We start from the raw sequence: 57341 nt of genomic DNA, 5'->3' as shown, positions 1-57341 counted from the left end.
CCGTCTGTTAGCCTCGGGCAAGCGTTTGAGTGTGGCCGAGTCTTGTACTGGCGGCATGATTGCCAGCAACCTGATCGCCTTTGCCGGAAGCTCACAGTATCTGGATCAAGGGCTGGTGACCTATAGCAATGAGTCTAAGGTCAAGGTGTTAGGGGTTCAGCCTGCGACTCTGGATGATCATGGCGCTGTTTCGATTGCAACGGTCGAGGAGATGGCTAAAGGCGCTAGAGCTCTACTTGATAGTGATTACGCGCTTGCCACCAGTGGCATTGCTGGTCCTGATGGCGGCAGCGATGCTAAGCCTGTAGGGACGGTGGCCATCGCTTTAGCCACCAAACAAGGGGTATATAGCCAGATGCTAAAATTTCCGGCGCGCTCCCGTGAGCTGGTGAGGCAGCTGAGCAGTGCCGTCGCCTTGGATATGCTCAGGCGCGAGTTGGACGATACTTCGGTATTGGTCGACTATGCTTCTTATCCCAGATTTGCCAAATAACCGGCTGATGTGAGACTCTGGCAATAGAGTTAGGGCGAGCCTTGATCGCCCTAGTCTTTAAAGATGAGATTAATTTTTCCGGGGACCACCTCGATGCGTTTGGTCATCTCCGCCAGAAGCGCCTGATTACCTTCTTGTGTATCGAGTACATATACAGGCTGGGTTTCCAGAAAGTGGGTGATAAAGCGCATGACCTGAGGCGCGGCCTGTCCCATGGCTTGCTCAAGATCTTTGGGGCTAGAGGTCAGTTTGACCAGTTTTAGCTCTCTGAGGTAGAGGCTATGCTGGTCGGTATCATACCAAGGCTTAGCCTCGAACTCGGCCGTCATGGTGGCGTTAAGGGGCATTAGCGGATTGGCCACCTTAATTTGGCTGTTTGCCGCAATCGCCATAGTGTCAGCCTTATGACCTAACTTGACCTTCACATCATTAATCTTCATCTCTATGCCGAAGAAGCGATTGCCTTCCTTGACCTCGAAATGCATCTCCTCATTGAGATAGTTAGTGAGCTGGCGCTCGCTGATGCTGTATTGACTAACACAGGCGGTCAATAGCAGCATCATGAGGCCAAGTAGGGTCAGCTGTTTCATTAGCCTGTGTTTCTCATACCTGCCGCGACGCCGGCTATGGTCAACATTAGCGCTAATTCCACATTACTCGAGCCCGCTTCTTCTTTGCGAGTTCGGGCCAATAGCTCTGCCTGAAGGAAGTTGAGCGGATCGATATAGGGGTTGCGTAGCTCTACCGACTCGCGGTTCCACGGCGTATGGGACATCAGGGCATCAGATTGTGTCAGCTCCAATACCACCTTGATCCCGGTTGCCATTCTGGCGCGCAGCGCTTCACCGAGGTGATGCAGTTCCTTAGGTACCAGACAGGTTTCATAGTATTTTGCCAGATTGGGTTCTGCCTTGGCATAGACCATCTCAAGCATGGAGATACGTGTCTCAAAGAAAGGCCACTCTTTCTCCATCTCTCGTAGCAGGCCTAACTCACCTCTGTCGGCTGCTTGTTGTAGTGCTTCTCCCGCGCCTAACCAAGCGGGCAGCATCAAGCGGTTTTGCGACCAGGCAAAGATCCAGGGAATAGCCCGCAGGCTTTCGATGCCGCCATCGACACGGCGTTTGGCCGGACGACTGCCTAGGGGCAGCTTGCCCAGCTCGACCTCTGGTGTCGCCGCGCGGAAATAAGCCACAAAATCGGGTTCCTCACGTACGATAGCACGGTAAGCTTGCACAGAATCGCCGGCGAGGCGCTCCATTGCTTCACGCCATTCAGGCTTAGGTTCTGGCGGCGGCAATAGGGTGGCCTCCATCACGGCTGAGGTGTACAGCGCCAAGCTTTGCACCGCCAGCTTAGGCAGGCCGAACTTGAAGCGGATCATCTCTCCCTGCTCGGTGACGCGAATACGCCCATCTACTGAACCTGGGGGCTGTGACAAGATCGCCTTGTGTGCCGGTCCGCCACCACGGCCTATGGTGCCGCCACGGCCGTGGAATAAAGTGAGTTTGATATCGGCCTGGGCACAGACCTTAACCAGTTTCTCCTGAGCACTATATTGAGCCCATGCGGCGGCCATAACGCCAGCATCTTTAGCCGAATCTGAGTAGCCTATCATCACCTCTTGGCTACCCTTGCAGTAGCCACGATACCAGTCGATGGCAAATAGCGCCGACATGCAGCTAGAGGCATTATTAAGATCGTCCAGAGTTTCGAATAGGGGGACGACACGCATTGGGTGTTGGCAGCCTGCCTCTTTAAGTAACAGGAGTACGGCCAATACATCTGAGGGCTGGCTAGCCATGGAGATCACATAGGAGCCTAACGCCTTCGAAGACTGATTAGCGATCAGTCTGACTGTGCTGATCACCTCGGCCACATCGTCGCTGGGCTGCCAGTTATGGGGGATGAGAGGGCGTTTGCCACTTAACTCCCTGAGCAGGAAGGCCTGCTTTTCATGTTCGTCCCAGTGATCATAGTCGCCTAGACCCAGATAACGAGTCAGTTCGGCGATAGCGTCGCTATGACGCTGGGCATCTTGGCGGATATCCAGGCGTAGCATATGGATTCCGAAGCAAGCGAGTCGACGCAGCATATCCAATAGCAGACCGTTAGCAATCAGGCTCATACCCGACTCATTTAGGCTTTGGTAGAGCAGGGTCAATGGCTGCTTAAGATCTTCCTCGTGCCAGATTAAGGTGTCGAGATCCACTTCGGGCGAATGACCCTCAAGACGGGCATTTAAGTAATCAATGGTATCGCGCAGTTTTTGCCTTAGCTCGCGCAGCACCTCTCTATATGGCTCATGGCTATGATTGGTGAGAGCTAGCAGCTCGTCATTGGCCTCTTCCATCGACAGCTCATTAACGAGCAAGACCACATCTTTAAGGTAGAGGCGTGCTGCTGTGTGGCGGTTGCGATCCAGCACTTCCTGAGTGATTTTGGCTGTGACGAATGGGTTGCCATCGCGATCGCCCCCCATCCAGCTAGAGAAGCGGATCGGTGCCATGTCGCTGGGCAGTTGTTTGCCGGTGCGCTCTTCGACTTGCTCGTTGAGTTGACGCATGAAATCGGGAATGGCGTGCCAGAGCGAGGCTTCTATTGTGCTGAGGCCCCAGCGGGCTTCATCTACAGGTGTTGGTCGCTCGTGGCGTATCTCGTTGGTGTGCCAAATCTGGGCGATAAGCTGTCTGAGCCTGAGGTGATTTCGTTTTTTCTCTTTTTCGGTGAGCAGAGGGTTTTCCAAGGTGGCAAGACAATCAACCACGGCGGAATATTTCTGGATCAGGGTGCGACGTGAGATCTCTGTTGGGTGGGCCGTGAGCACTAGATCGATATCGAGCGTCTGCAGACATTCGAGCATCTTATCTTGATCTATGCGGCCGTTGAGCATGCGTCCTAAGAGTTGATCCACTGGGTCTGGTACGCATACCAGTTCGTCACAGTTGCGGCTGATGGTATGAAATTGCTCTGCGATATTGGCTAGGTTTAAAAATTGATTGAAGGCTTTGGCAAAGGGGACTAGCTCTTCATCTGGTAAGGCGGCCAACAGGGTGAGCATCTGTTCTCTGGCGGTATCATTACCCTGACGAGAGCTTTTAGCAAGATGTCTTATCTGTTCAATTTTATCTAAAAATGGTTCGTCCATGTGCGTGCGAATGGTATCGCCTAATATTTGGCCTAAGGTGCCTACATTAGATCGCAGCGACGCGTACATATCTGTCATAAATGCTCCATACCCACTAGTTAATCAATCACCATACCTAGGCTATCAGGTTTAGGTCAATACAGCATATCTTCATATCGTATGCTTATGTGTTCTATATCACCTTGCGTGAATTTTTTATGGTGATCTTAAGACGGCTTTATACAAGCTTGGTAAATCAACTGCTTAAGTAAGTCTACGGTTTTGTTGATGTAGGTGGTGTCCAGATACTCGTCTGGTTGATGGGCCTGCTCTATGCTGCCCGGTCCCCACACTAGGGTTTGACAGCCTAGCTGTTGAATATAGGGGGCCTCGGTGGCGTAGTTAACGACTTCTGGCGCCGTATTAGATAGCTGAGCAACTAGCTGTGACCATTGATTATCGGCTTGCCCGGCAAATGGCTGAGAGCCGGGATAAAGCTGACTAATCTTGATAGCCCCTGGGTAACGCTGGCTAAGTTCGGCAAGGTATTGGATCAGTAGTTGCTCCAAAACTTCTAGCGGCAGACCGGGAAGGGGGCGGATATCCAGATGGAGATCGCAGCAGCCGCAGATGCGATTGGCGGCGTCGCCTCCATGAATATGGCCGAAGTTCATCGTGGGATAGGGCACGCTGAAGGCTTCTTCGCGATAGTTGTCGGCTAAATGTTGTTTTAGCTTGAGCAGCTGGCCAATGACCTGGTGCATGATCTCAATAGCGTTTAGCCCTTTGTCGGGATCGGAGGAGTGACCGCTGCGCCCCGTGATGCGAATGCCTTGGGCTAGATGTCCCTTATGCATATATACGGGTTTTAATCCGGTGGGCTCGCCTATGAGTGCATATTCAGGGGCAATGGCCTTGGATTGGGCGAAGGCCTTGGCGCCGTTCATAGTGGTCTCTTCATCGGCACTGGCGAGTATATAGAGTGGCCGAACGAAATCCTGTGTCGGCATCTGGCGTACAGCCTCAATAACCAAGGCAAAAAAACCTTTCATGTCGCAGGTGCCGAGTCCGTACCAACGGTTATCTTTCTCCGTCAGGGTAAAGGGATCTTGGTTCCAACGGCCTTCGTCGAACGGGACTGTATCGGTATGGCCTGCCAGTAGCAGACCGCCACGTCCCTGACCTATCTTGGCAAGTAGATTGTTTTTGCCGCGGGTATCGGCAACCGCTTGTATTTGGCATTCGAAGCCGAGATCACTGAGCCATTGACTGAGAAGCGTCACCACTCCCTGATTACTCATATCTAGCTCTGCTTCTAGGGCGCTGATAGAGGGGGTTGCGATGAGTTCACTGAAGGACTGTTTGATATCAGGAAAATTTTTCATCATTTAATTCAATTCACCAACTTTATTTAAAAATATCTATTCAATATTATTGCATAATTAGTTTGTTGTGGTAGTCTATCAAACAGCTGAAACAAGCGCCATTATTTAAGGCTTAACTTCGAGACAAAAAATGAACAATTCATTCTTACATTCTGCATATAAGGTTAGCTGTATTCACTTCCTGCGACGATAATCTTGTCATATTGGTATCTATACCAGGGCTTAAGTAGTGCCCCTCTCTTTTTTAGCGTTAACTTAATATAGAAGTCACAAAGTATGAAAAGCATAGCGATAATTGGCGCGAGTGGTTACACAGGTGCACAAATTACTTCACTGATCCAAGCGGATGATCAGCTAGAGATTCAAGGTCTTTATGTTTCGGAAAATAGCCTGGATAAGGGCAAAACATTGGCCAGCCTGTATCCAGTTTATAGCCATATCGATCTTTGTTTGGCGCCCCTGACTGAGCAGGCCAAGCAAGCCATAGTCGATGAGGCCGATGCCGTAGTGTTGGCGACAGATCACGGTGTGAGCCTGCATCTGGCTGCCTGGTTCTATCAGGCGGGTCTGGCGGTATTCGACCTTAGCGGTGCTTACCGTTTCGCTGATATCGAGCAATATCCTAAATGGTATGGTTTTGAACATCTCTATCCAGAGGTGTTGGCTCAGGCTGTCTATGGTCTGGCAGAGTGGAATGCCGAAGGGATTGCTAGTAGCAAGATGATTGCCGTGCCTGGCTGTTACCCAACGGCCTCGCTAACGGCACTGAAACCTCTTAAAGATCTCATGACAGACAGCCTACCCGTGATCAATGCCGTTAGCGGCGTGACGGGTGCAGGCAGAAAGGCCCAGCTACATACCAGCTTCTGTGAGGTGAGCCTGACTCCCTACGGCGTACTAGGTCACAGACATCAACCTGAGATCGCCACTCAGTTGGGGCAGCAGGTGATCTTTACCCCTCATCTAGGCAACTTTAAACGTGGCATTCTGGCCACTATCACTGTGCAGATGAAGCCAGGCGTGACTGAGAGTGATATTGCCAAGGCCTATCAAGTGTATGACTCAGCACCTCTGGTAAATGTGTACCATAATCAATTTCCTAAGGTGGACGATGTGGTGCACACCCCAAACTGCCTACTGGGATGGAAGTTTGATCCTCTCAATGGTTACCTGGTGGTGGCGAGCGCCATCGATAACCTGATGAAAGGTGCGGCCAGTCAGGCGCATCAATGCATAAAGATTCATTTTAATTATTAATTTTGTCACCTGGATAAGAGAGAAGTAGCTATGTCGGCAAGTAAGAAAACCTTAGTGCTTAAAGTGGGTGGCGCCTTGATGCAATGTGAAATGGGGCTGACACGCTTGATGGCCAGTGCCGCCAACATTATTAAGTCGGGGCAATCTGTCGTCTTGGTTCACGGTGGCGGTTGCCTGGTAGACGAGCAGTTAAAAGCCAATGGTATGGAGACGGTTAAACTGGACGGTTTGCGTGTCACTCCCGAAGAGCAGGTACCTATTGTCGTCGGTGCGCTAGCCGGTACCTCCAATAAAATTTTACAGGCCAGTGCGGTCAAAGCCGGCATTACCTGTGTCGGTATGAGCCTGTGTGATGGCGGCATTGTGAATGCTGCCATCAAAGATGAGCAACTCGGCTTTGTGGGTGAAGTCTCCCCCAACAATCCTGCTTATCTCAACTTCTTGTTAGCGCAAGGCTGGATGCCGATTGTTAGCTCGATAGCCGTTGATGACGCGGGCAATCTGCTTAACGTCAATGCCGATCAGGCGGCGACTGTGATCGCCAAGCTAGTGGAAGGTCAATTGGTATTGTTGTCAGATGTCAGCGGCGTGCTAGACGGCAAAGGGCAGTTGATTAAGACCTTGGATAAGGCTCACGCCGATGAGTTGACCAAGTTGGGCGTTATCGAGAAAGGTATGAAGGTTAAAGTTGAAGCGGCATTAGAGGTTGCACAGTGGATGGGGCAACCTGTGCAGGTGGCTTCCTGGCGCGACGCCGAACAGTTAATCGCGCTGGAGAAGGGCGAGTCTATTGGCACTCAGGTATTGCCACATTAATTAAACGGAACATGAGAAGAGTATTCATCTAGGAGTAGAGCTATGAATCACCTATTATCGATAAAAGAGCTAAACCAGCAGCAACTGATCGACCTACTCGCTCTGGCGAAAACGATCAAGGCCAATCCAGAAGACTATCGCAAAGCACTCGATGGTAAGAGTGTCGTGATGTTATTCGAAAAGCCATCGCTGCGGACTCGCGTGAGCTTTGACATCGGTATTAATAAGTTAGGTGGTCATTGTCTTTACCTGGATCAGCAAAATGGTGCCCTGGGCAAGCGTGAACCAGTATCTGATTTCGCCGCTAACATCTCTTGTTGGGCCGATGCCATTGTGGCGAGAACTTTTGCTCACTCGACCATTGAACAGCTTGCAGAGCATGGCAGTGTGCCGGTGATCAACGCGTTGTCGGACATGTACCATCCCTGTCAGGGGTTGGCCGACTTTCTGACTCTGTCAGAACAGTTCGACGATGTCAGCAAGGTTAAGCTGGCCTATGTCGGTGATGGTAATAATGTAACCCACTCGCTCATGTATGGCGCTGCGTTACTCGGTGCCAAGATGACGGTGATCTGTCCCCAAGGTCATTTTCCTGATGGTAAGGTGGTTTTGGAGGCGCAGGCGATAGCCGAGGCCCATGGCGGTGAGCTGGTATTGAGCTCAGATGTCGAAGCGATCGCTGGCCATGATGCCATCTATACTGATACCTGGATCTCCATGGGAGATAGCGCCAGTCTAGATGAGATCAAAGCTAAATTTGCCCCATATCATGTGGACACCGATTTGATGAACAAGGCCGGGGCCAAGTTCTTCATGCACTGTCTGCCAGCCTACCGTGGGGTGGAAGTGGCCGCCGAGGTGGTCGACGGGGCTGGCTCATTGATCTTGCAGCAGGCAGAAAACCGCATGCATGCACAAAATGCCGTATTAGTGACCCTACTGAGTTAATGAACAATCCCAATGGGTGAATTGGGCCAACGAATTGAGTATTTAGGAAAACGAAATGTCTATCGAAAACAACAACACATCAGTGAAGAAAGTGGTACTGGCCTACTCAGGTGGACTGGATACATCGGCGATCATTCCTTGGCTAAAAGAGAACTATGACAATTGTGAAATTGTCGCTTTCTGTGCCGACGTCGGCCAGGGTGAGGCTGAGCTCGAAGGTCTGCATGAGAAGGCAATCGCCTCTGGTGCGTCTGAGTGCTATATCGTCGATCTAAAAGAGGAGCTGGTGGCCGATTACATCTATCCGACTATCGCGACTGGCGCCATCTATGAGGGGACATATCTGCTGGGTACCTCTATGGCCAGACCTATTATCGCCAAGGCCCAGGTGGAAGTGGCGCGTAAAGTTGGTGCTGATGCCGTTTGTCATGGTTGTACCGGTAAGGGTAACGATCAGGTGCGTTTTGAAGGCTGTTTTGCCGCCTTGGCACCGGATCTTAAGGTGATTGCCCCATGGCGTGAGTGGAGCATGGTCAGCCGAGAAGACCTGCTGGATTACTTGGCGGAGCGTAACATCAAGACCACAGCCTCGGCGACTAAGATCTATAGCCGTGACGCTAACGCATGGCATATCTCTCACGAAGGCGGTGAACTGGAAGATCCATGGAACGAGCCTAGCAAAGAAGTATGGACCATGACAGTTGCACCGGAAGATGCCCCTTATGAGCCTGAGTATGTTTCGGTTGAGATGGAAGCTGGTCGCATCACTAAGGTTAATGGTCAGTCATACACTCCCTATGGTGCCCTGATGGCGCTCAATGAGATTGCCGGTGCTCATGGCGTAGGACGTATCGATATCACCGAAAACCGTTTGGTGGGCATGAAATCTCGTGGTTGTTACGAAACCCCGGGCGGCACGGTAATGTTCGCCGCGCTAAGAGCGATTGAAGAACTGGTGCTAGATAAGACCAGCCGTGAATGGCGTGAGCAAGTTGGCGCTAAGATGGCCCATCTGGTGTATGACGGTCGTTGGTTTACCCCATTATGTGAGTCACTGCTGGGGGCTTCACAGCCACTGGCAAATCTGCTCAATGGTGAAGTGGTGCTTAAGCTCTACAAGGGTCAGGCTCAGGCGGTGAAGAAGCGTTCGCCAAACAGCCTCTATTCCGAAGAGTTTGCCACCTTTGGTGAAGATGAAGTCTATAACCAGAAAGATGCCGAAGGATTCATTCGTCTTTATTCATTGGCGAGCCGTATCCGGGCGCTGAACGTTAAGTAGAGTCGACGAGTTAATAAAGGGGCGGCGAACGCCCCTTTATGTTAAGAGCAGATTTAAAGAGCTTATTTAAGAGGATAGTAAGATGGCGTTATGGGGCGGCAGATTTAGCCAAGAAAGCAGCACATTGTTTAAACTTTTCAATGACTCATTGCCGGTCGACTATCGTCTGGTAGAAGAAGATATTATCGGCTCTATTGCCTGGGCTGATGCCATCACAGGGGTAGGGATTCTCACCCAAGAAGAATGCCAGTCACTTAAGCAGGCGTTACAAGATTTACTCGATGAAGTAAAAGATCAGCCTGAGACGATTTTAGCCTCGGGTGCCGAAGACATTCATAGCTTTGTCGAACAAGCCTTGATTGCCAAAGTAGGGGATCTGGGTAAGAAGTTACATACAGGCCGCTCGCGTAACGATCAGGTGGCGACCGATCTTAAGCTCTGGTGCAAGAAGGAAGGCCAAGCCTTGCTTGAGCTGCTGGCACAGTTAAAGGCAGCCTTGCTGTCGCTTGCTGAGCGTGAGCTGGATGCTGTGATGCCTGGCTATACCCATCTGCAGCGGGCGCAGCCTGTGGCCTTCGGTCACTGGTGTCTGGCCTATGTGGAGATGTTTGAGCGTGATATTAGCCGTCTGCAAGATTGTTTACAGCGTCTCGATACCTGTCCGCTGGGCACAGGTGCGCTGGCTGGTACCGCTTATCCGATGGACAGACATGCGCTGGCCAAGTCGCTGGGATTTGCCTCACCAACCCTTAACAGCCTAGATACAGTGTCAGATAGAGATCACGTGATTGAGCTATGCTCAGACGCTGCGATCAGTATGATGCACCTTAGCCGTATGGCCGAAGATCTTATCTTCTTCAACAGTGGCGAGGCGGGCTTTATCGAGCTGGACGATCAGGTTACCTCGGGCTCATCGCTGATGCCGCAGAAGAAAAACCCAGATGCACTTGAGCTGATCCGGGGTAAGACGGGCCGGGTATATGGCAGCCTGATGGGTATTTTGACGACCATGAAGGCGTTGCCACTGGCCTATAACAAGGATATGCAGGAAGACAAAGAGGGCTTGTTTGACGTGATGGACAGCTGGTCTATCTGTTTGGAGATGGCGGCTCTGGTGCTATCAGGCCTTAAGGTGAACAGAGAGAATACCCTGTCGGCCGCCCAACAGGGATATGCTAATGCTACAGAACTGGCCGATTACCTAGTCGCTAAAGGCATGCCATTTAGAGAGGCGCATCATGTAGTGGGTGAGGTGGTGGTCGAAGCGATTGCACAGAAAAAGCCTATCGAAGACTTCGAGTTATCTAGCCTGCAGGCGTTCGCTGGTGTCATCCAAGAAGATGTTTATCAATGCCTGACGATAGACTCTTGTTTAGCGAAACGTGAGGCCTTGGGCGGGACGTCACTCACTCAGGTGAAGGCTGCGCTCGCATCGAAAAGCTAAATTAGATAATTTCAACCATATCAATCGATTAAAAAACCTGCAGTCGCAGGTTTTTTTACGTCTAAAGTTTTATAAGCTCCAAAAAATTGGCGCTATAAATTCACTGAAAAATGGCTTGAAGCTAGTGAAATGTACTGGGCTGGTGGCGAGTGACACCAGCCCATCTGACGGTTATTGGAAGAGATCTTCCACCGAATCATCGATAAAGATATCTTCTTGAGTCTGTGCCTCGGTAGCAAACTCTTTGGGTTCGGTTCCCTGAATGAAGTACTCGAACTTACTCGTGTGATCTGTTTTGCGGCTCAGTTTACCAGTGGCCAGATCGATACGAGCCGATACTATGCCTTCCGGTGGTGGAGACGGCAGTTCAGGCGTGCCTTCGAGGGCATGTTTCATAAACTCGTTCCAACCAGGACCAGCTGTCTTGGCACCAGCTTCTGCGCCCGAGATCTGATCTTTCGCGCCATTGGTATTCCAAGCGGTGCGGCCTAGCTCAATACTATGATCATCGAATCCGACCCAGACAGTGGTTGCGAGTGTCGGTGTGTAGCCGCTGAACCAGGTGTCCTTCGATTCATTGGTGGTACCTGTCTTACCGGCGATATCGCGGCGGTTAACGACACGTGCAGCGCGCCAGGCCGTCCCGTTCCAGCCAGTACCTTTACTCCAGTCGCCGCCACCCCAGATAACACTCTTAAGGGCTTCGGTGATCAAGAAAGCGGTCTGTTCGCTGATGATCTGCGGTGCATGGCGTGCCGTGCTAGGACAGTTAGGGTCCTCTGTCGCGGTAACGTCCTGGCTAGGCAGTTCTTGGGCCATAGCGGCGAAAGGATCGTCTGGTTGAGCCTCCTGTGGCTCTGGCAATTCCGGGGTACAGGCTAATGTTGGGTTGGCCTGCTCTACAGTTTGCTCGTAGGCATTATCGATATGATCAATAAAATAAGGCTCTACCCGGTAGCCACCGTTAGCGAATACCGAGAAGGCAGTAACTACCTGTAGTGGAGTCACAGAAGGTGAGCCCAGTGCCAGTGATTCGTTTTGCGGCAAGTCTTCACGATCGAAACCGAATTTGACTAAGGTATCGATGGCACTCTCCAGTCCGGTATAACGCATGGCACGTACCGACATCACGTTGATCGATTGCGCTAGGCCAACTCGCAGGCGTGTCGGCCCCGTGTATTTGTCGGGCGAGTTTTTAGGTCGCCATGCCGTCCCCTGACGTATGTCAGCATTGTTGATAGGCGCGTTATTGATCAGTGTGGCTAGGGTATAGCCTTTTTCGAGTGCACCCGTATAGATGAAAGGTTTAATGTTAGAGCCCAATTGGCGCTTAGCTTGGGTGACACGGTTGTATTGACTGGTGTGGAAGCTGTAGCCGCCTACGAGTGTCCTGATGGCGCCGTTATGAGGATCTAAGGAGACGATTGCGCTAGCCACCTCTGGTATCTGTGAAAGCTGCCAGATGTTACCGTTGTTTCTGATCCAGATCTGTTCGCCAACCTTTAGGATTTCGTCGGCTGTCTTAGGGGCCTTGCCTTGACGCTTATTGGTGATGAACTTGCGTGCCCATTTGATCCCTTCCCATTCAAGGGTAATGGTTTCGCCTTTATCATTGATGACCTTAACACTCTGTTCGGCGATCTCCATCACCGCAGCTGGCTCTAGCCCCTGGAAGCTTTTGGTCTGTTTAAGCTGTTCGATGATCTGGGCTTGAACGGGTTGGCTCTTATCGCCAGTCTCGCTCTCCCACAACACCTTAGTCGGCCCGCGGTAGCCGTGGCGCTCGTCATAGGCATAGACATTATTACGTAAGGCTTCTTGGGCCAGCAGCTGCAGGCGAGAATCGATGGTGGTATAGACGTTATACCCGCCGGTATAAGCTTCTTCTTCGCCGAGCGTTTCAACCAGATAGTCACGAGCCATCTCGGAAATATAAGGAGCGTATAGCTCAACCTCGGCTCCATGGTATTTGGCCGTGATCGGTGCTTGAATGGCGGCTTGATACTCTTCCTGAGTGATATTTTCCTTCTCCAGCATACGGCTGAGTACCCAGTTACGACGATTCATCGCACGGGCTGGATTACGAATAGGGTTCGCCGCAGAAGGAGCCTGTGGAAGACCGGCGATCATGGCCATTTCGGGCAGGGTAAGCTCTTCGAGCTCCTTACCATAATAGACCTGTGCAGCAGCACCTACACCGTAGGCGCGATTACCTAAAAATGAGCGGTTGAGATAGAGGGTTAAGATCTCTTTCTTGCTTAGGGCCTTTTCTATCTTAAGCGCTAAAAAGATCTCTTTGATCTTACGTATGTAGGTTTTTTCTCTAGATAGGAAGAAGCCGCGAGCAACCTGCTGGGTGATGGTACTCGCCCCCTGGCTCTTCTTACCTGTAGTGGCCAAAATAAAGGCTGCACGTATGATCCCTATAGGATCGATACCTTTATGTTCGAAGAAGCGGGCATCTTCTGTGTCGAGTACCGCATTAATTAACTGTTGCGGTACCTGTTCATATTCGACGGGAATGCGGCGTTTTTCTCCAAATTGTGAGATTAGTTTGCCATCAGCGCTGTAAATTCGTAACGGAGTCTGTAACTTTACGGTTTTAAGGGTGGTAACATCGGGAAGATCCGGTAGTACATAAAAATAGGCCGCAGCAATTGCACCTATTCCCAAAAGGGCTAGGCTAAATAGAGCGATGGTAATTCGTTTAAACCACTTCACCAGATTATTCCAATAAATTTAGCAGGCACAATAGTATATAAGGCGAGCAGCTATTGGTGAAGCAAAAATGGTTGTCAAAAAAATGGCAATTGTAAAAGTTACAAACATTTTGTACAAATATCTATAACGAGTTGATTTTGTGCTAATCTAATTCCAGAAACTATAACAAAAGTGATGATGGACTATGCTTTCAAATTTATGGAAGCGTCAGGCTCCGCAGATGGTGGGCATCGATATCGGTTCCCACGAGATAAAAGCAATACTGCTGAGTAAGACTGCTGATGGTTTTAAAATTTTGAGTCACGCAGCGGCACCGGTGAAGAAAGGTGCCGTTAACGATCATGAAATAAGAGATACTGATGCAGTTTTGGAGTCATTAAGGCTCATCAAACGCTCTTTGCCTAAGAGTGTAAAATACGCGGCGGCGGCAGTATCAGGATCGGCGGTGATGACCAAGGTGATCTACATGGATGCTTCGCTAAGCGAAGAGGAGATGGAAACTCAAATCGAGATTGAGGCCGACAACCTTATCCCCTATTCACTCGATGAAGTCAGCATAGATTTTGAAACGCTCAGTGTTAACAGTGCCGACCCTTCCAAGGTTGATGTGTTGCTGAGTGCATGCCGAACTGAAAACATCGATGCCAGAGTCGATAGCTTAGATGACATTAATCTCGAAGCGAAAGTGATTGATGTTGAAGGCTATGCACTGGGACGTTCTTTTGAGTTGGTCGCGGCTCAGTTACCCGATGGTGCCGAAAATAAGGTGGTTGCCCTGGTGGATATCGGTGCCAACATGACCACCTTTGCCGTGGTGGAGAAAGGTGAAACCACCTTTATTCGAGAACAGGCCTTTGGCGGCGAACAGTTTACCCAGTCGATCTTATCTTTCTACGGAATGTCCCATGAGCAAGCTGAGAAGGCCAAGCTCGAAGGGGACCTTCCTCGCAACTATATGTTTGAGGTGCTTTCACCTTTCCAAACGCAACTGCTTCAGCAGATCAAGCGAACCTTGCAGATTTACTGCACTTCGAGTGGTAAAGATAAGGTGGATCATATCGTCTTGTGTGGCGGCACCTCTAAGTTGGAGGGGATGGCGAACCTTCTGACTAATGAACTGGGTGTGCACACCATCATTGCCGATCCTTTCTTAGGCTGCCTTCATGCTGATGAAGACGTGAAGACGCAATTACAGCCCAATATTAATAAATACATGGTCGCGTGTGGATTGGCGCTGAGGAGTTACTCTCAATGGCGAACATAAACCTATTACCCTGGCGTGAAGAAGCGAGAGAAAAACAAAAGCGTGACTATCTGGGGATATTGGCCGCAGTTTTTATCGGTGCTTCATTAGTCGTTTATTTAGCCTTAATGGTTATTGATATGATGACCGAAGAGCAAAGAGGCAGAAATGCTTATTTGCAGGGTGAAATTCAACTATTAGAAAAACAAATTGCCGAAATTAAAAAGATCCGCGAGCGCAAGAAAGATATCGAACGCCGCACAGAAATCATATTAAACCTACAGCAGGCACGAAATTTACCGACTCATGTATTAGATGAGTTGGTGCGTATTGTGCCACCAGGAATATATCTTTCTAGCATAGAAAAGAAGGGTAGCCTGCTGTGGATCCAAGGGCGCAGCGAATCCAATAACAATGTCGCTAACATGATGCGTAAAGTAGAGGCCTCCATGTGGCTGCATGATCCTAGTATGCAGTCGATTGTTGCTCAAAACGATGAGATGCGTCAGCTTCAGCGCTTCAGTTTAAGGGTGTCTATCGGTGAAGAAAATGCAGACGATGCTGATGCTAAAGCAACACAAGGAGCGAGCAAATGAAACTCGATCTGAGTGACTTTAATGATATCGATTTTGAGAATATTGGTGGTTGGCCAACTAAGGTAAAGGTCGTCTTTGCTTCCTTCCTGGCCATTATTATTTTCATCGCGGGTTATTTTCTTTTTGTCTCGGACTCCATAGATACGCTGAAGCGAGAACAAGCTCAAGAAGTGACCTTGAGGGATGATTTTAAAGCTAAATATCAATTAGCAGCTAACCTTAAGCTATACAGGGAGCAGTTGGCTGTAATGGAAGTTCAGTTTGCCGAGCTGCTAAAGATGCTGCCTTCGCAGAATGAGATGCCGGGCTTATTGGATGATGTGACCTTTGTTGCCACTGATTCGGGGCTGGGGATTCAGAGTCTGGAGTGGCAAGAAGAGATACAGCGTGATTTCTATATTGAATTTCCGATCAGTATGTCGGTGACAGGTGAGTACCATGAGATGGGGCATCTGGTGAGTGGCGTGGCGAAACTTCCTCGTATCGTGAGTCTGCATGACTTTGTGATTAAGCGCAGTGATAGTGGTGAGTTGGCTATGGAGATTCTGGCTAAGACCTATCGCTTCAAAGAGGGCGCCCAGGTACCACAAGATAACGCGGCTAAGGGGGCGAAAAAATGAAGAAGCTTCCTCTGTTGCTCATTGGTTTGATGATGACAGGTTGTATGGGGGATCGCAGCGATCTCGAGGCATTTGTGACGACGACAAAGGCTCAGCATGTTGCACATGTTCCACCATTGAAAGAACCGCCTAAATTTGAGCATTTTGCTTATCAAGCCGAGTTGATGCGTAGTCCTTTCGTGCCGCCTTCAAGAGAACTGACCGAAGAGGTCATTGATACGACGAAAGATTGTCTTCAGCCTGACTTGAAACGACGCAAGGGTCGCTTGGAAACTTATGCGTTGGATAACTTAAAGATGCGTGGCACTTTAAGTGAAGATAAAAATGTTTGGGCATTGATTGAGACCAATGATGGCAGCGTATATCGTTTGGGTGTAGGTGAGTACGTAGGTTTGTATCACGGGCGAATTGCTAAAGTTACACAGCAAATGGTCGAAATAATTGAATTAATTCCAGATGGAACAGGTTGCTGGGCTGAAAGATTAAGCAACATGGAACTAACTGGTGAATAACAAAGCGAAGGATGAGGGAATAATGGAATCTTCTGCCGCGAAAAGCGTTTTATTAAAAAAGTCGCCTCTATTTAAAGTGGCCTTCGGCTTAGCTTTATTACTGGGTGTGGCGCCGTATTCTTCTGCTGCGAACCGTTTGATAGACGTCAAATACCATTCGATAGTCGATCATCAGTTAGAGTTACAATTGGTGTTTGAAGAGGCGGTGACGGAGCCAGAGATCAATCTCAATGCCTCTCCGGCACAGATCGTCCTTGGATTTGACGACAGCTTATCTGGATTGGAAAAAGATATCTTGCCGATCAATAACGTGGGCGTGAAGTCTCTGTCCACTTTGCAGGAAAGCGAGCAACTTAAGGTGCTGGTGGACTTGGCAAAGGTGAAGGCTTATCAAGGTAAGGTGCTGGGTAATACTTATCGCCTGACCATTAATGATGAGGTTGCCAGTCGCAGCGATACAGCATCGAATCCTTTCGTCAACGGCATTAAAAATATCGATTTTCACCGCACCGCAGATGGTGGTGGTGAGTTGTTGGTTAAGTTGAATAATTCATCTGTTGCGGCAAATGTGCAGCAAGTGGGTGCGAAACTCGAGCTTAAGCTATACAACACGGATATTGGTTCAGATCTTCTTTATGTCATGGACGTTCAAGACTTCGCGACACCAGTGAAGAGCTTCGAGACCTTTAAGGATGACCTGACTGCTCGCTTATTGATGGATATCTCAGGTCAGTATGATTACAACTACAAGCAGGAAGGCAACCTGTTCAGACTGAATGTTCGCAAGGCTGAGCGCGCTACTGTCGTCAAGGAAGAGAAGAAATATGAGGGACGTTCGCTTTCGTTGAATTTCCAAAGTATTTCCGTGCGCACCGTGTTGCAGATCATCGCAGACTATAACGATTTCAACCTAGTGACCAGTGATACGGTTGAAGGGGACATCACCCTGAGATTGGACGATGTACCTTGGGATCAGGCGCTTGATCTGATCTTACAAACCAAAGGCCTGGATAAGCGCATTGAAGGCAATATTCTGATGGTAGCACCGGCCGAAGAGATTGCTATCCGTGAGAGCCAAGAGCTTAAAAACCAACAAGAAGTGAAGGAGCTTGCGCCGCTCTATTCTGAGTACCTGCAGATCAACTATGCCAAGGCGACCGATATTGCCGAGTTGTTGAAAGGTGATGACGCCAGTTTGCTGTCGGCCCGAGGCACAGTTGCCGTCGACGACAGAACCAATACCCTGTTGGTGAAAGATACAGAAGAGAGCCTGGAAAATATTCACCGTTTGGTGGAAGTATTGGATATTCCAATTCGTCAGGTATTGATTGAATCTCGCATGGTGACGGTGAAAGACGACGTCTCAGAAGATTTAGGTATTAAATGGGGTGTCACCGATCAGCAAGGTAGCAAGGGGACTTCAGGTAGTCTGGAAGGGGCTAACGATATCGCGAACGGCATAGTGCCGGATATTGGCGATCGCCTGAATGTTAATTTACCTGCGGCCGTTGCTAATCCAACCAGCATCGCTTTCCATGTGGCCAAGTTAGCCGATGGTACTTTGCTGGATCTTGAGCTGAGCGCATTGGAGCAAGAAAGTAAGGGTGAGATTATCGCGAGTCCACGCATTACGACCTCTAACCAGAAGGCTGCTTATATCGAGCAAGGTGTGGAGATCCCTTATGTAGAGTCGGCATCGAGTGGTGCGGCAACGGTTCAGTTCAAAAAGGCGGTGCTGTCGCTACGAGTCACGCCTCAGATCACTCCGGACAATCGTGTAATTCTGGACCTTGAGATCACACAGGATTCTCAAGGTAAGACGGTTGATACACCACTTGGTCAGGCGGTATCTATCGATACCCAACGCATTGGTACGCAAGTACTTGTTGATCATGGCGAGACTATTGTGCTCGGTGGTATCTACCAGCAGCAGTTAATCAACCGTGTAAGTAAGGTACCTGTGCTGGGTGATATTCCATTCTTGGGTTATCTGTTTAGAAACACCACAGATAAGAATGAGCGCCAAGAGCTGTTGATCTTCGTGACACCTAAGATTATCTCTGAAGATATCTAGTTCGTACTTCAACCTAGTGTAAAAGCCAGCAATTAAACGCTGGCTTTTTTGTGCCTGAGTCTAATTTCACAGAATTTACTCACCCTACTTGCCTTTAAGGTGAGTTAGCTGAGATAATCATTGGTCAAGTCTCATTAGAGCAAGGTAACATTTAAGGTCGGCCTGATTTTTTGGCTGGCATAGGCAAACTTCCATATAAGATTCAGACGTAAAACAATGGCTGAAAAACGTAATATTTTCCTAGTAGGTCCTATGGGGGCTGGTAAAAGCACTATAGGCCGTCATCTGGCGCAGATGCTTCATTTAGAGTTCCACGATTCAGATCAAGAGATTGAAAACCGTACTGGTGCTGATATCGCGTGGGTATTTGATGTTGAGGGCGAAGAAGGTTTTCGTCGTCGCGAAACACAAGTTGTCGCCGACTTAACTGAAAAACAAGGTATTGTTTTAGCAACTGGCGGTGGTTCAATTCAGAGTAAAGATATTCGAAATAACTTATCTGCTCGTGGCATCGTGGTCTATCTGGAAACCACTATCGACAAGCAAGTTGCGCGTACACAGCGTGATAAGCGTCGTCCACTACTTCAGGTTGATGATCCTAGGGAAGTGCTAGAGAAGCTTGCCGAGATCCGTAATCCTCTTTACGAAGAGATTGCCGATGTGATCGTTAAAACTGACGAGCAAAGCGCAAAAGTTGTAGCAAATCAAATTATTGAACAATTAGGCTTCTAAACATTAGGCGGTAGAATGGAACGGATTCAGGTTGAACTTGGTGTACGCAGTTACCCTATCTTAATTGGCCAGAATCTCCTTGAAAATAGCGAACATTTTGCTAGCTATCTTCAAGGCAAAAAAATTCTTATCGTAACTAATGACACAATAGCGCCTCTGTACCTAAACAAGGTACAGGCGCTATTAGCTTCCTTCCAATGTGCTGATCCTGTCATCCTGCCCGATGGCGAACAATACAAGACACTGTCGCAGATGGATGCGATTTTTACCTCACTGCTAGCGCAGAACATGGGGCGTGACTCTGTATTGATAGCTTTAGGTGGTGGCGTAATTGGTGATATGACTGGTTTCGCGGCGGCCTGTTATCAGCGGGGTGTCGATTTTATCCAGATCCCTACTACCTTGCTGTCACAGGTGGACTCTTCAGTCGGTGGCAAGACGGCCGTCAATCACCCTATGGGCAAGAACATGATAGGCGCCTTTTATCAGCCCAAGATGGTTGCTATAGATACCGCCTGTCTCCATACCCTACCCGCTAGAGAATTTGCCGCCGGTATGGCAGAGGTGATTAAGTACGGCATTATCTGGGACGGTGAGTTTTTTACTTGGTTAGAACAGAATGTGCAGGCGCTAAAAGCATTAGACGAGCAGGCTCTGACCTACGCGATCGCTCAATGCTGTCAAATCAAAGCCGATGTCGTCGCTCAGGATGAAACTGAGCTGGGGGTGCGCGCCTTGTTGAATCTGGGGCACACCTTTGGCCACGCTATCGAAGCTGAGATGGGGTACGGTGTCTGGTTACATGGAGAAGCCGTAGCCGCTGGCACAGTACTTGCTGCACAAACTGCATCTAAGATGGGATTGGTGGATGAGTCAATTGTTTGTCGAATTACGCAGATATTCGAGGCATTTGATCTTCCTACTCAAGCTCCAGAGACGATGAACTTTGATCAGTTCATGAAGCATATGCGGCGTGACAAAAAAGTACTGCAGGGCAAACTCAGACTCGTACTGCCAAAGGCGATAGGCCAGGCAGAAGTGTATGGCGATGTTTCCGAGTCCCTTCTACAAGAGGTCATTAGCCGCGCCTAGTTTGTGTGGTGATTAAGTGACTTTTCAAACAGCTATCCTTTTACCTAGTCAGGAATCCTTGCTGCATCGATTGCAGCATGTAGTTTTGTATGGGCAACAGCTGACGGTGTTAACCGGTGATGCTGGCTCGGGCAAGACGACGCTGACAACTGCACTGGTGGATGCGCTGGACGAAGTGAGTTCGGCGTTAGTGGTCTGTCCGCAACATGTGGATAGCGTCGAGATCCGCCGTAAGATCTTAGTGCAGTTACTCACAGAGCCTCTGTTTGACGATGAGGTGCCGCTTCCTGAAACCTTATTACGTCTGGTTGACGCCTTACCATCGCACAGTCATATCGTGCTCGACGATGCCCATTACCTTCCGCTGGAGCTATGGGCCGAGTGCATAGTGCTGAGCCAATTAACCTTACCCGGCAAACAGCTTTCATTAACGCTCACTACCCCGGTGGAATATTTTAATCAGATCTTGGCGCAGCTACCTGACTCGCAGCGACCTTTGCTACTCCCTATGGCTATAGCACCGCTAACTGAGGCTGAGCGCGAAGGCCTCTATTACAGCTTGTTGCATCGTAGTGAAGAAACGCCTTTCACCCCTAGAGAGATAGTGAAAGAGCAATTATTGAAGCAACAAGGCATGCCGGCAGAGGTTGTTAGCCTGCTTTACTTGGCATTACATGGCGATCCCCATGAAACTTCCCAGCGTTCCTGGCAACGAAATGTCCTTATTTGTGTTTGTTTCACACTGTTGTTGCTGGGGAGTTATTGGATGTTCGCCGAATCTGATGAGGCCAGCATTATCCCCTCACAACAGACTGTATCGGCGGTGCGCGCCAGCGAGTTTAACCAGGCTTATGGCAAGCATCTACTGAGTGACTATTTCGCCACCAAGAGTCTGATTGAATCGGTTGAAACGGCTGAGCCGATAGAAACTGATACCGCTTTGCAGCAGGAGTCCAAGACGGTAAGCGAGATCCCTGAGCCGCCCTCGGAGGAGGTTATCTCTGCTGAAGAGTTAGTGGATCAAGTGGTGGAGCCAGCTACAGAGCAAGCCGTGGCGTTTAACGAACAGAGTGAGAGCCGGGTCAATGAGCTTGTCGAAACATTTGCCGTTACGCCGCCGGCTGAGCCCCAAGAAGCGTTAAAGTCAGCCCTGTCATCGCCAGAGGCCGAGCATCCTCAGGGGTTTACCTTGCAGTTAGCCACGGTGAAAAACATCGCCTCTCTTAAACAGACTATCGCTAAGTTGCCCGATGCCAATCAGGTGCAGATTGCTCGCTATAAGGCATATTGGGTTTTGCTCTATGGACAATATGCGGATAGGGAGCAGGGTAAACAGGCGGCGCTGAACCTTTCCCAGCAAGCGCAATTGCCTTCACCTTGGGTGAGAGCCTGGGCAGATTTATCTGGCTATCAGTTGCAACAAGGGTCTGCGAGCAGTGAAATTCATTAATAAACAGAGTACAATCGGCAACTTGTTTTCATTGTGCATTCAATCGATTTAGATGATTAAAAAACAGAGAGCCTTCTTAAAATGGGCTGGCGGAAAATTTAAACTGGTTGATGCGCTCACCCAGCACCTTCCTGAAGGCGACAGATTGGTTGAACCCTTTGTTGGCGCCGGTTCGGTATTTCTCAATACGCAGTATAAGCGTTATCTGTTGTGCGACATTAATCAGGATTTGATCAACCTCTATCAGATAGTGCAGACCACGCCTGAGAAATATATCCGAGCGGCGAAGGCGATGTTTATCGACGCTAAAAACGATAAAGAAGCCTATTACCTGGTGCGCAGTGAATTCAATCAGACTAGCGATCCCTTCCTACGCTCAGTTTACTTTCTCTATATGAATCGTCATGGATTCAATGGCCTATGTCGCTACAACTCTAAGGGCGGCTTCAATGTGCCTTTTGGATCTTACAAGAAGCCCTATTTTCCTGAAGAGGAGATTAAGGCGTTTGCCGAGAAAGCCCAGGCCGCTGAATTTAGATGTATCGGCTATGAGCAGGCCTTTGATATGACAGAGGCGGGCGATGTGGTCTATTGCGATCCGCCATATGCGCCACTGTCCACCACTGCCAGTTTTACCACCTATGTAGGTGCTGGCTTTAGTCTGGATGATCAAGCGCTGCTGGCACGTAAGGCGCGTCACACGGCGATAGACAGAGGGATCCCGGTGCTTATCAGCAATCATGATATTCCCTTGACCCGCGAGCTTTATCACGGGGCACGTTTCGATAAAATTCAGGTGCAGCGCAACATCAGTCAGAATGGCAATGGCCGTAAGAAGGTTGATGAGTTGATGGCCCTGTACGATGACAGATACCACAGCGAAAATGACTAAGCCTTAGCTAAGCGGTTAACTAAGTCTTTAGCTAAGTGATTAATTAAGCCCTTAGCTAAGTGATTAATTAAGTCTTTAGAGACCCAGTTAACTGAGTTTTTGTACTAGGCCAGTACCAGTTTTACGACAAAAATCAGCGAAGCGACCAAGGCGATAGCCAAGAGTATTCCCATGATAATAAAGGGAACCGGTGAGCGAGACTGAAAGTCGCGGGCGCGATTTTGCTCGGTTTGCACACCAAAAAAGGCGGCTAAGGTGCTCAGAAAGAGTTGCAGCAAAAGCCTGCCTAGAGGTGTTGATTGCTGGTGGGAGTGACATCATCCATAGGGCTATCTTGGTGCCCATGGAGAAGTTCTAGCAGATCCACAAAGTGAAGCTGACTAGAGCGGCTCTTACCTGTTAGCCAATTTCCCCAACTGACATTTTCAGCCTGCTGGGCACAGCGGTTGTTAGGATGGCTTGCGGGAAGGGAGGTGTTATAGCTGGCGCTTCCATCGCATACACAGGCGGTTGCAGACGAGTTATTTGTGAGACTTTGCCCCCCTATTGCAGTAAAGCCGACTACGGCGGCAGTCACCGTAAACACGGTTGCCGATTTCATCTTGGCTGAAGGTTTGGCCTTATCTCTCATCTCTACATCCTGTGAACATGAAAACCCCTAATCAGCGCATTATAGCAAAGGCGTTTATATTTTGAACATAATTTTTAGGTGCCCATTCAGCAAGGCAGTGAAAATTACTCAATTCTGAGCCAGAACACGTTTAATCCTGTATCGGCTATAGAGGCAGGGTCAGGCTATAAGGTAGAATAGCGTAATTCTTATTCAGCTTAGCGAGTTTATCATGCGCCCATTTCTTATTGCTCCATCTATCTTATCTGCAGATTTCGCCCGTCTTGGGGAAGATGTTGAAGCCGTGCTTAACGCCGGTGCCGATGTGGTTCACTTCGATGTGATGGATAATCATTATGTACCTAACCTGACCATAGGTCCTATGGTGTGTAAGGCGCTGCGAGACTATGGCGTTACCGCCGAGATCGACGTGCATCTGATGGTGAAGCCTGTTGATCGCATCATTCCTGATTTTGTGGATGCCGGTGCATCTATCATCACCTTTCATCCAGAAGCGTCAGAGCATATCGACCGTACCCTACAGCTAATCAAAGAAGCAGGTTGTAAGGCGGGCTTGGTGTTTAATCCTGCAACGTCACTGCACTATCTGGATCATGTGATGGATAAGCTGGACGTGATTCTGCTGATGTCGGTCAACCCTGGTTTTGGTGGCCAATCCTTTATCCCATCGACCCTGGATAAGTTACGTCAGGTGCGCGAGCGTATCGATGCCAGTGGTTTCGATATCCGCCTAGAAGTAGACGGTGGTGTTAAGGTTGATAACATTGCCGAAATCGCGGCGGCGGGTGCCGACATGTTCGTAGCCGGATCAGCGATTTTCAATAAGCCGGATTATAAAGCGGTGATCGATGAGATGCGCAGTGAACTGGCTAAGGTTGATGCCTAAGTATGAAAGCGCAATCTATTAAGGCTATCGCCTTCGATCTTGATGGCACGCTAATCGACAGCGTCCCCGATCTGGCGGCCGCCACTCAAGACATGTTGGCCGAATTAAACTTGACCCTGTGCAATGAACAACAGGTGCGCAGTTGGGTCGGTAACGGCGCAGCCAAACTGGTCGAACGTGCACTGACCTTCGCCCGCGGCGAGCCAGTGACTCAGGCAGATATCGACGATGCAATGCCATTGTTTAGCAAGCATTACGAAGCTAACTTGCAACAGCATAGCAGACTCTATGATGGCGTGAAGCCGGTACTGGAGCAGTTGGCCGAGCAGGGATACCAACTGGCGGTTGTGACCAATAAACCGTATCGTTTCACCGTGCCTCTGTTAGCAGCATTTGGTATAGACCACCTGTTTCATGAGGTATTGGGCGGCGACTCGTTAGCCAAGATGAAGCCAGATCCACTCCCCCTTAATCATCTTAAGCAGCAATGGCAGCTCAACGATGAGCAGCTTTTAATGGTGGGCGACTCTCGAAACGATATTTTAGCGGCGAAAGCGGCGGGTATTTCCTCGATCGGCTTGACCTATGGGTACAACTACGGTGAAGATATTGGGCTCAGCGGCCCAACCGCCGTATGTGACACATTTAAAGAAGTATTGGCGCAGATAACAGACAGCCAAATTGTATTGGAGCAATAAAACATTATGACTAAACCTATTGTGCTTAGCGGTGCCCAACCGTCAGGTGAATTGACCATTGGTAATTACATGGGTGCACTACGTCAGTGGGTTGCGATGCAAGATAGTCATGATTGCCTATATTGTGTGGTCGATCTGCATGCCATTACTGTACGTCAAGATCCGCAGAAACTACGTGATGCCTGCTTGGATACTCTGGCCTTATACCTGGCCTGTGGTGTCGATCCTAAGAAGAGCACTGTGTTTATCCAGTCTCAGGTGCCTCAGCACACTCAGCTGGGCTGGGCGCTGAACTGCTATACCCAGATGGGTGAGCTAAGCCGCATGACCCAGTTTAAGGATAAGTCACAAAAGCATGCTAACAATATCAACGTCGGCCTGTTTGGCTATCCGGTATTGATGGCGGCGGATATCCTGCTGTACCAGGCTAATGAGATCCCTGTGGGTCAAGATCAGAAGCAACACCTTGAACTGACGCGTGATATTGCGACTCGCTTCAATAATGCCTATGGCGAAACCTTTACCATTCCTGAGCCATTTATTCCTGAGCTGGGTGCCAAGGTAATGTCGCTGCAGGATCCGTTGAAGAAGATGTCTAAGTCAGACGACAACCGTAACAATGTGATTGGCCTGCTGGAAGATCCAAAGGCGGTGATGAAGAAGCTGAAGAAGGCGATGACAGATAGCGACGAGCCGCCTGTGGTGCGTTTCGATGTCGAGAACAAGCCTGGTGTATCTAACCTGTTGAGCCTGATGTCGGGCGTCACCGGTCAGAGCATTGCAAGCTTGGAGGCTGAGTTCGAAGGTAAGATGTACGGTCATCTAAAGGTCGCTGCCGGTGAGGCTGTAGTGGGTATGCTTGAGCCGCTGCAAGAGCGTTTCAAGGAATACAGAGCCGATCAGAGCTTCCTTAATCAGGTGATGCATGAAGGCGCCGAGAAGGCCCAGGCCCGCGCCGAAGTCACCCTGAAGAAGGTCTACGAAAAGATAGGTCTCCTGCTCTAATCGAGCAGATTGAAAAGCCGGCATTAGCCGGCTTTTTTTATGCTTACCAGATATCCGTGGCGAAGTATTTATTCGTGCTGCTGGGTTAGCCAGTTCACAAAGGCTGCGATGGCGGGTTCCTGTAGACGCCGCTGTTTACAGAGAAAATTGAACTCAAAGCCGGTATCTATGCTGGCAAAGGGCAGGGCTACCAGGCGCTGTTTGGCGATATCATCCAGCACCATGAAGTCAGACGCCAAGGCTACCCCTTGACCAGCGATAGCCGCCTCAATTGCCATTAGCACATGACTAAAGAGTTGTTGTTGGCTCTCCTCAGGATCTGCGAGTTGGTTATGTTCAAACCAACGCTGCCAATCCAAGCCAAGTGGCCCCTCGTCGACAGTCAGCAACTGCTGTTTCATTAACCAGTCGAGATCCAGCTTGTCACCGCTGCCGATCAATTCAGGACTGCAGACAGGGATCAAGCGCTCGGCGTGCAGTAGTTGCTGCCAGTAGCCCTTCTGATCTTGCTGGCCCGTGATAAACATATCGGCACTGCTGTGGGACAAGACAGGGTCTTCGGTGATCATATCCAGGCGCACCTGAATGCCCGGATATAGACGGCGAAACTCACTGAGTCTGGGGATCAACCACTTCACCGCGAAAGAGCTGTAGACCGCCAGCCGCAGCGCCTCGGGTTTCTCACCCAGCAGGGTTTGATTCAGCTCTGCCAATTCGTTAAAAATTCGCGCGGTTTCCTGGTAGAGCTGCTCACCCTTGTCGGTGAGTCGTAAACTACGCCCCTCGCGTTTAAACAGAGACAATGAAAAGTGTTCTTCTAACAGACGAACTTGATGAGACACCGCGCTCTGGGTAATACACAGCTCCTGCGCGGCACGGGAAAAGTGCTGTAGGCGCGCCGCGGCCTCGAACACCTGCAGCGCTCTCAGTGGTGGGATCTTTCTCATTTAAGGTCTCTATTGGTTCTCTCTAAGTATGAATTTAATTCATCTAAGATAAGAAATCATCATTTCAGCTACAGTATCTTGCTCGTTATCATGCTGCCAGATAAGTCTTGATGATGGAGCCTGCAATGCAGCGCAATTTGATGTTGGGCCTAGGGCTCTTGTTGCTAGGTAATGTATTCACTGCTCTTTATGATGTGTCGATCAAGTGGCTGCCAGCCCAGAGTGATGCGGCGATGTTTCTCTTGCTGCGTCAAGTGACGGCAATCTTGATGATGCTGCCGCTATGGTTTTATGCCGGGCGGCCGAGAACGGCTTTTTTGAAACTGCATATGATCCGGGCCAATAGCGGCGCCGTTGGTGGACTGCTGTTGATCCTCGGACTGCTCTCTTTGCCGTTGGCGACCGTTAGCTCGCTGTTTTATTCGGCGCCCTTAATGATCATCGTCATGGGCATGTTGTTCCTGAAAGAGCGGCACAGTGGTCATCAGATCTTAGCCACTGTGTTGGGCTTCATCGGTATTCTGGTTATCTTGCGCCCGAGCGAGATGAATCTGGCGGCGCTGGCCGTTTTGGTGTCGGCCATTGTCTTTGCCGCTAACCAGTTAATGCTAAGGTGGCTGCCCAGCAGCGAAGCAGCCAGCGTCACAGTGATCTGCTATAACCTCTTGAGTTTGCCTTTGGTGCTCTTGTTTGTTGCTTGGCAGGGATTTGTGGGATTTAGTTGGTCAGTGTTAGGAATTGCTCTGCTAAGCAACAGTTTTTTATTGGCTTATCAACTCTTTAGCGTATTGGCCTATCGTAAGGCTCAGGCAGGTCAGATCGCGGTTGCCGAATACAGTGGTCTGCTGTTCTGTGTCTTGTTTGGTTGGCTATGGTTTGATGAGTGGCTAGATCCCATGGGCTGGCTAGGTGCCGGCCTGATCGTACTGCCTACCTTAATATTGCCGAGTCTGAGTAGAAGGTGGCGAAAATTCAGAGGGCTTGAAGTGGTGCGCGAGCAGACCTAGCAGGTTAACTGCTAGGTGTATCAAAGACCTTAATCACTTTTCGCACCCCGGCCGTGTTGCGGGCGATATCTACCGCTAGAGCGGCCTGATCTCGGCTAACGACTCCCAAGAGGAAGACCTCGCCGTTTTCGGTGATCACCTTAATGCGAGTAACATCTAACTCTTTGTCGTTGAGCATCCGTGTCTTCACCTTGGTAGTGATCCAGGTATCGTTGCTTCGAGTGGTGAAGGAGGTTGGATTGCCGATGCGGATCTGATTGTGGATCTTGCCGCCCAGATTCAGTTTCTGAACAGTGTTGACCGCCTTGTCCCGCAGCATGGAGCTGGGGGCCTGGCCTATCATTAGCACATTGCCATTCATCGCGACCCCAGTGATATTAGTTTGATTCTTAATATCTTCATGGGCCGCCAAGGCACTGGCGATTTTAAAGTCGGCGTTGGTGTCGTCCAGCTGAGTCGAGAAGCTGCGTTCATCATTGACCATCATGGCCCCGCCCACTGCGCCGACCATAATGGCCCCGGCGCAGCCTTGTAACATCAAGAGAACAGCTAGGGTTGGGAGCAGAGCTCTCATGCCTGATCGTCCTGTGGGAATAGAGTACGGTCGATGTTGTCGCATAGGCAGTGGATCACTAAGAGATGCACTTCCTGAATACGCGCTGTAACGTTTGAAGGCACGCGTACCTCGACATCGTTCACGCCCATCAAACCGGCCATGGCGCCACCGTCTTTACCCGTGAGGGCAACTATGGTCATATCACGGCTCAGCGCCGCTTCCATCGCTTTGATAACGTTACCAGAGTTACCACTGGTGGATATCGCCAGCAGAATATCGCCAGGTTGTCCCAGGGCTAAAATCTGCTTAGAGAAGATCTCGTCGTAGCTATAGTCGTTACCAATAGCGGTGATGGTCGAAGTGTCCGTTGTTAGTGCGATAGCCGGCAGTGGCGGGCGCTCTATCTCATAGCGGTTAAGCAGCTCGGCCGAAAAGTGTTGTGCATCGCCAGCACTACCACCATTACCACAGGCCAAGATCTTGTTGCCGCCCAGTAGGCATTGCACCATCATCTCGGCTGCTTTTTCGATTGATTCAGGCAGGGCTTCTGCTGCATCGATCTTGGTTTGGATAGAATGGGTAAAGCTATCTTTAATACGTTCTAACATGGAGTTATCCTTCAAAAATAAATCTGTTTAACAAGCCTTTACTTGCGTTGTGGCGGCTATCGATCACTAAAATGCATTGGTGATCCACTGAATGTCATTGCCATCTATGGCCACGAGATCGAAGCGGCACTGGGCATCTATCTGTTTGAGTTGCATATAATGGCTCGCCGCGCGGTTAAGCCTGGCTATTTTGCCTCGGCTGACGGCCTGTATTGCTCCGCCAAATTGTTTCGATTGGCGGTATTTTACCTCAATAAAAATCCATTTTTGACCTTCGCGCATTATGAGGTCTATTTCACCAAATGAGTAGCGTACGTTACGTTCGACCAGCGTGAGCCCCTGTTGTTCCAAATAGGCCAGGGCGTTGTCTTCTGCCTGCTGGCCTCTGGTGAGGTGCTCTGCATCCGTCATAGGGGCTTCAAATTGCCTCTTTGGTAACGGCCCCAGCTCAGCTGACGGTTGATCGTACCATCGGGCAGGACAGAAAGCAGGCCGCTGCGACCCGAATACTGATAACCCGGTAGGGCACGCATCTGCGCCAGCTTACTCACCAGTTGCAGGGCATCGAATCCCATCACATAGAGGCGCTTCTGGCTATTGCCCCAGCTTGGCCAGAGACTAGCGACCTCGGCAGTTTCGGCGTTAGTCTCGATAAGCCAGGGAATATCACTGATGGTCAGGTTGTTCAGCTCCTGAGCAGCGGCGCGCGATTGGCTCTCTAAACGGCTGCGGCTGGTGGTGTACAGCGGTACTGGCTCGGCAAATACACTGAAGTTCACGTCGATAAAAGGCTTGAGTAGCTGCAAATCCTGGCTGCTGGCGATCATATAGATGGCATCGATATCACGGCGAGATCTAAAGTCGGCCTCTATCTTATTGCCCAGCAGAGCCTTGATACGGGCGATTCGCTCTTTACTGTCGATAACGCCCAGCGACTTCTGCACCGTCACCTTCATCTGATCGCCGCGATCGTAATAGTGAATCTCGGCCTCTTCCTGAGTGAGTGCCTGCCACTTAGTGTTGAAGGCCTCGGCCATACGACGACCAACGCTGTCGTTGCTGGCAAGCAGCAGTGGCTTTTCGACACCGTCATTATAGAGTTTCTGCGCGGCATCTAGGGCTTCATCTGTAGGAGAGAGCGCAAAGAAGAACTGGTCATTGGTGGCGACAACATCGTCCACATGATTGAGAAACAGCTGTGGCACCTTAACCTGTTGTAGCGTTGGCTGCGCGGCCCCATCGGCCGACTGGCTCGCGGCTGCCTCAGCTTTTAATAGCGTTTCGACCTCAGATTGCAGTAAGGGGCCTATGATGAAGTCGGCGCCGGCGGCTATCGCTTGCTGCTGAGCGACTTCTGCGCCCTGGGCTGAATCGAAAAAGTTGACCGATACTGTATCGTCTGGATTGGTCAGATAGCTAGAGATGATCCCCTGCTTGACAGTATCGGCAATGGCTGCCCTTGGCCCGGTAAGTGGCAGCAGCACAGCAATATTCTTAGGTTTGTATGGCTTGGTATTTAACGCGCGCTCCAGATCCGTCGGTAGCTTCTTGGCACCAGGGTGACCAGGGTTATCCTGTTGCCAGTTACCCAATTGCTGCACTAATAGCTGGGGATCTATGGCATAATGTTTAGCGATATAGGCCAGCTGCAACCACCCGGTAAACACTGGGTTGCTGTTATCTTGGCTGAAGGCCAGTAGTGTCTGTTCATGCAGGGGCTGCAAAATGCGCCAAATGTCATCGTTGACCTGATTTGCCTCGGCACTCGGCAGATAAGCGCTCAGCAGGCTGAGCTCTTTCGCTTGCTCTATCGGTTGCTTGGTATATTGATAGAGGCGCGCTTTTAGTTGATGGTAAGAGACCATCTGCCAGTTAGCGAGTCGCCACTGGCTCGGGTAATCGAGTTGTGCCAGGGCATCATCATAGGTGGAGGTTAACTCCAGCACTCTGGCGGTTAAGTATTTGTGTTCGGCCAATATCTCGGGCTTGTTACCCAGATTCGGCTTAATGGCGGTCAGCGTTTTGCTTGCATTGCTTGTATCACCCTGATTAATAAAGGCGTGAGCCGCCAGCAGCATCAAACGGTTTTTCTGTTCAGGTGTCGAGGCCTGGCTGGCATCGCTCAGGTATTGCGCCGGGCTTAGGGTGACATTCACCAAAGAGACTTGGGTGCTGGGTGCTTTTTCGGGCGCTGGTGATGTGGCACAACCGAATAATACAGTGGCCAACACAGCGGCGGAGATAAATTTAGTTGTATTCAGTCTTTTTAACACAGGACTTCACTCTGGTAAGATGCTGGCTGTAGTTTAACCTTCTCTTACGCCTGACGAAAGTCTTGTGACAATCATTACAGAGGTAGATATGGACCTGTCGGTCGCATTTTACATAGTTCCTACTCCAATTGGTAATCTTGGAGACATCAGCAGCCGCGCCTTAGAGGTTTTAAAACAGGTTTCCCTTATCGCCTGCGAGGACACACGTCATAGCGGTAAGTTATTGAGCCATTTCGGGATCGAGACTCGTAAAACGGCGCTGCATGATCATAACGAGCGCGATAGGGCTCAGGGGATCATTCAAAAGCTGGCTAATGGTGAATCGGTCGCCTTGATCTCAGATGCGGGTACGCCGCTGATCTCCGACCCAGGTTATCATCTGGTGTCTCAGGTACGAGAGGCGGGTTTTAACGTCGTTCCCTTGCCGGGTCCCTGCGCGGCTATAACCGCGCTGAGCGCCTCGGGTTTGCCCTCAGACCGTTTCTCTTTTGAAGGCTTTCTGCCCGCTAAAGAGAAGGGACGCATCGATAAATTGACCGAGCTAAAAGAAGATCCCCGCACGTTGATTTTCTACGAGTCGCCGCATCGCATAGTCCACAGCTTGACCTCTATCGTCGCGACGCTGGGTGAAGATCGTCAGGTAGTGATGGCCCGAGAAGTCACCAAGACTTTCGAGACCTTCCTCTCTGGCCCCGCAGCCGAAGTGCTGGCGACAGTGATTGCCGATGCCAATCAGCAAAAAGGCGAAATTGTACTCATGTGTCATGGCTACCGAACCGATGAGGATGCTGGCGTGCCTGCCCAAGCTCTTGAGACACTTAAGCTCTTGAGTCAGGAGCTGCCGCTTAAGAAGGCATCGGCACTTGCGGCGCAGATCCATGGATTAAAGAAGAATGCCCTGTATAAGTTAGGTCTTGAGCTGGATCTCTAATCCTTAGCTATCTTGGTCGCCGCTTGGCTTGCGGCAATATAAGGTGGTGCGCCGCACTGCATTAGGCTATAATCCGCGCCGAGTTGGCCAGACAGTTGCTGCGTTCGCAAGAACGGGGAGGAAAGTCCGGGCTTCATAGAGCAGGGTACCAGGTAACGCCTGGGCGGTGTGAACCGACGACAAGTGCAGCAGAGAGGAGACCGCCAATCTTCGGATTGGTAAGGGTGAAAGGGTGCGGTAAGAGCGCACCGTGCGGCTGGTAACAGTCCGTAGCAAGGTAAACTCTACCCGAAGCAAGACCAAATAGGGTTCCGTATGGCGTGGCTCGCGTTGGAACCGGGTAGGTCGCTTGAGCCTGTGAGCGATTGCAGGCCTAGATGAATAACTGTCCACGACAGGACCCGGCTTATCGGCCAACTCAACCTCTTTATGAAAGCCCGCTAGCCTATTTGGTTGGCGGGCTTTTTGTTTATGGCCTATCGTGTCGTCATGTCTCAATAGGGCATGCTCTTGGCGGCTAAGTCCTCTTCTGGCAGCCGTATCGGTTGCATCTCATATTTCTGGTAGATCTTATCCAGGCGTCCCTGCTGCAAGAGTTTAACAAACAGATGATTAAACTGGCGTACCGTTTCGCTGTTGGTGACGGCCTTGTTGAAGGCGACGCAGTATAATATTTCCCTGTCGGCGCTGAGATAATGCAATTCGCTTAAGCCTATCTGCCTGGCGTAGAAACGGCCCACATCCTTGTTGACATAGTAGGCGTCAAATCGACGTTTTTGGAGCATGCGCATCGGCAGGTCGTCTCCTTGGGGATAGATGTCGGTGAGTAGGGGCGGCAGCGACAGGCGTTTGATCTTGTCTTGTTGCAGCATGAGTGAGCTATAAGTGTTGGAGGGACCATAGACGCCGATTATCTTGCCAGCCAGCTGACTCAGTTGGGTGAGCGGGAAGTCCTTTAATGTGTAGAAGCCATATTCAGTTTGCACCAGAGGCAGGGAGAACCACATGGTCTCGGCACGCTCCCGATTCCAGCCGAGGAAGATCCCTTTAGCCTCGCCGCTGGCAAACAGGTGAATCGCCCGGCGATAGGGGCGAATTGCGATATCACATTGCCCCGGCCATTGCTGACAGACCGCCTGGGTAAGCTCGACTAATATTCCTTGTGCCTGACCTTGATTGTCTTGATAGCTAAAGGGGGCAAAGTCATGGTAGACGATATTTAGATTGCTGCTGTTACTCCATGAGTGAAAAGGTAGCTGCAACAGCATGATCACAAATAGCATTTTTATTCCCGGTGGGATCATGGTGAGAGGTCTACCTTTGTTGTCACGCTAGTTATCAGTTTAGTCACATGGCCGAGATATGCTTGTTTGGCTTAGAAATGGCTTCTGACCTGTAAACGCCACTCCCATCTGTTGACCTCGGCGCCGCTGGTAAAAGGTAGAGTGAGATCTATGTGGGCGACGCTGCCATAACTGGAACGTGAGGAGTAGATACGGGCGCCGATGCCAACGCTGCCGATAGGACCCGATACTTCATTGTCATGATCAGGGCCGCCACTTGCCTGACCCACATCGGTAAACAGGGCCCAGCCTAGCTCAGCCAATTGATACAGGTTGATGTTGGGGTAGTTTCTGATTTCGGCGCTGATCAGCCATTGATTATCGCCATATTGGTAGTCGTTGGGATAGCCTCGTACGCCAGTGTTATCCCCTAAGGCGAACGGCGCGTCTAGATAGTTATTTTTAGATGTACTTAGCCGCATTTTGGAGTAAGCGGTCCACTTGGGGTTGAACTTGTAAAAATATTCGGCTGTGGCGCTGACCTTAAAATAGTCGGGCTGACTGGTCGCTAACACTCCTTCGCCGTCCATGCGCAGCAGGATTAACTGCTCATCGCTTTTATACCCCCGAGAGGAGTACCAGTTGAAATGATAACCCGGTGACGAATGGCTATCCGTATCTTGAGTCTCTATGCCGAATTTTAGATAGTGTTGCCAGCCTAAGTTTATGTCTTCGTTGTAGTTAATCAGGTAGATATTGTTCAGCACCCTATAGTCATCTTCAATAAATTGATAGGCAACCCAGGGGTATAGGAAGTCTCTGTCTTGTGGCAGTTCACTGTTGGGGTACAAGGGGATATTGTCGAAGCTGTGTTTATCTTGGGTCACTCCCACTATGATGCGTGAGCGCCAATTATCTTTCTTATTTAGTCGCCAGCCATATTGGGCGTTGAGGTATTCGACCTGATGTTCAAATTCATTAATGTCGAAGCCGTTCTGTCTTATGGTATCTGTGCGTAGATCGTCTATAAAGTGCGCCGAATACATATTTTTGCTATCAAGGCGGTAGAAGGGCTTAGTGAAATTTAAAATAGTAGCCTGGCCATCACTGTTGTCATAAAAGTTGGCACTGAAGGTGGAGTGTTTCACCAACCAGTCGCTAGGGACGCGAAAGGCGAGTTGATAGCCGGTGCGATCGATATCGGAAGTGTATTTCAGGCGCGTACGCACCCCTAGACCCAGCAGGTTGTCTTCTTTGATCCCTACGGAAAACTTATTTTCGCCGCCACTGTGGCTGGCACTAAAGGTGGGAAGCAGTGACCAATTGTCCCAGGTCTCAACCAATACGGTTTCACCTTCGCCGATCTCTTCTTGTGTGGCATCAGGGTCGCGCTGGGCGAAACTAATTTTGGCATCGCGAATGTAGGACTCATAACGCAGAATACGTTGCGCTTCATCCAGATCCTTTTGGGAAACCTTTTCAGTATCATCAAAGCTGAGTTTGTTGAGTATTGTCGATTCTAGGGTATTAATGTGCAGATAATTAGCCCAGCGATGAATAAAGAAGGCATCGGGATCTGATTCATCGAAGATGGCGTTACTCACGACTACTATTTTTTTGATTGGGCGCTTTTGCTCGGATGATGCTGTTTCATTCTCTGTTGGTGCTTGCGTCATTTCCTGATTGTCGGCCGCCATCAGACCGCTGGCCCATAGGCAGCAGAGCAGAGGAAGGAGGCGCGCACCTGTTCGCATTATGATCATCCTTATCTTGGCTTGTTATCTTTAAGAAGGACGCAGAGATTAAATTCTAGACACAATTTAATAACACACCTGTAATGACAAATAGTCAAGGTGCGGGCAAGAATAAGGTGATGATTTTACTTGAGCAATTTCTGATGTAGCCCTATTGGCCGCATCAGAACTCGGGGTGATGTTTTTAGAGGGTGCGTCGCGGCGGTACGGCCACGTTGGCAAAGATCAGCCCGGCGATCAATGACATGAAGATCAGAAAGATCTGGCTGCCAATATGGGATTGATTCAACATGGTCTCACCTAAGATCAGGGTATTCAGGCCAATATAAGTCTTACTGCCGGGCACCAAGATCACTATCCCCTGGAGCAAGGCTATCGACGCAGGTGCCTTCATCCAACGGGCATAGAGGTTTGAGTAAATCCCCACCGCCAAGGCGCCGAAGAAGATGCCGATAGATTCGCCAAGATAAATTCCCGCGAGCATGGCTGAGAAAAATGCGACGATGCCGGCAAAGATCCCCCAAGGTGAGTCTTTCAATCTGGCTTTAAAGATGATCACCAGCGCGGTTGAGAGTATGGGCACGGCCGACCAGATGGCCCAGCGAGGCAGGGGCTCAGGTTCAAAGTAGATCGCCTCACCAAAGATAGCGTTGCCGATCACCATGCCGAATATGGCTCCAAAATAGAGCTTAAACAGCAACATGGAGGCGTCCATGATACGGGCGGTGCCCGAGATCAGATCCCGTGCAGCCAGCTCTGCCAGCCCTAAGGTAAGTGCCAGTCCAGGAATAAAGACGATAATGCCCGAGAGGATCACCACTGGGATATTAATATATGGATCGAAATAGGCGATGCCGCAGGCTGCGATAGCACATAGGATAGCCGCGAGTGGCTCCAGGGTTTCCGCCATACGCTTTGAGCGTTCGGCGCGGTACACCAGCCCATAGACCATGAAGCCGAGAATCGCTGACCAGAAGACATCGTTCCAGCTGGTGCCCATTAGCATGGCGAAGGCGCCAGCCGAACTGCCAAAGGCCAGCAGGGTAAGTAGCGGGCCATAGGGATTAGGTTTATTGGCAATCTCTTCGAGGCGCTCGAGCGCCTCGGTCAGGGTGCGCTTGCCCGAGAGCACCTCTTCCACGAGTTCATCTGTGCGTGCCAGTGAGCCCAGATCCAGTTCGCCCGGTCTGACACGGGCCATATGGTTGTATTCCTGATCCGTATCATGCTGCAACACAAAGGTCATGGAAGTGGGGGAGATCAGAAAGTAGCCCTCGATACCTAAGACTTTAGATATCGATTGCAGATGAGCCTCTAAGCGGTAGGCAGGGGTACCAAACTTGTGCAGTGCTTTACCTAATTTTATGATAAATCTGCGTTTTTCAAGAAACTCTGCGTTGTCCAATTGTACAGTCCATGATGATGAAAACTGGGGGTGATGCTTAAGCGAGCGCATCTTAACCTATCTTGTACCAAAAAGGTTAATAGCTTGGGAAATTTTTTAACGGTACAAATTGTGTCAAGGTCAAGATTCTGCGGTGTTTTTCATCGTTCTCCTCATGGCTTTTTGATTGGTCAGCGGTGAAAGCTTTGTGCTAGGTTAAGTGAGTTTTGCGTGGGAAGTTGCCATGCGGGTTGTATGGTCAAATATTAAAGGATAATCATATGTCGGTAAGCGTTTCGGGATTTTATATTGCTCTCACTGCTATCATGGCGGTGTTTTTCACCTATCGGGTGGTGCGCCTAAGGCGCGGACTCAAGATAGGTCTGGGCTCAGGTGGCAGTGATGAACTGCGCTTAGCCAACCGAGTACACGCCAACCTTATCGAGAATGCCCCAATGGCGCTCTTGTTACTGCTGGTGGCCGAACTTAACGGCCTGGCAGCCGTCTATCTGCACGGGGCGGGCACAATATGGCTGGTGGCGCGTATCCTACATGCCATTGGCCTGACACAGGGGCGCGGCGGCTATCACTTTGGTCGTTTCTGGGGCGTACTCTTGAGTTGGATAGTGATCCTTGCTTTGGCGTTGGTGAATCTGTTTTATTTTATGTTCGCCTAGAAAATCGCCGTTATTGCTGCTTTTTTGTTCACACTTAAGTAGGTTTCACTGTTATACTCCGCCTCCTTTTTAGTGGTCGTTACGCCGAGCTGCATGGCGACTACACTTACTCTTTGGTTTGAAAGTTAGGCAGTATCATACATGCAGGTTGAATCCACACTCTTTACCTATCCTAAGTATTTGGGCCGCAATGAAAAACCGGCTCCCTTCTTGCCCATGTCTCGTAAGGAGATGGCCAAGCTAGGCTGGGATAGCTGTGACATCATTATCGTCACGGGTGACGCCTATGTAGATCATCCCAGCTTCGGCATGGCGGTGATCGGCCGTATGCTGGAGGCCCAGGGCTTTAGAGTCGGCATCATCTCTCAGCCTGACTGGTCGAGCAAAGAGGATTTCATGAAGTTGGGTAAGCCCAACCTCTACTTCGGCGTGACCGCGGGTAACATGGACTCGATGATCAACCGTTACACTGCCGAGCGCCGTCTGCGTCATGACGATGCTTACACGGCAGGTAATGTGGGCGGTAAGCGCCCTGACCGCGCGGTAACAGTCTATACCCAGCGCTGTAAAGAAGCCTATAAACAGGTGCCTGTGGTGATTGGCGGCATAGAGGCTAGCCTGCGCCGCATCGCCCACTATGACTACTGGTCTGATAAAGTGCGCCGCTCGGTGATCTTAGACGCTAAGGCCGATATTTTGGTTTACGGCAACGCCGAGCGTCCGCTGGTGGAACTGTCCCATCGCCTCGCTGCCGGTGAACCCATAAGCGAGATCCACGATGTACGCGGCACCACAGTGATCCGCAAAGAACCCCTCTACGGCTGGAAGGGGATGGACTCGCGCAAGTTAGATCAACTGCACAAGATAGACCCTATTCCTAACCCTTATGGCGCCGATGATGTAGGTTGTCAAAATCTCTCTGGGCCTAGCGACGTTAAGGTGTTTGATAACGAAGCGCCGAAAGCCATTTCGGTGCAGCCGCCGCGTCCCAAGCCTTGGGAGAAGACCTATGTCTTGCTGCCAAGCTATGAGAAGGTTGCCGCCGACAAGTATCTCTATGCCCATGCTTCGCGCATTTTACATCAGGAGCAGAATCCGGGCTGTGCCCGCGCCCTGTTTCAGCCCCATGCCGAACGTGCCATCTGGGTCAATCCTCCGGCCTGGCCGCTCAATACCGACGAGATGGACGGCGTGTTCGATCTGGCCTACAAGCGTGTACCGCATCCCGTCTATGGCAAGGAGAAGATCCCCGCCTATGACATGATCAAGACCTCGATCAACATAATGCGCGGCTGTTTCGGTGGATGTTCTTTCTGTTCTATTACAGAGCATGAGGGCCGCATCATTCAGAGCCGCTCGCAAGATTCGATCATCAAAGAGATCAAAGATATTCAAGACAAGGTGCCAGGTTTCACCGGGGTGATCTCGGATCTTGGCGGCCCGACGGCCAACATGTACCGACTGGGTTGTACTTCGGTGAAGGCCGAGAGTACCTGTCGCCGACTCTCCTGTGTGTTCCCCTCAATCTGTGGTCACTTAGATACCGACCATCAGGCGACAATCGATCTCTATCGCGCCGCCCGTGATGTGCCGGGCATCAAGAAGGTGCTAATCGCCTCAGGTGTTCGTTACGATTTAGCGACGGAAGATCCCCGTTATGTGAAGGAGTTGGCCAGTCATCATGTGGGGGGGTATTTGAAGATCGCCCCCGAGCATACCGAAGAGGGCCCGCTGAACAAGATGATGAAGCCGGGCATGGGGACCTACGACAAGTTTAAGGAACTGTTTGACAAGTATTCCGCCGAGGCGGGCAAGAAGCAGTATCTGATCCCATATTTCATCTCGGCTCACCCAGGCACCACGGATGAGGATATGGTCAACCTGGCGCTTTGGCTTAAGGGAGAGAAGTTTAAGCTGGATCAGGTGCAGAACTTCTATCCGTCGCCCATGGCCAACGCGACCACCATATATCACACCGAGCTTAACTCGCTTAAAAACGTCAAGCACAGCAGTGAAACGGTCGAAGTACCCAAAGGCGGCCGTCAGCGTAAGCTGCACAAGGCGCTACTGCGTTATCACGACCCCGCAGGTTGGCCAATGATCCGCGAAGCGCTCATCAAGATGGGTAAAGAGCATCTTATCGGCGGTGGAGTGAATTGTCTGGTGCCAGCCGAGACGCGCCAGGAACGTCAGGGCTATCGAGCCAAGACAGCTAAGACACCAGCGGGCAAAAAGGCTGTGACTCGCTTCAGCGTTAACCAGTTCGATGAGCGTAAGGGCAATGGCCAAGGTAAGACCAAGTCTAATGCTAAGCCTCAGGGTAAGTCGACGGGAGCAGCAGGTAAAGGCGGAGCCGGCAAAGCTAGCACAGGTAAGCCAGGCAAGCGTCCTGTGAAGAATGCTTGGGGCACTACGCCCAAACATCAGCGCTAAAGCACCGCTGGTCAAAACGATGAAAAAAGGGGAGTATCTAATGACTCCCTTTTTTATTGTACAGGAGCTTCTTATGAGCGACTCAAATGACGCGGCCAAGGTCGATGGTTACAGCGATGAGAGTTTTTGGCGTAAGGTCAAACAGTTTGCCAAGCAGGCCGGACGTGAGGTGATAGACAACGCCCTGTGCCTCTACTATGCGGCGCAGAGGCCCGATACTCCCAAGTGGGCCAAGTCGGTTATCTTTGGCGCCCTGGCTTATTTTATTATGCCGCTGGATGCCATACCCGATCTCACCCCAGTGGTGGGATTCTCCGACGATCTCGGCGCCTTAGCTGCCGCGCTAGCCATGGTCAGCATGTATGTGAATGATGAAGTGAAGCGTCAGGCGGCAGAGAAGACCTCCGCCTGGTTCGATTGACGCCTCGATTGTCAGCTGATTGAAAGCTCGATTGCATTAGCCCGCCAGCCGTACCTGGAGCAGCCAGTTGTCCAGGTTGATTGCCTTAATGACACTGCGATACTGACAAGCTTGGTGGTGGAGAGGTTAAAAGAGGCCTTCAGGCTGAAGGCCCCAGGGAGTGGTTGAGACTTGAGACTCAATCGCGATTGAACAGTCCTATTATCTGTTTCAGCTAAAGGTTAGCCTTTCCAGTTTAAGTTGAAGTCGTAGCGGAAGCCGAGAGTAACGGCGCGATCATCGTTTAGGTTGTCGTAGTTCTTGTCCAGATATTCGAGGTGTATGCGCACGCTGGTCAGTGGATTCCATTATTATGTCAGTAGAGCAAGCGGAGACAAAAAGTAAGCCAATCTTAACCTGTCGTTAAATAGGTCTCCTGTAAATCACCTGCCCTTTAGGGGCTGTTTTATTCAGTTTTAATTTATCTCTTCATGCTAGTGTGGATACTCAATCCAAAGGAGCATAAAAATAAAATGGCTAAATCCATATCAATATTCCTATCCTTAGGTGCCGGCGTTTCCCTAATGTTAGCCGCACCCGCAATGGCCACTAGTACCGAGCAGACTCAGTTTTTCGATGCGATAGCCGCCCATTGTGGCCAGGCCTTTGAGGGCAAGGTGACGGCGGGCAACAGCGCCGACTCGGCTTTCTCGGGCAAGCGCTTGGTGATGCATGTACGCGAGTGCAGCGACAGTGAGCTTAAGGTACCGTTTCATGTGGGAGAGGATCGCTCTCGCACCTGGGTGATCACTAAGACGGACACAGGGCTGCGCCTCAAGCACGATCACAGACATCAAGATGGCAGCGAAGACAAGGTCACCATGTATGGTGGCGATACCCAGGATGGCGGCAGCGTCGAGCTGCAATCTTTCCCTGTCGATGCCTATTCTATCGACAACTTCAAACAGAATGGTCTCTCCCAATCGATCACTAATGTGTGGCACGTGGGGATCACCGACACCCAGTTTATCTACCGCCTCACTCGGGAGAACCGTGACTTTAAGGTGACGTTTGATTTGACTCAGCCAGTTGAGTTACCGCCAGCGCCATGGGGGCACGAGTAGCCTTGCAATGAAGGCTGGGCATTTTGTTTGGTGTCTAGCCTAACGGTTATTGGGGAGATGATTTGTTGGGCGAACCTTCATAGCTATCTAATGCCTGCCCGGCGAGGGATGTGCAGATACGCCTGTGACACGCTGTGCGCCATCCTTGGCCGCTCTGCGGTTTCGTCCCTGAAACCGAAGGTCACCGGCGTATCTACACCGAGTATCTAACGTCTCTTCGATTTAACCTCACTGAATTCTCCCTAAGACAAGCTATTATTTTTCGAGAAAAAACAGACAAATATGTGACATAACATGTTGATAGCCACTAACAAGATAGATTAAAGTATCACCACTTAAGGACAGAGTTAGGCCTGCTCGAGTCAAACATCGACCACGCCATTCAGGGAATGAAAAAGCCAATCTCCACACGCCAATCAACTCCCTTATAAAGGTAACTCTGACCCCCTTTATTTTTATTCGTGGCTAAGTATAGCGTAAGCGCCTCATAAACCCCGCATTCTAATCACCTAACACGCAGAATAAGATCAAGTCTCCAACCACAAGGAGATTTAAAATGGGAAAACGACGCACCAACCAAGAATGGCAAACGCTTATCGAGCAATCTGAATCGAGTTCATTATCAACACTCGCATTTTGCAAGCTCAATGAGCTCAACCCCTCAACGTTCTATGCCAAGCGTCAGCAACTCAATAAAACTGACGTATCTCTGGGCTTTGTCCGAGCTGACGTCGTCGAAAAGACAATTAAGTATCAAGCTCAAATAGCAACGGCTAACATGACACTGCTCGTCAATGATGTTGAACTGAGCATTCCACAAGGCACGCCAGTGGCCTATCTGGCAGAGCTTATCGGTGCGCTGTCATGAAGAGAATGCTCAGCGCTCCGAATGTTTACCTGTATCGGGAGTTCGTGGATTTTAGAAAGTCCATCAACGGTCTTGCTGCAATTATCGAAAGTGACACCGACTTACCCTTGGGAAGTGGCGCACTGTTCCTGTTCACCAATAAACAGCGCGATAAAATCAAAGTGTTGTACTGGGATAAAACAGGCTTTGCTCTTTGGTACAAGCGCCTCGAAAAAGCCAAGTACAAGTGGCCATCAAAAGAGAAAAACGAAGTGTTTACCCTGACTCAATTCGAGCTTGACAGACTGCTTTCAGGCTTCACGATTATCGGCCACAAACCCATCAAAATAAACGATTTCACAATGATTTAATCGATAAATAAAGTCTTATCCACCAAGCGTTAACGGCATGATTATTAGTATAATAAATGCCATGAAAAAGACGCCAAATATCAACCCAGAAAGTCAAGATGTTGCCGAGCTACAAGCGATGGTGAAAGCGCTAATGGCGTCAGAAACCCAATGGAAACAAGAGCGCCAATCGCTACTTGAACAGCTCAAGCTCGCCTTCGACCGACAGTTCGCTAAACGCTCGGAGGCGTTAAAGCCTTACGATGCATCTCAAGGTGACCTCTTCAACGAAGTGGAATGTGAAGCCGCTAAGGAAGAAGAGGTTGAGGTCACGACGACCACCACAACGAAGAAACGCGGTAAGCGTAAGCCTCTAATGACCTTGCCTCGTGAGGTTATCGAACTCGATTTAGATGACAACGAAAAACAGTGTGCGTGCTGCAATCATGACCTTCATAAAATCGGTGAAGACCGTAGCGAGAAACTTGAGTTCACGCCAGCGGTACTCAAAGTGCTGGAATATGTACGTCCGAAATATGCTTGCCGTCAGTGCGAGCAAACTGAAGACAAAAGCCACATTGTTCAAAAGCCAGCGCCGCAGTGCATCATCCCTAAAAGCTTCGCGACAGAAAGCTTGCTGGCTAATATTATCCTAGGCAAATACCAATACGCGATGCCACTTTACCGCCAAGAGTCGTTGTTTACCCAATCGGGTATCGAACTATCACGAACCACCATGGCAAGGTGGGTTATCCAAGTCAGTGAAAAGTTCGCACCACTTTACGTGGCCTTGAAAGCGCACCTGCTAGAGCAAGTGGTGGTTCAGGCGGATGAAACGCCGCTCAATGTCCTCAAGGAAGATAAGCAATGCTACATGTGGCTTTACTGCTCGGGCGCAGACTCGCCAGGCGCAGCACTGCCTAATGTGAAGAATATCGCCTTGTACGACTATCAAAACAGTCGCGCGAGGGCATGCCCTGTTGCCTTCTTGGGGGATTACAGTGGTTACCTGCAAACCGATGGCTATGGTGCTTATGACGGTCTACACCAAGTGACCAATGTTGGTTGCTTCGCTCACGCACGTCGTAAGTTCATGGATGCGAAAAAGCTTCAGGGTAAAGGTAAGTCAGGCAAAGCGGATAAAGCGCTGGCCAAAATCCAGAAGCTCTATGGAATCGAATCTCGCTTAAAAGGTGCGTCTGCTGAAAAGAGAAAAGCAGAGCGACAACTGTATGCCAAGCCGATACTGGGTGAGTTGCACAAATGGATGACGACTCAACAAGTGATAGCGTCTAGCCCGCTGGGTAAAGCGATAAAATATACGCTCGGGCAATGGCCGAAGCTTATCCGCTATATCGATGACGGTCATTTATCGATAGACAATAATCGTGCAGAGCGAGCAATTAAACCGCTGGTTATAGGCAGGAAGAACTGGCTCTTCTCGACCAATCCTAACGGGGCTGAAGCGAGCGCAATGCTTTACAGTATCGTCGAGACAGCAAAAGCCAATGGCCTTATCCTTTACGACTACATGGTCAAGTGCATGAAAGAGCTAGCGAAAGCTGAGCCAGATATCGATGCGCTCCTACCTTGGAACTTCAAACATTAAAAATATCGCCCCGTGGGTTCATGGGGCGCATACAGTATAGCCATGCATTTGTGCGCCCCATATTGTGGCGTTAGGTGAAATCGTGATCTGGATCATCTCGATAATTATTGGCTTGCTTATTCTAGTTGGTGTTTTTGCACTGGCTCATAATACTGATCCTGTTGAAAGAACACCTGAAGAAATAGCCGGAATATTAGAGTCTTGGATAAACGACGAAGTAGATTGGAAGGAGTGGGACTATTTTGAGTCTTGTGATATTAAGCATCCAGAACTCAATAAGATTAAGAATGAGTGCATGAAAATAGATATGCCTAATTCACCTTATATCTCTAACCCAGAAGAAAAGCACCTGAATCCGGCCGGTAAGAAATTAGTATCAGAGCTACTGGCTCAATGTAAGTCGCTATATTAATGGGTTGCACCTAACAAGTTTAGGCAGCAATCGCGCACAAAAACACGTGCGCTAGGACGCCCAACACTCCGTTTTCTTTGTGTTGTCGCTTCGCTACAAATTAACACAAAGCAAACTACGCGTTAGGCGCCGCTGCTAAAGGCGTTAGCCATACAAAGGAGATCCTGTGGCAATTGAATCACCGTTATTCCAGAGTGCAATGGAGTTACTAGGTCACTCTTTCACGCACTATAATGGGCAGAAGGAGCTTGACCGTAAACTGGTTATTCTTCATTTGGCCAATGCTATTGAACTTATACTAAAGGACTTAGTGCTAGATTCCGGTGAGTCAATATATAAAAGCCCAAAAGAAACTATAACTATTCACGGCTGCATAAAGTCTCTTGCAGATAAGTAAACTCCTATCCCCTATTTGAATAAGATTGAGCTGTTAATAGACGAACGTAATGCTCTTCAGCACAGATTTGGTTCTCCCAATGAATTAACAGCGATCTTCTATATGAATATTGCTATTGATTTTTTCAAAGAAGTTCTCAGAGAGCATTATGATCAAGATTTTGAAGAGGTTATCTCTCAATTTGTTGAAGAAAGCGATTTGCTGGCATTTCAAATGCGAAATCCTCAGAATGACTCAGAGCTTGAGAACTTAAGGAACCTTGCAAAAGTACATTCTCTCGGTGCTCTGTTAGCTGCAATGACATACCTTGAGAAGAAAACAATAGAATTTGGAGAAAGCGTTGGCCTGGAACAAGAACTTAGGCGTAGACCTCCTTGGTATATAATGTCTCCTTCCTATTTAGAGCGTTTCGGTGTGTCCATCCCAGATGATCTTGCTAGCAAGATGCACGAAACAAGAAAGTTGAGAAACATGGCTGCTCATGGCCGTGGTGAACCGACTCGAGAGGATGTAGATAATGCAATCAAATCCATCAAGGAATTCGAGCAAATTATTGCAGCTATAAATACTGAAGAAATTAAATCTAATGTAGCGTCATATATGCAAGAGCGTGAAGCAGAGCGACAGCTTAGAATGCGGGAAGTGGAGCAAGAGAATGGCTAACAAGTTGCTGCACTCGGAAAAATTACTCGCTACGCCCCCAATTTTCCGTTGAGCAAGGCGTTAGCACATAAAAACATTAATCTGAAGCTCACATACATAACTCTAAAGTTCTAACTCATTTTTGTCCAAATATGTTTTGCTTTTGATGGTCCAGTGAGGATCCAAAGCGGTCAAATCGAAGAGATGGAAAACTTAGTGTAGGTGCTGCTGTGACCTTCCGTGACAGGGATGTCACGGTAGAGCCTACAGGGAGCGTACTTGTGGCGTGTCACAGAAGTACCTGCACATAGAGCCTGCTGCAAGCAATTCAAAACAATGAAGGCTAATGCTACTGCTGACCTGCTTTCATGAAGCTAAGGCTGATGCGTAACCCTGTCAATCAACCATCAAGTTGTGGTTTCAAACCACCGTTAAATGCCTGAATTAGGAAGAAGTTCACCTAGAAGGAGGGAGCCATCTGACTCCCTCTCAGATAGCCCCTTATTTGGGGTCAAAGGTAAAGGATTGCCCTGCGAGCGCAGCCTCATACATCAGGCCACCTTTGGCGGCGGTGAAAATTGCCATGCCGTTGATGTAGGCGGCGCTGGCGGCCTTGTTGGCACCTGATTGACCGGCGGCCGCAGAGTTGCCCGTGGTGCCCACTTGGGCATTGGCGCCGACATTGATGGCGACAGCCGAGGCGCTGGCACCAAACTCGAAACTGCCACTGGTGAACTCTTGATAAGCTTTGGCATCTTTGAAGAAGATGATCTCGCTATAGGCCTGGCCACCTAGCTGAAAACCGATGGAAAGCTGTGACAGGCTGGAGTCGCCAGTGTGAACGCCACCCTTATAGACCCGGCCCTTACCGTAGGCTGCACCTATACCTATACCGCCCTTACCGACGGTGGGAAAGATGGCGTAACCATAGGCTGTGTTAAAGAAACTCTGAGTGTCGGGAGCTTTTTTGAAGTTGGCGATCGCCTCAGCGTAGCTGTCGGCGGCGAGTGTCATGGGGGATGTCAGTAATCCCAAAGCAACACAACAACTTAAAATTAAGGTAGACAGATACTTTTGCATGATGACCTCCATTGATCTCGATGGCTTTAGCATAGTCTGCCTTAAGGAGGATTGAAAATGGAAGTTGATGAAAAAAGCGCCAAAATTGGCGCTTTCTTGTTTTGTGTCAGCTCTGGTTAAGTTTACTTTGTCTCGTTGAGGCTTTTACCCAGAACATAGTGCTCAAACCATTGCTTGTCCCAGTCCATCTTGGCCTGTCTGTGCTGGTATTTGCTCAGCCCATGGCCTTCGCCCGGATACACCACGAGTTCGACCGGAACATCCAGGTAGTGCTTCAGGGCACGATATAGGCCTTGAGCATGTCCAACAGGCACACGCTGATCGTTCTCGCCTATGTGGATCAGGGTCGGTGTCTTGATCTTGTCGGCGTGGGTCAGTGACGAGCCGTGGGTATAGGCCTCAGGTTTCTCCCAGGGCAGTCCCTGCATAAAGTTGATCACATGGCCTGGGGTGTCCTCAAGCATCCACTGCAAACGCTGGTCGAACACGCCGGCGCCGGAGCTGGCGGCCTTAAAGCGGTTGGTGGTGCTGATAAGGGCGTTGGTGAGGTAGCCGCCGTTGCTCCAGCCCATTACCGCCATCTTGTCGCCATCGGCAATGCCTTGCTTGATCAGGTGATCGACACCGGCCATGATGTCGGCCACTTCAATCTCATGCTCATGGCCAACGAGATCCGTGAGGAACTTGTCACCATAGCCAGTGGAACCACGATAGTTGGGTGACAGGAGTGCCCAGCCGTTGGCGGTAAAAGTGCTGCGGCCATAAGATCTGTGTTGCAGCGCGTACGGCGTGGCAGAGGTAGGGCCGCCGTGGATCTGTACGATCAGCGGCAGTGGGCCGTCACTCTTCTTGTAGCCTGCGGGAAGATCCAGTATTCCCTCTACCTGACTGCCATCTGGCGCCGTCCATTTCACCACGGAGATCTCTGGCAAAATCCAGCTGTCGACCTGAGGGTTGATATTGGTCAGGCGCTTGTATTTGGCCTTCTTACTGGCGGCGTCGGCGATGAAAAGATCGCTGAAATGCTCCAGACCATTGTGGCTGAAGGCCAGTTTCGTACCGTCTTGGCTGAAACTATAGCTGCCCATCACCAGATCACCGGCCAGCACGGTACGAGTGTCGCCCTGTGATTGACCATCTATCTCGCTACAGAAGAGTTTTACCCTGGCGTGGTCGTAACCGCGGTAACAGAGCTCGTCGCTGTTAGGTCGCCAATGGATATCGCTGGAGTTGAAGGTGGTGTCACCCTTGGTTTTAAGCTCGATAGGCTTGGCTTTGTCATTTTGTGGTTCAGCCACAAACAGCTTGCCTGGATGGCCATCAAAGTCGATACGAAATGCCAGACGTTGGTTATCTTGGTGCCATGCCAGGCCTAGTAGCCAGCCGTAAGGTGAAGGCGCCTTTTCACGCCAGGCGGTGTCTTCTAATACCTTGTTTTGCTTTGACTGGGTGTTGTACACCTCAATGTTCGACCAGCCCTCGAGGTTGACCAGTTCGTTATCTTGGGTGGTGATACGGGCTATCTGACTCGCATCAGGGGTGACACTAAAGTCCCATACTACCTTGTTATCGTCCAGAACCAGACTCTGCTGGTAGTGGTCGAGATCTAACTTGTAGAGGGGGTTAGTCGTAACCTTGCCATGACCATATTTAGGTGCACCATGTTTGGCACGCATATCGGCCCAGATATCTTTGTCTGTGGTGCTCTTGTTGGCGAGGAAGTAGAGGCTCTTACCATCTTGACTGAGCTGGAACTGTTTTACCCCTTCGGCCTCTTTGGTGATGGGCACGGCTTCTGAGCCGTTAACGGCGATTCTAAATACTTGAGCCTTGCCGTTATAGGGGGCTTTGTTCTCTTCGCGGGTTTGCTTGACCAGGTAGTAGACGTAGCTGCCGTCAGGACTCCACTGAGGGCTGGACTCGCTCTCGTTGGTAAAGGTCAGGCGACGGGTCTTACGTGACTTGGTATCGATGAGCCAGAGGTCTTTTTGTGCCTTGTCGAGCTCTTTATCCCAGCGGGACTCCAGCCAGATGGCATGTTTGCCGTCAGGGCTGAGCTCAACGTTGCCCATGTTGCCGATAGTAAAAAAGTCGTCCGTGGTGATCTGGTGAGTACGTTCACCTGCATAAACGCTGCTTCCTAGCCCCATGGCGCCCGCACAGATCACCGCTAGTGTGGTGAGTTTATATCCCCTTCCCATCTTGATCCCTTCTGTCGTGATTGCTTGAGTATTTCTTGTTTATTGAGGTGTTTAAGCTCGGATACATTAACGCAAAACCGCTTTGGTATAAATTGCGTTAATTATTTTTTGTCGGATCGCAGCAGTTGTTGCAGATAGTTGAGCTCTTCGGCGTCGAGCAGTTGACGACTGCTGCTAGGGCCATTCTGGGACTTGAGTTCGGGAGAGAGGCGACCCCTAAGGTAGGCTGATATGGTGATCTGCTTCAGGCCATAGAGGGCCAGTAGATAGAGACTGAGCAGCAGAAATAGGCGGGTACTTGCCTGCGCTGCCAGGCTCACCTTATCGCCCAGCAGGTAGGGCAGTATGACTAAGCCCATGCGCATTAACCAGTTGGTCAACAAGGCGAGGGTAAGGGCCAGTAGCCACCTGAATTTAATGTCTTTGAGACTGTCTTGATGGAGCCTGTGTGCCCGGCCTCTAAATTGTCGCAATAATCTTACGATGGCAAAGAAGTAGAAGCAGGTTTGTAAGATAAGCAGCACGGGCAGTAGTGACCCGAGTAAGGTGACATGGTTGAGCAGTATGAGATCTTGCATCAAAAGGATGTGGCGCATCTGGTCACTAAACAGCATGCTCAGGCCTATCAAGACGACTAGGGCGAAGGCAGGTAGGAAGTGTTGCGACATACCGATAGGCCGTTTGACATCATGTAGGCTGCGATAGCAATAAAGATAGAGCATGGGCATCAACAGAAAATAGGCCGGGATGATCAAGACAAACAGTAGCTCTAATGGCACTGGTGAGTTTTCGTTATTGAGTAGGCCGGTCAGAAAATAGAGGGCGAGTAAGCTAAAGATGGCGCCGAGCAGCTTATGGTTGTCATTTCGGTCGTGATACAGATAACGCAGATACAGGGCAAGACCGATACAATGCAGGCCGCCCAATAGGGAGAGCCACCAGTATCCTTCAAATAAGAAGCCGTGCGAGAGTGTGTTCATGCTGCTCATTGTCGACGTAAAACAGCTTAATAGGCAAGCCTGTCGCCCAGGTTTAACGCGAAAAAATGCCTGGGGTTAAGCCACTGATGCCGGCTTGGAAATAACGGGTTAACCTTGGGTTATCACTCCTACCTTAAGAGACCGATTTTTGTTCTTTGGCCAGACGCTGATGACGATTCGATGCGGCCGCGGGTGGCTTGCCCGGTACTGGGCCGCGCTCTGCCCAGAGATGGCGAATGGCCATAATAGGGTGGGGCAGCAGCATGCGTGGACCTGAATAGATCATGATCTCACGTGCCTTAGCCTTGGGCTCTGGCTTATAGCAATGCACGGGGCATTTGTTGCAGGTGGGTTTGTCTTGGCCGTAGGGGCAGCGGTCTAACCGGGTGTGAGCATAATCGAGAAATTCACTGCATGCTGGGCAGTTGGCGACATCGCCCTTTGCCTCGCAATGATCCTTGCAATAGATATGTACCATAGCGGCGATCGTTTTAAACTCTCGCAGTAACTTACCACTTAGAATCTCTTGGCTCATACAATATCCGACTTCTTTACTGGGTTATAGCTAGCCTAGCCCGAGGCGTTATGGAACACAAAAGCTGTGCTCGAAATTATGAAGATGCGCACAAAATAGTGCTTTTATCTGGCGTAATTGCCCCGGAAGGATGAGGGATGAACCGCTATTTTTACCCCCTAAGCATGATTTTGGGCGCTCTTTTTGATACCCGAGGGAAAAAGAGGTATAAATATTTGATTTATAGCAAGAGAATCGACTAATAATATCGGTTACTATCTAGACAAATTTACGATATGAAAATGCCTGATACTGGGCACGAATAATCAACGGTGGATAATAATGAAATATATAGCCATTATTTTGCTGGTAGCAGTGGGTGTGTTTTTGTACAAACGAGCACAGCGATTGGCACAAGAAGAGCAACAAGCAACCCAGAAGCCGGTTGAGAAGATAGTATCGGGCGAAGCGGTAGATGTGCCGAGCCAGGCAGCGGAGAAAGTCGTTTCGACCCCAGCTGATGAGGGGATCACCTTCGAGTCTGCCGAAAAGGCAGAAGTTGCCCAGGCCGTCGAAGAAACAGTTGAAGAGGCTGTCAAAGAGGTGAAGCCAGCCGATGCGCCGCTTGAGGTAGAAAAAGCCCCCGAGCAGGCTGCTGCAGAGCCAGAGCCAGAGCCAGAGCCAGAGCCAGAGCCAGAGCCAGAGCCAGAGCCAGAGCCAGAGCCAGAGCCAGAGCCAGAGCCAGAGCCAGAGCCAGAGCCAGAGCCAGAGCCAGAGCCAGAGCCAGAGCCAGAGCCAGAGCCAGAGCCAGAGCCAGAGCCAGAGCCAGAGCCAGAGCCAGAGCCAGAGCCAGAGCCAGAGCCAGAGCCAGAGCCAGAGCCAGAGCCAGAGCCAGAGCCAGAGCCAGAGCCAGAGCCAGAGCCAGAGCCAGAGCCAGAGCCAGAGCCAGAGCCAGAGCCAGAGCCAGAGCCAGAGCCAGAGCCAGAGCCAGAGCCAGAGCCAGAGCCAGAGCCAGAGCCAGAGCCAGAGCCAGAGCCAGAGCCAGAGCCAGAGCCAGAGCCAGAGCCAGAGCCAGAGCCAGAGCCAGAGCCAGAGCCAGAGCCAGAGCCAGAGTCAGAGTCAGAGCCACCCTTCAAGATGCTGGCGGTGACTGATGAGTCTTGGGCCAACGATAAGCTGACGGCTTCACTGGCCCAATATCGCGCCGAACCTGAGGCTGAAGGCAAGCATGTGGCGCTGCTACAGGCGATCGCCGAATGCTATAAGCAGCGTAAGCAAGAGGAATACCGTGAATATGGTGCAGCTCTGTCACCCTACTATCAGTCACTGTTTGCGGCCTTGCCCGCTCCTGAGCAGGAGAAAGGCGTTGGCTTTATGCACCTAGCCACTCTGCTAAACGACTGTGGTGACTTTGATGGCGCCATCAAAGTCTGCCAGACCGCCATCAGTTATGGATTGACCGACGGCACTGTGACTGGCTTCGAAGGGCGTATCACCCGTATCGAGAAGGCTAAGGCCAAGGCGCAGTCCTGATTTAATGCGCAGCAGTAATCTACTGCATCTCGGCCAATAGCCGTGTAAACTAGTCAAGATAAACTTAAAGAGGCGAACTGAGTGTCGCCTTTTTTATGTCTGGAACATTTATGCCCTATCCGCAGGATGACTGACAAGAGTCCCATGGATGGAAAGGAAATGGCGTTATGTCCGGAACATTTATCTCTATATGAGATGGGCGTCGATGACGCTCCATAGCTCGGTAATCTGTGGTGAACAGGAGATCAAAATGCGCAGCTTTATAGTGAGTGTGGCGTTACTATTAACGGTAACGGCGTGTACTGAAGTGCCACAGTGGACACTGTTTTACTATCCGGATGCGAAGAGCGATGCCCAGCAGACGGTTTCGCAGAACGCAGATAGCTTGGATAAGCATATCGCCGGTTACTATCAGCAACTCGACCAGTGTCTGGCAAAGGGGGCGGGTATGGTTAAATTGAGTCAAACTGGCAACGGACGTTATCAATGTGGTTACCTCTGCGAGGTAAAAGATGACGATCAGCTTAGCTGTCAGCGCATGGAAACTTTGGTAAGCCAGTGAAATCTAGGGGCAAGCCAATGAAGTTTAAACAAGATTATGTCGATCAGCTCAGTGGTTTCTATTCTCGGGTGACGCCCCAGGGCTTACCGCGGCCTCAGTGGTTAGCCTGGAGCCAAGATGCTGCCAAGCTTATCGGTCTCGAACAGCCCGATGAGCAGCTACTGCAAGGGCTCGCCGGAAACCAAGCCATTGACGGGGCGAGTTATTACGCCCAAGTCTACAGCGGACATCAGTTTGGTGGGTATTCGCCGCAACTGGGCGATGGCCGCTCTATTATTCTCGGCGAAGCCGAGGGACCGCAGGGTTATTGGGATGTGGCCCTAAAAGGGGCCGGCATGACGCCCTATTCTCGCCATGGTGATGGCCGCGCCGTGATGCGCAGTGCGGTGCGGGAGTTTTTGGTGTCCGAGGCGCTGCACCATCTCAATATTCCTACCACTCGTGCCTTAGCGGTCATAGGCTCAGATCTACCGGTATGGCGAGAAACCCAGGAATCAGCGGCGATAACCGTGCGTCTGGCCAAGAGTCATATTCGTTTCGGTCATTTCGAATATTTTTGTCATAGTGAACAGGGCAGCAAAGAGAAGCTCAAGCAGTTGCTCGACTTTACCCTGACCCAACATTATCCCGATTTAAGCTGTGATCAGGCCGGTTATATAGCCTGGTTTAACCGGGTCGTCGCCGATACGGCTAAGTTGATTGCCCACTGGCAGGCCATAGGTTTTGCCCATGGGGTGATGAATACCGATAACATGTCGATACTCGGCGATAGCTTCGACTTTGGCCCCTTCGCCTTTCTCGATACCTTCGAGGAGGACTTCATCTGTAACCATTCAGATCCAGATGGTCGGTATGCCTTCGGCCAGCAGCCGGGTATCGGCCTGTGGAACCTGCAGCGTTTGGCTCAGGCGGTTGTGCCTCTGATCGCCTCCGATGACTTAATTGCCGCCTTGAATACATACCAGCACCATCTGGTGCAGGCATATCTGGTCTTGATGCGCGGCAAATTGGGGATTGGCTCGGCAGAAGCGGCGAGCAGCGAGCAAGATGAAGCAGATCTTAAGCTGATTGGCGCCTTTACTCAGTTGATGGAAGCCAATCGTTTGGATCACACCAATACTTGGCGCCGCTTTGCCCAGTTGGACCCGAGCAGTCAGTTTTCTTCGCTCAGGGATGACTTTGTCGATCTGGCGGGTTTTGACGCCTGGTATCGCAACTATCAAGATCGCTTGGGCAAGGTGAGCGATGTAGCCAACTGGCAAGCGGCGAGGGCACAAGTTAACCCCAAGTATGTGCTGCGGAATTATCTGGCTCAGGAGGCGATTATCGCCTGTGAAGAGGGCAATACTCAGCCTCTGACAGAACTGCACCAAATACTGACTCGTCCCTTCGATGAGCAGCCTGATAAAGAAGACTTTGCCAAGCGGCCACCCGAGTGGGGCCAGGGGCTGATCATGTCCTGCAGCAGTTAGCCTGATGAAATGAATAAGCGTTAAGAGAATGGGGTAACCCTAGGTAAAGTGATGAATCAAGAGATGAAGATCAGCACCATTAGCGTCGATCCGCAGGCGAAGAGTCTGTCGATTGTTGCTGAAATCGATTTTGACCGTTTTGAGCTGTTTGCCGAGGCGCTGGTCAAGGCGCTCGATTGCCGAGTGATAGAACGCCACTGGGGCGCCGACAGGCATCAATGGCTACTGGACTTCGAGGGCAGCCTATTGCAGCTTAACTATGAATTTTACGGCGATGTTTGCTGGTTGTCGGTCGAGCGCGACGATGAGGTCGAGGTGCTGGTTTATCTGGCCACATTATTGGAGTCACAGCGATGAATGACATTCGGCAAGGCGCAGGCTTTCATTTTCAGGCGTTAACGCCTGATCTGATCATGGACGCTATCGAATCTGTGGGCATCTATCCTGAAACCGGCCTGCTGACGCTCAACAGTTATGAGAATCGTGTTTACCAGTTTCGCTGCGATCTCGGTCGACGTTATGTGGTGAAGTTTTATCGCCCAGAACGTTGGAGCAATGAACAGATCCAGGAGGAGCATGATTTTTGCGCCGAGTTGCAGGCTCAGGAGATACCTGTGGCGTCGCCTGTGCTTATCGAGGGGCGCTCCCTGCATGATTATCAGGGATACAGGTTTGCGCTATTCCCCTCTATGGGCGGGCGGGCCTTTGAAGTCGATAACCTGACGCAGCTTGAGGAGGTGGGGCATTTCATCGGCCGTATACATCTTCTTGCCAAGCAGCGGCCATTTACCTATCGCGAAACCCTGTCTCCGACCTTGTTGGGGGATGAATCTCTTGCCTGGCTTAAGGCATCTCAACATGTGCCCGCCAGCCTGGAAACCGCTTATTTCACCATAGTGGAGCAGGTGCTGGCCAAGGCGAAATCCTTGTGGCATCAATATCCCACCGAGGCGATTCGTCTGCATGGGGATCTGCACCCCAGTAATATTTTGTGGACACCCGATGGCCCTGGATTTGTGGATCTCGACGATGCCAAGATGGGGCCTGCAGTGCAGGATATCTGGATGATGTTAGCAGGGGATCGTGCGCAGCAGACCTTGCAGTTAGAGGTGTTGCTTGAGGCTTACGAGGAGTTTTGCGACTTCGATAATCGCCAGTTGCATCTCATTGAGCCATTGCGGGCGATGCGCATGTTGCATTACAACGCCTGGCTCAGTCGTCGCTGGCAAGATCCAGCCTTTCCAATGAACTTCCCCTGGTATGGTGAGGAGAAATATTGGGAGCAGCAGATCTTGGCGTTTAAGGAGCAGTTGGCGAAATTAGATGAACCATCGATCAGCCTGATCCCCTATTAATTAACGGGAATTGCGTCGTAGTTTTTGTAACAGAAAAATGAACTTATCCCCTTGAGGTGGACTCCAAACCACTTTAAGGTATGTTCAATCTTATTGTCATAGTAGTGCTTAGGCACTGAGAAGGAAGCATAATGAAGAAAGCGTTATTGGTAGCACTGGCACTCTTGGTTGCCCCTATGGCCGCGTTGGCCGCCGACTACAAAGAGGGAGTTCACTACACAGTGATCAATGAAGGCCCGGCAACTGCCAAGCCAGAGATCGCAGAGTTTTTCTCTTTCTACTGTCCACATTGTTACAACTTCGCCAAGGTTCAGGTACCACAGATCAAGGCTAACCTGCCTGAAGGCGTGGTCTTTAAGCAGAATCACGTAGAGTTTATCGGCCGTGAAATGGGTCCTGAGATGTCTCGTGCCTTCGCGGTGGCTCACCAGCTGAAGGTAGAAGAGAAGATGGAACATGCTCTCTTCTCTGCGATTCACGATAAGAAGCAACGCTTCACTAGCCGCGACGATATTCGCAAACTGTTTATTGCCAATGGCATAGATGGTAAGGATTTTGATGCTGCGGCGAACTCATTTATGGTGAGTGCACAGATGGCGCAGATGAAGCGTGCTACCGAGAATGCCAAACTGTCTGGCGTACCGGCTTTGGTGGTGAATGGTAAGTACCGTGTTGAAACGGGTGCGATTAAGTCTTACGACGAATTGCTGCAGATCGCTTACTACCTGACTAGTTTAAAATAATCGTCAACTTGTTATCGAAAGGGGCCTAGCGCCCCTTTTTGTTGCCCAAAATAAAAAAAACCGTATTTCCGGTCGCTATGGAAATACGGTTATCGAGCTATAAAGCTCTATTTACCCTGAGTAACAGTTTCAATCTAACAGGGTGTCAAAAATTTGGCAAGTGACAATTTTTTATTGTTCTAATCTATTGGTCTGATAGACAACACAAAATTTTAGTTCTATGGCATCTAGCTCAAGCTTCTCTAAAAAAATGCTCAAAAAATTGAAACTAACATGGTAAAAATCCTGTCGAAGTTAAGTATAAAAATAAGAACGCAGAGTCTTGCTTGGAGGTCTCATGAGAGTTTTTCCTGTCTACGCACCGAAATTAATTGTCAAACATGCCCGTATCTTTGTGTCTGGAGTGATCTGGGTGAAGGATTTGGGACGATTGGAGTTTGATAAAGGAAAATTTTTGCTGCCGCGTCAGAGTCTGCCTCAGGTAAAACGCGCCATTATTGAATTGAATGAGTTAATCGAAAATCAACATAACGAAGCGAAGATGGCTTAGATCTTCGCTTCACGTGAGAACTACTCACTGACTTCGTCGTTAAGCAAACCAACAAGTCCGGTGACTTTTTCGTTCCAAGAGTTGAGGTCTTGGCTGAGTTGTTGGTTTTGTTCGCTCAGGGTGTGGTTCTTCTGCTTCTCTTCCTCAAGCTCCATTTTTAGTAGCTCAATGGTTTCGAGTGCCGCTTGGATTTTTGTTTCCAGCTTGGACAGTAGTTCAAGGCTCATCGGGAGGTCCTAATAGTTTCTGGATGGTGGTTCGATTCTATCAGTGCGGCTATCTGAGTGAATAGCTAATTCGTGTTAAATGTCTAAAAATCCGTCTATAAATGGATTAAAGATTGTTTATTCCATCGGCCGCGGTCACTTTGCTGTATCTGTCACGACTTTTGGCTGACAAAGCGGCTTTCAAGCCTACTCATCTTGGGGAGTCATTAGAACTCGACCAAACTCCGCCGGTTGCGACAACGGCGTGATTGCCAGGATCTGATCTAGCCTGATCTGTTGCTCCTGCGAACCATTGCTTACCACCAAGTATTCCGTTTTATCCGCCAAAGTGAGCAGATTGATTGCCACGCTCTGGATATCACCTTGTGTCGTCTCAATCAGTAACGGATAGCCTCGCATGCAGGCAAGTTCCAGATAGTCGTGGGCATGGCAGTTGATGATCCGATAGGGGGACATAGCGTTTCCTTGTTGGCCGATTCTATTCGCATCTTAGCCTATTTGAATTTAATTGACCTGAGTTGTGGAGCAAGGTGACACAAGCGGAGGAAGATGCCCAATAAAAAAGGTTCATCGCGGCTTTCCGGGGAAA

Annotated in this window: 57 protein-coding genes and 1 other RNA gene (1 of these 58 running past the window's edge); 38 read left to right on the top strand and 20 right to left on the bottom strand. The window is 50.1% G+C overall.

Annotation, left to right across the window (positions count from 1 at the left end; all coding sequences use genetic code 11):
- A protein-coding gene (locus NY07_RS16380; protein ID WP_033540435.1) for a CinA family nicotinamide mononucleotide deamidase-related protein crosses the window boundary here: on the top strand, positions 1-493 show its 3' portion. 782 nt of this gene lie to the left of the window's left edge; only the last 493 of its 1275 coding nucleotides appear in the window; its start codon lies beyond the left edge, outside the window; its stop codon occupies positions 491-493.
- Between the two features lie 50 nt (positions 494-543).
- Here NY07_RS16380 and NY07_RS16375 read toward each other — a convergent pair whose 3' ends face one another.
- The 3 genes from NY07_RS16375 to argE all read right to left on the bottom strand — a co-directional run bounded on the left by NY07_RS16375 (position 544) and on the right by argE (position 5005).
- Positions 544-1083, bottom strand: a complete 540-nt coding sequence (locus NY07_RS16375; RefSeq protein WP_033540434.1) for a DUF1439 domain-containing protein — start codon at positions 1081-1083, stop codon at positions 544-546.
- Positions 1083-3719, bottom strand: a complete 2637-nt coding sequence (ppc, locus tag NY07_RS16370; RefSeq protein ID WP_033540433.1) for a phosphoenolpyruvate carboxylase — start codon at positions 3717-3719, stop codon at positions 1083-1085. Before ppc ends, NY07_RS16375 begins: the two co-directional genes overlap by 1 nt.
- A 128-nt stretch (positions 3720-3847) precedes the next feature.
- On the bottom strand, positions 3848-5005 hold the full coding sequence (gene argE / locus NY07_RS16365) for an acetylornithine deacetylase (RefSeq protein WP_033540442.1): 1158 nt from the start codon (positions 5003-5005) through the stop codon (positions 3848-3850).
- Positions 5006-5281: 276 nt separating this feature from the next.
- Here argE and argC point away from each other — a divergent pair, with 276 nt between their 5' ends.
- The 5 genes from argC to argH all read left to right on the top strand — a co-directional run bounded on the left by argC (position 5282) and on the right by argH (position 10749).
- Positions 5282-6262, top strand: coding sequence for an N-acetyl-gamma-glutamyl-phosphate reductase (argC, locus tag NY07_RS16360; RefSeq protein ID WP_033540432.1), 981 nt, complete (start codon positions 5282-5284; stop codon positions 6260-6262).
- Between the two features lie 30 nt (positions 6263-6292).
- Positions 6293-7078 carry an acetylglutamate kinase gene (gene argB, locus NY07_RS16355; protein ID WP_033540431.1) on the top strand — a complete coding sequence of 262 codons (786 nt, stop codon included), beginning with the start codon at positions 6293-6295 and terminating at the stop codon, positions 7076-7078.
- Between the two features lie 42 nt (positions 7079-7120).
- Positions 7121-8026 carry an ornithine carbamoyltransferase gene (locus tag NY07_RS16350; protein WP_033540430.1) on the top strand — a complete coding sequence of 302 codons (906 nt, stop codon included), beginning with the start codon at positions 7121-7123 and terminating at the stop codon, positions 8024-8026.
- 55 nt (positions 8027-8081) lie between these two features.
- A complete protein-coding gene (locus NY07_RS16345; RefSeq protein ID WP_033540429.1) occupies positions 8082-9305 on the top strand; it encodes an argininosuccinate synthase in 1224 nt (407 codons plus the stop codon).
- An 82-nt stretch (positions 9306-9387) separates the two neighbouring features.
- The gene (argH, locus tag NY07_RS16340; RefSeq protein WP_033540428.1) at positions 9388-10749 is read left to right on the top strand and encodes an argininosuccinate lyase; all 1362 of its coding nucleotides are present in this window, start codon (positions 9388-9390) and stop codon (positions 10747-10749) included.
- Positions 10750-10920: 171 nt separating this feature from the next.
- Here argH and NY07_RS16335 read toward each other — a convergent pair whose 3' ends face one another.
- Positions 10921-13470 carry a penicillin-binding protein 1A gene (locus NY07_RS16335; protein ID WP_033540427.1) on the bottom strand — a complete coding sequence of 850 codons (2550 nt, stop codon included), beginning with the start codon at positions 13468-13470 and terminating at the stop codon, positions 10921-10923.
- A 184-nt stretch (positions 13471-13654) separates the two neighbouring features.
- Here NY07_RS16335 and NY07_RS16330 point away from each other — a divergent pair, with 184 nt between their 5' ends.
- The 9 genes from NY07_RS16330 to NY07_RS16290 all read left to right on the top strand — a co-directional run bounded on the left by NY07_RS16330 (position 13655) and on the right by NY07_RS16290 (position 22681).
- Positions 13655-14734, top strand: a complete 1080-nt coding sequence (locus NY07_RS16330) for a pilus assembly protein PilM (RefSeq protein ID WP_033540426.1) — start codon at positions 13655-13657, stop codon at positions 14732-14734.
- On the top strand, positions 14722-15309 hold the full coding sequence (locus tag NY07_RS16325) for a PilN domain-containing protein (protein ID WP_033540425.1): 588 nt from the start codon (positions 14722-14724) through the stop codon (positions 15307-15309). The genes NY07_RS16330 and NY07_RS16325 overlap by 13 nt, the downstream gene beginning before the upstream one ends.
- A complete protein-coding gene (locus NY07_RS16320; RefSeq protein ID WP_033540424.1) occupies positions 15306-15929 on the top strand; it encodes a type 4a pilus biogenesis protein PilO in 624 nt (207 codons plus the stop codon). Before NY07_RS16325 ends, NY07_RS16320 begins: the two co-directional genes overlap by 4 nt.
- Positions 15926-16441: a pilus assembly protein PilP gene (locus tag NY07_RS16315; RefSeq protein ID WP_033540423.1), complete on the top strand. Its 516-nt coding sequence runs from the start codon at positions 15926-15928 to the stop codon at positions 16439-16441. The genes NY07_RS16320 and NY07_RS16315 overlap by 4 nt, the downstream gene beginning before the upstream one ends.
- Positions 16442-16463: 22 nt before the next feature.
- Positions 16464-18515 carry a type IV pilus secretin PilQ gene (locus NY07_RS16310; RefSeq protein WP_033540422.1) on the top strand — a complete coding sequence of 684 codons (2052 nt, stop codon included), beginning with the start codon at positions 16464-16466 and terminating at the stop codon, positions 18513-18515.
- A gap of 216 nt (positions 18516-18731) precedes the next feature.
- Entirely contained in the window at positions 18732-19247 is a 516-nt protein-coding gene (aroK, locus tag NY07_RS16305) for a shikimate kinase AroK (RefSeq protein ID WP_033540421.1), read from the top strand.
- Positions 19248-19262: 15 nt separating this feature from the next.
- Positions 19263-20339, top strand: coding sequence for a 3-dehydroquinate synthase (gene aroB / locus NY07_RS16300; RefSeq protein ID WP_033540420.1), 1077 nt, complete (start codon positions 19263-19265; stop codon positions 20337-20339).
- A 16-nt stretch (positions 20340-20355) separates the two neighbouring features.
- On the top strand, positions 20356-21789 hold the full coding sequence (locus NY07_RS16295; protein ID WP_033540419.1) for an AAA family ATPase: 1434 nt from the start codon (positions 20356-20358) through the stop codon (positions 21787-21789).
- 52 nt (positions 21790-21841) lie between these two features.
- Entirely contained in the window at positions 21842-22681 is an 840-nt protein-coding gene (locus NY07_RS16290) for a Dam family site-specific DNA-(adenine-N6)-methyltransferase (RefSeq protein ID WP_033540418.1), read from the top strand.
- A gap of 104 nt (positions 22682-22785) precedes the next feature.
- On the opposite strand, the gene NY07_RS19245 is transcribed toward NY07_RS16290, so the two are convergent.
- Together NY07_RS19245 and NY07_RS16280 are read right to left on the bottom strand one after the other, a co-directional pair.
- Positions 22786-22959 carry a DUF2970 domain-containing protein gene (locus NY07_RS19245; protein ID WP_033540417.1) on the bottom strand — a complete coding sequence of 58 codons (174 nt, stop codon included), beginning with the start codon at positions 22957-22959 and terminating at the stop codon, positions 22786-22788.
- An 8-nt stretch (positions 22960-22967) separates the two neighbouring features.
- On the bottom strand, positions 22968-23312 hold the full coding sequence (locus NY07_RS16280; protein WP_033540416.1) for a hypothetical protein: 345 nt from the start codon (positions 23310-23312) through the stop codon (positions 22968-22970).
- A 211-nt stretch (positions 23313-23523) separates the two neighbouring features.
- On the opposite strand from NY07_RS16280, the gene rpe reads away from it, so the two are divergent.
- The 3 genes from rpe to trpS are packed head-to-tail and all read left to right on the top strand — an operon-like array spanning position 23524 to position 25901.
- Positions 23524-24198: a ribulose-phosphate 3-epimerase gene (gene rpe / locus NY07_RS16275; protein WP_033540415.1), complete on the top strand. Its 675-nt coding sequence runs from the start codon at positions 23524-23526 to the stop codon at positions 24196-24198.
- A 2-nt stretch (positions 24199-24200) separates the two neighbouring features.
- Positions 24201-24896, top strand: a complete 696-nt coding sequence (locus NY07_RS16270) for a phosphoglycolate phosphatase (RefSeq protein ID WP_033540414.1) — start codon at positions 24201-24203, stop codon at positions 24894-24896.
- 6 nt (positions 24897-24902) lie between these two features.
- Positions 24903-25901, top strand: a complete 999-nt coding sequence (gene trpS, locus NY07_RS16265) for a tryptophan--tRNA ligase (protein ID WP_011864028.1) — start codon at positions 24903-24905, stop codon at positions 25899-25901.
- A gap of 68 nt (positions 25902-25969) precedes the next feature.
- Here trpS and NY07_RS16260 read toward each other — a convergent pair whose 3' ends face one another.
- Positions 25970-26848 (bottom strand): LysR substrate-binding domain-containing protein, encoded by an 879-nt coding sequence (locus NY07_RS16260; protein ID WP_033540413.1) that lies wholly within the window; start codon positions 26846-26848, stop codon positions 25970-25972.
- 125 nt (positions 26849-26973) lie between these two features.
- On the opposite strand from NY07_RS16260, the gene NY07_RS16255 reads away from it, so the two are divergent.
- Entirely contained in the window at positions 26974-27855 is an 882-nt protein-coding gene (locus NY07_RS16255) for a DMT family transporter (protein WP_033540412.1), read from the top strand.
- Positions 27856-27859: 4 nt separating this feature from the next.
- Here the strand turns inward: NY07_RS16255 and NY07_RS16250 are convergent, their stop codons facing one another.
- From NY07_RS16250 to NY07_RS16235, 4 genes are all read right to left on the bottom strand, one after another.
- Positions 27860-28429 (bottom strand): BON domain-containing protein, encoded by a 570-nt coding sequence (locus NY07_RS16250; RefSeq protein ID WP_033540411.1) that lies wholly within the window; start codon positions 28427-28429, stop codon positions 27860-27862.
- Complete coding sequence (locus tag NY07_RS16245) at positions 28426-29019, bottom strand: phosphoheptose isomerase (protein ID WP_033540410.1); 594 nt, start codon at positions 29017-29019, stop codon at positions 28426-28428. Before NY07_RS16245 ends, NY07_RS16250 begins: the two co-directional genes overlap by 4 nt.
- Before the next feature lie 66 nt (positions 29020-29085).
- Positions 29086-29430 carry a YraN family protein gene (locus NY07_RS16240; protein WP_033540409.1) on the bottom strand — a complete coding sequence of 115 codons (345 nt, stop codon included), beginning with the start codon at positions 29428-29430 and terminating at the stop codon, positions 29086-29088.
- Entirely contained in the window at positions 29427-31292 is a 1866-nt protein-coding gene (locus NY07_RS16235; RefSeq protein WP_033540408.1) for a penicillin-binding protein activator, read from the bottom strand. The genes NY07_RS16240 and NY07_RS16235 overlap by 4 nt, the downstream gene beginning before the upstream one ends.
- Positions 31293-31380: 88 nt before the next feature.
- Between NY07_RS16235 and rsmI the strand changes: the two genes are divergently transcribed.
- Positions 31381-32223 carry a 16S rRNA (cytidine(1402)-2'-O)-methyltransferase gene (gene rsmI, locus NY07_RS16230; RefSeq protein ID WP_033540407.1) on the top strand — a complete coding sequence of 281 codons (843 nt, stop codon included), beginning with the start codon at positions 31381-31383 and terminating at the stop codon, positions 32221-32223.
- A gap of 79 nt (positions 32224-32302) precedes the next feature.
- An RNA gene (gene rnpB / locus NY07_RS19065) (RNase P RNA component class A) lies at positions 32303-32648 on the top strand.
- Between the two features lie 69 nt (positions 32649-32717).
- On the opposite strand, the gene NY07_RS16225 is transcribed toward rnpB, so the two are convergent.
- From NY07_RS16225 to NY07_RS16215, 3 genes are all read right to left on the bottom strand, one after another.
- Complete coding sequence (locus tag NY07_RS16225; RefSeq protein ID WP_033540406.1) at positions 32718-33506, bottom strand: substrate-binding periplasmic protein; 789 nt, start codon at positions 33504-33506, stop codon at positions 32718-32720.
- Between the two features lie 92 nt (positions 33507-33598).
- Complete coding sequence (locus tag NY07_RS16220) at positions 33599-35260, bottom strand: ShlB/FhaC/HecB family hemolysin secretion/activation protein (RefSeq protein WP_033540405.1); 1662 nt, start codon at positions 35258-35260, stop codon at positions 33599-33601.
- 184 nt (positions 35261-35444) lie between these two features.
- A complete protein-coding gene (locus NY07_RS16215; RefSeq protein WP_033540404.1) occupies positions 35445-36665 on the bottom strand; it encodes a threonine/serine ThrE exporter family protein in 1221 nt (406 codons plus the stop codon).
- Positions 36666-36925: 260 nt separating this feature from the next.
- Here NY07_RS16215 and NY07_RS16210 point away from each other — a divergent pair, with 260 nt between their 5' ends.
- The 10 genes from NY07_RS16210 to NY07_RS19655 all read left to right on the top strand — a co-directional run bounded on the left by NY07_RS16210 (position 36926) and on the right by NY07_RS19655 (position 45556).
- Complete coding sequence (locus NY07_RS16210; RefSeq protein ID WP_033540403.1) at positions 36926-37321, top strand: MAPEG family protein; 396 nt, start codon at positions 36926-36928, stop codon at positions 37319-37321.
- 141 nt (positions 37322-37462) lie between these two features.
- Positions 37463-39754, top strand: coding sequence for a YgiQ family radical SAM protein (locus NY07_RS16205; protein ID WP_033540402.1), 2292 nt, complete (start codon positions 37463-37465; stop codon positions 39752-39754).
- Between the two features lie 73 nt (positions 39755-39827).
- Positions 39828-40175, top strand: a complete 348-nt coding sequence (locus NY07_RS16200; RefSeq protein WP_033540401.1) for a YkvA family protein — start codon at positions 39828-39830, stop codon at positions 40173-40175.
- 563 nt (positions 40176-40738) lie between these two features.
- Positions 40739-41278 carry a hypothetical protein gene (locus NY07_RS16195; protein WP_140946848.1) on the top strand — a complete coding sequence of 180 codons (540 nt, stop codon included), beginning with the start codon at positions 40739-40741 and terminating at the stop codon, positions 41276-41278.
- A gap of 556 nt (positions 41279-41834) precedes the next feature.
- Complete coding sequence (tnpA, locus tag NY07_RS16190) at positions 41835-42146, top strand: IS66 family insertion sequence element accessory protein TnpA (protein WP_033540399.1); 312 nt, start codon at positions 41835-41837, stop codon at positions 42144-42146.
- The gene (gene tnpB, locus NY07_RS16185; RefSeq protein ID WP_033540398.1) at positions 42143-42496 is read left to right on the top strand and encodes an IS66 family insertion sequence element accessory protein TnpB; all 354 of its coding nucleotides are present in this window, start codon (positions 42143-42145) and stop codon (positions 42494-42496) included. The genes tnpA and tnpB overlap by 4 nt, the downstream gene beginning before the upstream one ends.
- A gap of 61 nt (positions 42497-42557) precedes the next feature.
- Positions 42558-44084, top strand: coding sequence for an IS66 family transposase (gene tnpC / locus NY07_RS16180; protein ID WP_033540441.1), 1527 nt, complete (start codon positions 42558-42560; stop codon positions 44082-44084).
- Between the two features lie 82 nt (positions 44085-44166).
- Complete coding sequence (locus NY07_RS16175) at positions 44167-44496, top strand: hypothetical protein (protein ID WP_033540397.1); 330 nt, start codon at positions 44167-44169, stop codon at positions 44494-44496.
- Between the two features lie 166 nt (positions 44497-44662).
- Complete coding sequence (locus NY07_RS19660) at positions 44663-44893, top strand: hypothetical protein (protein WP_200884311.1); 231 nt, start codon at positions 44663-44665, stop codon at positions 44891-44893.
- 102 nt (positions 44894-44995) lie between these two features.
- Entirely contained in the window at positions 44996-45556 is a 561-nt protein-coding gene (locus NY07_RS19655) for a hypothetical protein (RefSeq protein ID WP_200884310.1), read from the top strand.
- A gap of 480 nt (positions 45557-46036) precedes the next feature.
- Here the strand turns inward: NY07_RS19655 and NY07_RS16165 are convergent, their stop codons facing one another.
- From NY07_RS16165 to NY07_RS16150, 4 genes are all read right to left on the bottom strand, one after another.
- Positions 46037-46549 (bottom strand): YSC84-related protein, encoded by a 513-nt coding sequence (locus tag NY07_RS16165; RefSeq protein WP_373681772.1) that lies wholly within the window; start codon positions 46547-46549, stop codon positions 46037-46039.
- 188 nt (positions 46550-46737) lie between these two features.
- Positions 46738-48816: a S9 family peptidase gene (locus tag NY07_RS16160; RefSeq protein WP_033540396.1), complete on the bottom strand. Its 2079-nt coding sequence runs from the start codon at positions 48814-48816 to the stop codon at positions 46738-46740.
- Positions 48817-48917: 101 nt separating this feature from the next.
- A complete protein-coding gene (locus NY07_RS16155; protein ID WP_033540395.1) occupies positions 48918-49805 on the bottom strand; it encodes a hypothetical protein in 888 nt (295 codons plus the stop codon).
- A 124-nt stretch (positions 49806-49929) separates the two neighbouring features.
- A complete protein-coding gene (locus tag NY07_RS16150) occupies positions 49930-50331 on the bottom strand; it encodes a nitrous oxide-stimulated promoter family protein (protein ID WP_033540394.1) in 402 nt (133 codons plus the stop codon).
- A gap of 321 nt (positions 50332-50652) precedes the next feature.
- On the opposite strand from NY07_RS16150, the gene NY07_RS19740 reads away from it, so the two are divergent.
- The 7 genes from NY07_RS19740 (at position 50653) to NY07_RS16110 (ending at position 56525) form a co-directional block, all read left to right on the top strand.
- Positions 50653-51843 carry a hypothetical protein gene (locus NY07_RS19740; RefSeq protein WP_037404378.1) on the top strand — a complete coding sequence of 397 codons (1191 nt, stop codon included), beginning with the start codon at positions 50653-50655 and terminating at the stop codon, positions 51841-51843.
- Between the two features lie 250 nt (positions 51844-52093).
- The gene (locus NY07_RS16135) at positions 52094-52405 is read left to right on the top strand and encodes a hypothetical protein (RefSeq protein WP_052125836.1); all 312 of its coding nucleotides are present in this window, start codon (positions 52094-52096) and stop codon (positions 52403-52405) included.
- 17 nt (positions 52406-52422) lie between these two features.
- On the top strand, positions 52423-53877 hold the full coding sequence (locus NY07_RS16130) for a protein adenylyltransferase SelO (protein ID WP_033540393.1): 1455 nt from the start codon (positions 52423-52425) through the stop codon (positions 53875-53877).
- Between the two features lie 51 nt (positions 53878-53928).
- Positions 53929-54234, top strand: coding sequence for a DUF3630 family protein (locus NY07_RS16125; protein ID WP_373681765.1), 306 nt, complete (start codon positions 53929-53931; stop codon positions 54232-54234).
- Positions 54231-55232, top strand: a complete 1002-nt coding sequence (locus NY07_RS16120) for a serine/threonine protein kinase (RefSeq protein WP_033540392.1) — start codon at positions 54231-54233, stop codon at positions 55230-55232. The genes NY07_RS16125 and NY07_RS16120 overlap by 4 nt, the downstream gene beginning before the upstream one ends.
- A gap of 131 nt (positions 55233-55363) precedes the next feature.
- On the top strand, positions 55364-55975 hold the full coding sequence (locus NY07_RS16115; RefSeq protein WP_033540391.1) for a thiol:disulfide interchange protein DsbA/DsbL: 612 nt from the start codon (positions 55364-55366) through the stop codon (positions 55973-55975).
- A gap of 337 nt (positions 55976-56312) precedes the next feature.
- Positions 56313-56525, top strand: a complete 213-nt coding sequence (locus NY07_RS16110; RefSeq protein ID WP_033540390.1) for a DUF1107 domain-containing protein — start codon at positions 56313-56315, stop codon at positions 56523-56525.
- A 20-nt stretch (positions 56526-56545) separates the two neighbouring features.
- On the opposite strand, the gene NY07_RS16105 is transcribed toward NY07_RS16110, so the two are convergent.
- Both NY07_RS16105 and NY07_RS16100 read right to left on the bottom strand, forming a co-directional pair.
- A complete protein-coding gene (locus NY07_RS16105; protein ID WP_033540389.1) occupies positions 56546-56752 on the bottom strand; it encodes a cell division protein ZapB in 207 nt (68 codons plus the stop codon).
- A 186-nt stretch (positions 56753-56938) separates the two neighbouring features.
- Positions 56939-57208, bottom strand: a complete 270-nt coding sequence (locus NY07_RS16100; RefSeq protein ID WP_033540388.1) for a Rho-binding antiterminator — start codon at positions 57206-57208, stop codon at positions 56939-56941.
- Between the last annotated feature and the right edge of the window lie 133 nt (positions 57209-57341).

Origin of the sequence: Shewanella sp. ECSMB14101 (genome assembly GCF_000773485.1) — a bacterium.
In the GTDB taxonomy this organism is placed as follows: Bacteria; Pseudomonadota; Gammaproteobacteria; order Enterobacterales; family Shewanellaceae; genus Shewanella; species Shewanella marisflavi.
The sequence above is the reverse complement of the archived record's forward strand: the minus strand, read 5'-3'. Positions and strand labels throughout refer to the sequence as shown.

Bases quoted from the DNA above. Each gene is read 5' to 3' on its own strand.
- NY07_RS16375 (WP_033540434.1), bottom strand. From the start codon at position 1,083: ATGAAACAGCTGACCCTACTTGGCCTCATGATGCTGCTATTGACCGCC.
- ppc (WP_033540433.1), bottom strand. From the start codon at position 3,719: ATGACAGATATGTACGCGTCGCTGCGATCTAATGTAGGCACCTTAGGC.
- argE (WP_033540442.1), bottom strand. From the start codon at position 5,005: ATGAAAAATTTTCCTGATATCAAACAGTCCTTCAGTGAACTCATCGCA.
- argC (WP_033540432.1), top strand. From the start codon at position 5,282: ATGAAAAGCATAGCGATAATTGGCGCGAGTGGTTACACAGGTGCACAA.
- argB (WP_033540431.1), top strand. From the start codon at position 6,293: ATGTCGGCAAGTAAGAAAACCTTAGTGCTTAAAGTGGGTGGCGCCTTG.
- NY07_RS16350 (WP_033540430.1), top strand. From the start codon at position 7,121: ATGAATCACCTATTATCGATAAAAGAGCTAAACCAGCAGCAACTGATC.
- NY07_RS16345 (WP_033540429.1), top strand. From the start codon at position 8,082: ATGTCTATCGAAAACAACAACACATCAGTGAAGAAAGTGGTACTGGCC.
- argH (WP_033540428.1), top strand. From the start codon at position 9,388: ATGGCGTTATGGGGCGGCAGATTTAGCCAAGAAAGCAGCACATTGTTT.
- NY07_RS16330 (WP_033540426.1), top strand. From the start codon at position 13,655: ATGCTTTCAAATTTATGGAAGCGTCAGGCTCCGCAGATGGTGGGCATC.
- NY07_RS16325 (WP_033540425.1), top strand. From the start codon at position 14,722: ATGGCGAACATAAACCTATTACCCTGGCGTGAAGAAGCGAGAGAAAAA.
- NY07_RS16320 (WP_033540424.1), top strand. From the start codon at position 15,306: ATGAAACTCGATCTGAGTGACTTTAATGATATCGATTTTGAGAATATT.
- NY07_RS16315 (WP_033540423.1), top strand. From the start codon at position 15,926: ATGAAGAAGCTTCCTCTGTTGCTCATTGGTTTGATGATGACAGGTTGT.
- NY07_RS16310 (WP_033540422.1), top strand. From the start codon at position 16,464: ATGGAATCTTCTGCCGCGAAAAGCGTTTTATTAAAAAAGTCGCCTCTA.
- aroK (WP_033540421.1), top strand. From the start codon at position 18,732: ATGGCTGAAAAACGTAATATTTTCCTAGTAGGTCCTATGGGGGCTGGT.
- aroB (WP_033540420.1), top strand. From the start codon at position 19,263: ATGGAACGGATTCAGGTTGAACTTGGTGTACGCAGTTACCCTATCTTA.
- NY07_RS16290 (WP_033540418.1), top strand. From the start codon at position 21,842: ATGATTAAAAAACAGAGAGCCTTCTTAAAATGGGCTGGCGGAAAATTT.
- NY07_RS16280 (WP_033540416.1), bottom strand. From the start codon at position 23,312: ATGAGAGATAAGGCCAAACCTTCAGCCAAGATGAAATCGGCAACCGTG.
- rpe (WP_033540415.1), top strand. From the start codon at position 23,524: ATGCGCCCATTTCTTATTGCTCCATCTATCTTATCTGCAGATTTCGCC.
- NY07_RS16270 (WP_033540414.1), top strand. From the start codon at position 24,201: ATGAAAGCGCAATCTATTAAGGCTATCGCCTTCGATCTTGATGGCACG.
- trpS (WP_011864028.1), top strand. From the start codon at position 24,903: ATGACTAAACCTATTGTGCTTAGCGGTGCCCAACCGTCAGGTGAATTG.
- NY07_RS16260 (WP_033540413.1), bottom strand. From the start codon at position 26,848: ATGAGAAAGATCCCACCACTGAGAGCGCTGCAGGTGTTCGAGGCCGCG.
- NY07_RS16255 (WP_033540412.1), top strand. From the start codon at position 26,974: ATGCAGCGCAATTTGATGTTGGGCCTAGGGCTCTTGTTGCTAGGTAAT.
- NY07_RS16250 (WP_033540411.1), bottom strand. From the start codon at position 28,429: ATGAGAGCTCTGCTCCCAACCCTAGCTGTTCTCTTGATGTTACAAGGC.
- NY07_RS16245 (WP_033540410.1), bottom strand. From the start codon at position 29,019: ATGTTAGAACGTATTAAAGATAGCTTTACCCATTCTATCCAAACCAAG.
- NY07_RS16240 (WP_033540409.1), bottom strand. From the start codon at position 29,430: ATGACGGATGCAGAGCACCTCACCAGAGGCCAGCAGGCAGAAGACAAC.
- rsmI (WP_033540407.1), top strand. From the start codon at position 31,381: ATGGACCTGTCGGTCGCATTTTACATAGTTCCTACTCCAATTGGTAAT.
- NY07_RS16225 (WP_033540406.1), bottom strand. From the start codon at position 33,506: ATGCTATTTGTGATCATGCTGTTGCAGCTACCTTTTCACTCATGGAGT.
- NY07_RS16220 (WP_033540405.1), bottom strand. From the start codon at position 35,260: ATGCGAACAGGTGCGCGCCTCCTTCCTCTGCTCTGCTGCCTATGGGCC.
- NY07_RS16210 (WP_033540403.1), top strand. From the start codon at position 36,926: ATGTCGGTAAGCGTTTCGGGATTTTATATTGCTCTCACTGCTATCATG.
- NY07_RS16205 (WP_033540402.1), top strand. From the start codon at position 37,463: ATGCAGGTTGAATCCACACTCTTTACCTATCCTAAGTATTTGGGCCGC.
- NY07_RS16200 (WP_033540401.1), top strand. From the start codon at position 39,828: ATGAGCGACTCAAATGACGCGGCCAAGGTCGATGGTTACAGCGATGAG.
- NY07_RS16195 (WP_140946848.1), top strand. From the start codon at position 40,739: ATGTTAGCCGCACCCGCAATGGCCACTAGTACCGAGCAGACTCAGTTT.
- tnpA (WP_033540399.1), top strand. From the start codon at position 41,835: ATGGGAAAACGACGCACCAACCAAGAATGGCAAACGCTTATCGAGCAA.
- tnpB (WP_033540398.1), top strand. From the start codon at position 42,143: ATGAAGAGAATGCTCAGCGCTCCGAATGTTTACCTGTATCGGGAGTTC.
- tnpC (WP_033540441.1), top strand. From the start codon at position 42,558: ATGAAAAAGACGCCAAATATCAACCCAGAAAGTCAAGATGTTGCCGAG.
- NY07_RS19655 (WP_200884310.1), top strand. From the start codon at position 44,996: ATGAATATTGCTATTGATTTTTTCAAAGAAGTTCTCAGAGAGCATTAT.
- NY07_RS16165 (WP_373681772.1), bottom strand. From the start codon at position 46,549: ATGACACTCGCCGCCGACAGCTACGCTGAGGCGATCGCCAACTTCAAA.
- NY07_RS16160 (WP_033540396.1), bottom strand. From the start codon at position 48,816: ATGGGAAGGGGATATAAACTCACCACACTAGCGGTGATCTGTGCGGGC.
- NY07_RS16155 (WP_033540395.1), bottom strand. From the start codon at position 49,805: ATGAGCAGCATGAACACACTCTCGCACGGCTTCTTATTTGAAGGATAC.
- NY07_RS16150 (WP_033540394.1), bottom strand. From the start codon at position 50,331: ATGAGCCAAGAGATTCTAAGTGGTAAGTTACTGCGAGAGTTTAAAACG.
- NY07_RS19740 (WP_037404378.1), top strand. From the start codon at position 50,653: ATGAAATATATAGCCATTATTTTGCTGGTAGCAGTGGGTGTGTTTTTG.
- NY07_RS16135 (WP_052125836.1), top strand. From the start codon at position 52,094: ATGCGCAGCTTTATAGTGAGTGTGGCGTTACTATTAACGGTAACGGCG.
- NY07_RS16130 (WP_033540393.1), top strand. From the start codon at position 52,423: ATGAAGTTTAAACAAGATTATGTCGATCAGCTCAGTGGTTTCTATTCT.
- NY07_RS16125 (WP_373681765.1), top strand. From the start codon at position 53,929: ATGAATCAAGAGATGAAGATCAGCACCATTAGCGTCGATCCGCAGGCG.
- NY07_RS16120 (WP_033540392.1), top strand. From the start codon at position 54,231: ATGAATGACATTCGGCAAGGCGCAGGCTTTCATTTTCAGGCGTTAACG.
- NY07_RS16115 (WP_033540391.1), top strand. From the start codon at position 55,364: ATGAAGAAAGCGTTATTGGTAGCACTGGCACTCTTGGTTGCCCCTATG.
- NY07_RS16110 (WP_033540390.1), top strand. From the start codon at position 56,313: ATGAGAGTTTTTCCTGTCTACGCACCGAAATTAATTGTCAAACATGCC.
- NY07_RS16105 (WP_033540389.1), bottom strand. From the start codon at position 56,752: ATGAGCCTTGAACTACTGTCCAAGCTGGAAACAAAAATCCAAGCGGCA.
- NY07_RS16100 (WP_033540388.1), bottom strand. From the start codon at position 57,208: ATGTCCCCCTATCGGATCATCAACTGCCATGCCCACGACTATCTGGAA.